38 protein-coding genes (2 of these 38 cut by a window edge) are annotated in these 57671 nt (G+C 62.7%); 15 read left to right on the forward strand and 23 right to left on the reverse strand.

Annotated features, from left to right (window positions below; all coding sequences use genetic code 11):
* The 4 genes in view from AD666_RS22035 to AD666_RS22050 are tightly spaced (each overlapping or abutting the next) and all read left to right on the forward strand, a layout consistent with a single transcriptional unit that may run on beyond the window.
* A protein-coding gene (locus tag AD666_RS22035; RefSeq protein ID WP_053156765.1) for a GAF domain-containing sensor histidine kinase crosses the window boundary here: on the forward strand, positions 1-370 show its 3' portion. It extends 815 nt beyond the left edge of the window; the window shows 370 of its 1185 coding nt (coding positions 816-1185); its start codon lies off the left edge, out of view; its stop codon occupies positions 368-370.
* On the forward strand, positions 367-1035 hold the full coding sequence (locus AD666_RS22040) for a response regulator transcription factor (protein ID WP_053156768.1): 669 nt from the start codon (positions 367-369) through the stop codon (positions 1033-1035). The genes AD666_RS22035 and AD666_RS22040 overlap by 4 nt, the downstream gene beginning before the upstream one ends.
* Positions 1032-3344: an ATP-binding protein gene (locus tag AD666_RS22045; RefSeq protein WP_053158801.1), complete on the forward strand. Its 2313-nt coding sequence runs from the start codon at positions 1032-1034 to the stop codon at positions 3342-3344. The genes AD666_RS22040 and AD666_RS22045 overlap by 4 nt, the downstream gene beginning before the upstream one ends.
* On the forward strand, positions 3341-3793 hold the full coding sequence (locus AD666_RS22050) for a response regulator (RefSeq protein ID WP_053156770.1): 453 nt from the start codon (positions 3341-3343) through the stop codon (positions 3791-3793). Before AD666_RS22045 ends, AD666_RS22050 begins: the two co-directional genes overlap by 4 nt.
* Positions 3794-3844: 51 nt before the next feature.
* Here the strand turns inward: AD666_RS22050 and AD666_RS22055 are convergent, their stop codons facing one another.
* The 3 genes from AD666_RS22055 to nirB are packed head-to-tail and all read right to left on the reverse strand — an operon-like array spanning position 3845 to position 7263.
* Positions 3845-4285 (reverse strand): CBS domain-containing protein, encoded by a 441-nt coding sequence (locus tag AD666_RS22055; protein ID WP_053156773.1) that lies wholly within the window; start codon positions 4283-4285, stop codon positions 3845-3847.
* 39 nt (positions 4286-4324) lie between these two features.
* Entirely contained in the window at positions 4325-4702 is a 378-nt protein-coding gene (nirD, locus tag AD666_RS22060) for a nitrite reductase small subunit NirD (RefSeq protein WP_053156776.1), read from the reverse strand.
* Complete coding sequence (nirB, locus tag AD666_RS22065; RefSeq protein ID WP_053156779.1) at positions 4702-7263, reverse strand: nitrite reductase large subunit NirB; 2562 nt, start codon at positions 7261-7263, stop codon at positions 4702-4704. Before nirB ends, nirD begins: the two co-directional genes overlap by 1 nt.
* 545 nt (positions 7264-7808) lie before the next feature.
* Between nirB and AD666_RS22070 the strand changes: the two genes are divergently transcribed.
* Positions 7809-8222 (forward strand): CBS domain-containing protein, encoded by a 414-nt coding sequence (locus tag AD666_RS22070; protein ID WP_053156782.1) that lies wholly within the window; start codon positions 7809-7811, stop codon positions 8220-8222.
* A 50-nt stretch (positions 8223-8272) separates the two neighbouring features.
* Entirely contained in the window at positions 8273-9256 is a 984-nt protein-coding gene (locus AD666_RS22075) for an SDR family oxidoreductase (RefSeq protein WP_053156785.1), read from the forward strand.
* On the opposite strand, the gene AD666_RS22080 is transcribed toward AD666_RS22075, so the two are convergent.
* The 3 genes from AD666_RS22080 to AD666_RS22090 all read right to left on the reverse strand — a co-directional run bounded on the left by AD666_RS22080 (position 9209) and on the right by AD666_RS22090 (position 13197).
* Complete coding sequence (locus AD666_RS22080; RefSeq protein WP_053156788.1) at positions 9209-10849, reverse strand: alpha-amylase family protein; 1641 nt, start codon at positions 10847-10849, stop codon at positions 9209-9211. The genes AD666_RS22075 and AD666_RS22080 overlap by 48 nt on opposite strands.
* 10 nt (positions 10850-10859) lie before the next feature.
* Positions 10860-12383, reverse strand: a complete 1524-nt coding sequence (locus AD666_RS22085) for an alpha-amylase family glycosyl hydrolase (protein ID WP_053156793.1) — start codon at positions 12381-12383, stop codon at positions 10860-10862.
* A 187-nt stretch (positions 12384-12570) separates the two neighbouring features.
* Positions 12571-13197, reverse strand: coding sequence for a TetR/AcrR family transcriptional regulator (locus AD666_RS22090; RefSeq protein WP_053156795.1), 627 nt, complete (start codon positions 13195-13197; stop codon positions 12571-12573).
* 99 nt (positions 13198-13296) lie between these two features.
* On the opposite strand from AD666_RS22090, the gene AD666_RS22095 reads away from it, so the two are divergent.
* A complete protein-coding gene (locus AD666_RS22095) occupies positions 13297-13938 on the forward strand; it encodes an NAD(P)H-dependent oxidoreductase (protein WP_053156797.1) in 642 nt (213 codons plus the stop codon).
* Here the strand turns inward: AD666_RS22095 and AD666_RS22100 are convergent.
* Complete coding sequence (locus AD666_RS22100) at positions 13935-15506, reverse strand: murein L,D-transpeptidase (RefSeq protein WP_053156799.1); 1572 nt, start codon at positions 15504-15506, stop codon at positions 13935-13937. The two genes, AD666_RS22095 and AD666_RS22100, sit on opposite strands and share 4 nt — an antisense overlap.
* Positions 15507-15671: 165 nt before the next feature.
* Between AD666_RS22100 and AD666_RS22105 the strand changes: the two genes are divergently transcribed.
* Together AD666_RS22105 and AD666_RS22110 are read left to right on the forward strand one after the other, a co-directional pair.
* Entirely contained in the window at positions 15672-16352 is a 681-nt protein-coding gene (locus tag AD666_RS22105; protein ID WP_053158805.1) for a murein L,D-transpeptidase catalytic domain family protein, read from the forward strand.
* 58 nt (positions 16353-16410) lie between these two features.
* Positions 16411-17349, forward strand: coding sequence for a class I SAM-dependent methyltransferase (locus AD666_RS22110; protein ID WP_053156802.1), 939 nt, complete (start codon positions 16411-16413; stop codon positions 17347-17349).
* Positions 17350-17379: 30 nt separating this feature from the next.
* Here AD666_RS22110 and AD666_RS22115 read toward each other — a convergent pair whose 3' ends face one another.
* From AD666_RS22115 to AD666_RS22130, 4 genes are all read right to left on the reverse strand, one after another.
* Complete coding sequence (locus AD666_RS22115) at positions 17380-22506, reverse strand: leucine-rich repeat domain-containing protein (RefSeq protein ID WP_053156805.1); 5127 nt, start codon at positions 22504-22506, stop codon at positions 17380-17382.
* 137 nt (positions 22507-22643) lie between these two features.
* Positions 22644-23246 carry a LysE family translocator gene (locus tag AD666_RS22120; RefSeq protein ID WP_053156808.1) on the reverse strand — a complete coding sequence of 201 codons (603 nt, stop codon included), beginning with the start codon at positions 23244-23246 and terminating at the stop codon, positions 22644-22646.
* A gap of 53 nt (positions 23247-23299) precedes the next feature.
* The gene (locus AD666_RS22125) at positions 23300-24136 is read right to left on the reverse strand and encodes an AraC family transcriptional regulator (protein WP_053156811.1); all 837 of its coding nucleotides are present in this window, start codon (positions 24134-24136) and stop codon (positions 23300-23302) included.
* A gap of 111 nt (positions 24137-24247) precedes the next feature.
* Entirely contained in the window at positions 24248-24673 is a 426-nt protein-coding gene (locus tag AD666_RS22130; RefSeq protein WP_053156813.1) for a heme-binding protein, read from the reverse strand.
* A gap of 212 nt (positions 24674-24885) precedes the next feature.
* Here AD666_RS22130 and AD666_RS22135 point away from each other — a divergent pair, with 212 nt between their 5' ends.
* Together AD666_RS22135 and AD666_RS22140 are read left to right on the forward strand one after the other, a co-directional pair.
* Positions 24886-25971, forward strand: a complete 1086-nt coding sequence (locus AD666_RS22135) for an aromatic ring-hydroxylating dioxygenase subunit alpha (RefSeq protein ID WP_053156816.1) — start codon at positions 24886-24888, stop codon at positions 25969-25971.
* Complete coding sequence (locus tag AD666_RS22140; RefSeq protein WP_053156818.1) at positions 25968-26918, forward strand: PDR/VanB family oxidoreductase; 951 nt, start codon at positions 25968-25970, stop codon at positions 26916-26918. The genes AD666_RS22135 and AD666_RS22140 overlap by 4 nt, the downstream gene beginning before the upstream one ends.
* Before the next feature lie 33 nt (positions 26919-26951).
* Here the strand turns inward: AD666_RS22140 and AD666_RS22145 are convergent, their stop codons facing one another.
* From AD666_RS22145 to AD666_RS22160, 4 genes are all read right to left on the reverse strand, one after another.
* Positions 26952-27665 carry a GntR family transcriptional regulator gene (locus AD666_RS22145; protein ID WP_053156821.1) on the reverse strand — a complete coding sequence of 238 codons (714 nt, stop codon included), beginning with the start codon at positions 27663-27665 and terminating at the stop codon, positions 26952-26954.
* A 263-nt stretch (positions 27666-27928) separates the two neighbouring features.
* Positions 27929-29806 (reverse strand): feruloyl-CoA synthase, encoded by a 1878-nt coding sequence (locus AD666_RS22150; protein ID WP_053158808.1) that lies wholly within the window; start codon positions 29804-29806, stop codon positions 27929-27931.
* Positions 29807-29917: 111 nt separating this feature from the next.
* On the reverse strand, positions 29918-31366 hold the full coding sequence (locus AD666_RS22155) for an aldehyde dehydrogenase (protein WP_053156824.1): 1449 nt from the start codon (positions 31364-31366) through the stop codon (positions 29918-29920).
* 84 nt (positions 31367-31450) lie between these two features.
* A complete protein-coding gene (locus tag AD666_RS22160; RefSeq protein WP_053156827.1) occupies positions 31451-32281 on the reverse strand; it encodes a p-hydroxycinnamoyl CoA hydratase/lyase in 831 nt (276 codons plus the stop codon).
* Positions 32282-32493: 212 nt separating this feature from the next.
* On the opposite strand from AD666_RS22160, the gene AD666_RS22165 reads away from it, so the two are divergent.
* A complete protein-coding gene (locus AD666_RS22165; RefSeq protein WP_053156829.1) occupies positions 32494-32982 on the forward strand; it encodes a MarR family winged helix-turn-helix transcriptional regulator in 489 nt (162 codons plus the stop codon).
* 59 nt (positions 32983-33041) lie between these two features.
* Here the strand turns inward: AD666_RS22165 and AD666_RS22170 are convergent, their stop codons facing one another.
* Positions 33042-34349, reverse strand: a complete 1308-nt coding sequence (locus AD666_RS22170; RefSeq protein ID WP_053156832.1) for an OprD family porin — start codon at positions 34347-34349, stop codon at positions 33042-33044.
* 308 nt (positions 34350-34657) lie between these two features.
* On the opposite strand from AD666_RS22170, the gene mhpT reads away from it, so the two are divergent.
* On the forward strand, positions 34658-35869 hold the full coding sequence (gene mhpT / locus AD666_RS22175) for a 3-(3-hydroxy-phenyl)propionate transporter MhpT (protein WP_053156834.1): 1212 nt from the start codon (positions 34658-34660) through the stop codon (positions 35867-35869).
* A 22-nt stretch (positions 35870-35891) separates the two neighbouring features.
* On the opposite strand, the gene AD666_RS22180 is transcribed toward mhpT, so the two are convergent.
* Together AD666_RS22180 and AD666_RS22185 are read right to left on the reverse strand one after the other, a co-directional pair.
* Positions 35892-36521: a hypothetical protein gene (locus AD666_RS22180; protein WP_053156837.1), complete on the reverse strand. Its 630-nt coding sequence runs from the start codon at positions 36519-36521 to the stop codon at positions 35892-35894.
* A gap of 11 nt (positions 36522-36532) precedes the next feature.
* On the reverse strand, positions 36533-37759 hold the full coding sequence (locus AD666_RS22185; RefSeq protein WP_053156840.1) for an RtcB family protein: 1227 nt from the start codon (positions 37757-37759) through the stop codon (positions 36533-36535).
* Positions 37760-38013: 254 nt separating this feature from the next.
* Here AD666_RS22185 and AD666_RS22190 point away from each other — a divergent pair, with 254 nt between their 5' ends.
* Both AD666_RS22190 and AD666_RS26505 read left to right on the forward strand, forming a co-directional pair.
* A complete protein-coding gene (locus tag AD666_RS22190) occupies positions 38014-38865 on the forward strand; it encodes a CAP domain-containing protein (RefSeq protein WP_053156844.1) in 852 nt (283 codons plus the stop codon).
* A gap of 276 nt (positions 38866-39141) precedes the next feature.
* Positions 39142-39360 (forward strand): hypothetical protein, encoded by a 219-nt coding sequence (locus tag AD666_RS26505; RefSeq protein WP_156315976.1) that lies wholly within the window; start codon positions 39142-39144, stop codon positions 39358-39360.
* A gap of 246 nt (positions 39361-39606) precedes the next feature.
* On the opposite strand, the gene mqo is transcribed toward AD666_RS26505, so the two are convergent.
* From mqo to AD666_RS22215, 5 genes are all read right to left on the reverse strand, one after another.
* Positions 39607-41250, reverse strand: a complete 1644-nt coding sequence (mqo, locus tag AD666_RS22195; protein WP_053156846.1) for a malate dehydrogenase (quinone) — start codon at positions 41248-41250, stop codon at positions 39607-39609.
* 387 nt (positions 41251-41637) lie between these two features.
* A complete protein-coding gene (locus AD666_RS22200) occupies positions 41638-42843 on the reverse strand; it encodes a DUF1624 domain-containing protein (protein WP_053156848.1) in 1206 nt (401 codons plus the stop codon).
* A gap of 140 nt (positions 42844-42983) precedes the next feature.
* Positions 42984-44945, reverse strand: a complete 1962-nt coding sequence (locus tag AD666_RS22205; protein ID WP_053156850.1) for a MacB family efflux pump subunit — start codon at positions 44943-44945, stop codon at positions 42984-42986.
* Between the two features lie 2 nt (positions 44946-44947).
* Positions 44948-46099 (reverse strand): macrolide transporter subunit MacA, encoded by a 1152-nt coding sequence (gene macA, locus AD666_RS22210; protein WP_053156853.1) that lies wholly within the window; start codon positions 46097-46099, stop codon positions 44948-44950.
* Between the two features lie 80 nt (positions 46100-46179).
* Positions 46180-57671, reverse strand: partial view of a non-ribosomal peptide synthase/polyketide synthase gene (locus tag AD666_RS22215; RefSeq protein ID WP_053156856.1) — the end only. It continues 32098 nt past the right edge of the window; 11492 of the gene's 43590 nt are visible here — the last part of the coding sequence; its start codon lies off the right edge, out of view; it ends in the stop codon at positions 46180-46182.

Raw genomic sequence — 57671 nt, forward strand, 5'->3', positions numbered from 1 at the left:
GCGGGAGGCAGGCCTGACGGTGAGTTGGATCGAACACAGCACGGCTCGCCTGCCCGGGCAGGTGGAGATCGCCCTGTTCCGCATTGCTCAGGAAGGGATCAACAACGTCCTCAAGCATGCTCGGGCCAGTCATGTCTGCCTGGGGCTTTGCGTAAGCGACGATCAGGCCTCCCTGCGGGTCGAGGACGACGGCCGTGGCTTTGCCCTCGAACAACCGATCGAAACCCAGGGCGGCTGCCATCTCGGGTTGGCCGCCATGCAGGAACGCGCCAGCCTTCTGGGCGGCCAGTTGACCTGTGTCAGCCAGCCGGAGGGTGGAACCCGCTTGTTGACCCAAGTACCTTTGCCGCCCCATGGAGTACACCCATGATTGCTCCATTACGCCTGCTGTTGGCCGACGATCACGAAGTCACCCGCACCGGCTTCATCACCATGCTGGCCGGCATACCGGGGTTCGAGGTCGTCGGCCAGGCCCGCGATGGCCAGGAAGCCCTGGATCTGTGCGAACGGCTGCAACCGGACATTGCTATCCTCGATATCCGCATGCCCGTGCTCAATGGGCTGGGTGCGGCACGCATCCTGAGGCAGCGCCAACCCGGGATCAAAGTGATGATCTTCACCATGGACGACAGCCCCGATCACCTGGAAGCCGCCATTGGTGCCGGCGCGGTCGGCTATCTGCTCAAGGATGCCAGCCGTGACGAAGTACTGGATGCCCTTGAACGGGTGGCCCATGGCGAAGAAGCACTGAACAGTTCGGTCAGTGCACGACTGTTGCGACGCATGGCCGAGCGCGGCGCCAGTGGCGCGTCACAGCTCCAGGCTCTGACCGCACGCGAGCGCCAGGTGCTGGGACTGGTGGCCGGTGGTTTCAGCAATCGGGAAATCGGTGAAAAACTCGGCATCGCTCCTGGCACCGCCAAAGCCCATGTCGAGCGGGTCATCGGCAAGCTGGGCGCCGCCGACCGGACTCAGGCTGCAGTGCGTGGTGTTGCCCTGGGCCTGGTGGCGCAACCCGCCGGGCAATGGCCATGAGGTTCGTCGCTGCCCGTCGATGGGCCAACCTGCCCTTGCGGGGCAAGGCGCTGGTGGTGATTTCCCTGCCGTTGGTGGTGCTGCTGCTATCGCTGGTGCTGATCTACATCACCGAACGCCAGACCGCCCGGGCCGAGGAAGACGTACGCCGGGTGTTGCGGGTCCAGGGCGATATCCAGGCGGTCCATACGCTGCTGGCCGAAGCCGCGGCGAGTGTACGCGGCTATCTGCTGACCCGCCGCGAAGACTTCCTGCCCGGCTATGAACAGGCCACGCCCCTGATCCAGGCCGCGTTGCAACGCCTGGACCACAACATCCGCGACGCCAAGGTGCGTGAACACCTGCAGAACATCACCCCGCTGATCGACGAAAAACTCCATGGCCTGATCGCATTGCGCAACGGCAAGGGCGACGACACCGAAGCCATCACTGCGATTCTGATCGAAAACAAGCAAGTGCTGGACGTACTGCGCGAGCAGATCAATGCCATGCGCATCCGCGAGGACGCCCTGCTCGACGAGCGCAGCGCCGCAGCCTCGGCCACGCGCATGCGCCTGTTGTTTGCCACGTTGCTGGCAGCCTTGTGCGGGCTGTTCGGCGCGATTGTCGCGGTGCTGTTCCTGTCCAAGGGCATCGTCGCCCGGGTGCAACAGGTGCAAGGCAATGCCCAGCGCCTGGCCCTGGGGCAGCCCCTGTTGCCGCAACCGCCGGAACAGGATGAAATCGGCCAGTTGGGCACGCGACTGGTGGAAGCCGGGCAATTGCTTGCCGAGCGCGAGCGAGCCTTGCGCGACAACGAGGAGCGCTTGCGGCTGATCATCGACGGTGTGAAGGACTACGGAATCTTCGCGCTGGATGCCCAGGGCCACGTGATTACCTGGAACGCCGGTGCCGAACGGATCAAGGGCTACACCGAGCAGGAAATCCTCGGCCGGCATTTTTCGCTGTTCTACCTGCCCGAAGAATGCCCGGCGCACCCGGACATGGCCCTGCGCGAAGCCACTCGCGACGGTCATTACATGGAAGAAGCGTGGCGCTGTCGCAAGGACGGCAGTCGGTTCTGGGCCAGTGTGGTCATCACCGCCCAATACGACAGCACCGGCGCCCTGCGTGGTTTCTCCAAGATCACTCGCGACATCACCGACCGGCGTGCCGCCGAGATCGCCCTGGGCACCGCCCGCGAGGAGGCTGAAAGTGCCAGTCGGGCCAAGAGCGAGTTTCTTTCACGCATGAGCCACGAATTGCGTACGCCACTCAACGCCATCCTCGGCTTCGCGCAATTGCTGGACATGGACTCCACGGCCGGCCAACGCCCCCAGGTCAGCCACATCCTGCGTGCCGGTCAGCATCTGCTCGCATTGATCAACGAAGTGCTGGATATCGCCCGGATCGAGGCCGGTCGCCTGCCACTGAACATCGAGCCCCTCGCCCTGTCGGCGGTGCTCCACGAAGCACTGACGCTGGTTTCCCCCATGGCCGCCGACGCCGGTATCCGCCTGGTCGAGCTGTCGCCGCTGCCCGACGGCAGCGGTGTGCTGGCCGACCGACAGCGCCTGGTCCAGGTGCTGCTCAACCTGCTGTCCAACGCCATCAAGTACAACCGGCCCGGCGGTGAAGTTCGCATCGAAGTGACGACACGGCTCCAACGGATCAGCATCGCCGTCAGCGACACGGGCCATGGCATCGCACCGGAACAACTGGCCCGGCTGTTCAAGCCGTTCGAGCGCCTGGACGCCGATCCCCAGGTCGAGGGTACGGGCCTTGGATTGTCCCTGAGCAAGAGCCTGCTGGAAATGATGCAGGGCAGCCTCCAGGTGCACAGCGTGCCGGGACAAGGCAGTTGTTTTACTTTGCAGTTGCCGGGTGCCACGGTAGCCAATACACCATCGGTTCCCGTCGCGACGCTGACGGTGACACGCCCACCCGTCGAATACCACGGGCGGGTCTTGTGCATCGAAGACAACCTGTCGAGCCTGGCCCTGATCGAAACGCTGATGCAGCGCCGCCCGGGCATCCAGTTGCTGTCGAGCATGCAAGGCCAGATGGGCCTGGATCTGGCGCGCCAGCACGCGCCGCAACTGATTTTGCTGGACGTGACCCTGCCGGACCTCGAAGGCCTGGAAGTACTGCGTCGCCTGCGGCAATCCCCCGCCACCGCGGCGACGCCGATCTTGATGATCACCGCCGATGCCAGCGACCTGACCCATCGAACCCTGCAGGACGCCGGTGCCACGGCCATTCTGACCAAACCCATTCATATCCAGGCTTTCCTGGGTCACCTTGAACGCTATTTGCCGGAGCCCGCATGAACCGCGACTTGCGCATTCTGATCATCGATGACCAGCGCCCCAACCTTGACTTGATGGAGCAACTGCTGGCCCGTGAAGGGTTGCATAACGTGCTGAGCAGCACCGAGCCCCTGCGCACCCTCGATCTGTTCAACAGCTTCGAGCCGGACCTGGTCATCCTCGATCTGCATATGCCGGCATTCGACGGCTTCGCCGTGCTGGAACAACTCAACCGACGCATTCCGGCCAACGACTACCTGCCGATCCTGGTCCTGACCGCCGACGCAACCCGCGACACCCGCCTGCGAGCCCTGGCCCTGGGCGCCCGGGATTTCATCAGCAAGCCTCTGGATGCGCTGGAAACCATGCTGCGCATCTGGAACCTGTTGGAAACCCGTGCGCTCTACAAAGCGTTGCGCGCACGAGTGCCCTCCCAGCAGATCGAACTGTTGCGACAGCACCGCAAATGACGAAAAGCATCGCGGGCAAGTCAGCTATCCCCTGGTGTAGGAAAATTGCAATCAATGCCCGCGAATGTAGTGTTCCAACTGCCGGATCAGATCCGCCTGCTCGACAATTGCTTCCTTGACCAGATCGCCAATCGACAGCAGGCCGATCAACTGCCCGTTATCCAGCACCGGCAGATGCCGCAGATGGCTGTGGGTCATGACTTCCATGCAGCGGTCGATGCTTTGCTGGCTGTCGGCAGTCACCACCGGCGCGCTCATGATGGTGCGTACCGATGTGCCCACCGAGGAGCGCCCTTGCAACACCATCTTGCGCGCATAGTCCCGCTCACTGAACACCCCGATCACCTGACCGTCTTCGATCACCGGCAGCGCGCCGACATTTTTCTCGGCCATGATCCGCAGTGCTTCGAGCACTGTCTGCTCCGGCGCAATGCTGTGGACCTGCTGGTTCTGCACACTTTTGAGTTTCACCAGTTGAGCGGCGGTTTTCATTGCTAATCCCCAACTTCAGTTACATGTTCCGGGCATAGATCAGTCTTCGCCGATCTCCACCACATCACCATTGAGCCGCACCGGCCACACCCGCAAACGTTGCTCGGGATACTCCAGGCAATGGCCGTCTTCCAGGCGGAAATGCTGCTTGTACATCGGCGACGCAATCACCAGCTCACCCTTGATGCTGCCCAACAGGCCGCGGCCGATAACGTTCGCGCCGGACTTGGGGTCGCGGTTATCGATCGCGTAGAGTGGCTTGTCGGCCTGTTCCGGCAGGTACAGCAGCGCGACCTGGCTGCCGTCGTGCCAGGCGACCACGCCGGAGTTGGGCACCAGGTCCTGGCGGGTGCACAGGGGACGCCACTGCACCTGGGCTTCGGCAACGGGAATACGAACGACGTTTGACTGGCTCATCAGAGCACCTCCTCGGTAACGGGAATCAGGTGAAGTTCGCCAGCATGAGCCGGCCGGCGCTGGCCGCGTTCCCTGACGAAATGAACATCCGGGTCGCCGCGACCGTCGTTGACGAAGGTGCGGAAACGCTTGAGTTTTTCCGGGTCCTTGAGGGCGTTGGCCCATTCGCATTCATAGCGGTCGACCACCAGTTGCATCTGGGCTTCGAGCTCGGTGCCCAGGCCCAGGCTGTCATGGATGATCACGTCCTTGAGGTAGTCCAGGCCGCCCTCCAGGCTTTCGCGCCAGACCGATGTGCGCTGCAGCTTGTCGGCGGTGCGGATGTAGAACATCAGGAAGCGGTCGATGTAGCGGATCAGGGTTTCGTCGTCCAGGTCGGTGGCGAACAGCTCCGCATGCCGTGGACGCATACCCCCATTACCGGCCACGTAGAGGTTCCAGCCCTTCTCGGTGGCGATCACGCCGACGTCCTTGCTCTGGGCCTCGGCGCACTCGCGGGTGCAACCGGATACGGCGAACTTGAGCTTGTGAGGCGAACGCAGGCCCTTGTAGCGATCTTCAATAGTCAGGGCCATCTGCACGCTGTCCTGCACACCGTAGCGGCACCAGGTGCTGCCGACGCAGGATTTCACCGTACGGGTGGATTTGCCGTAGGCATGCCCGGTTTCGAAGCCGGCCTCGATCAGCTCGGCCCAGATGTCCGGCAGCTGGTGCAACTGGGCGCCGAACAGGTCGATGCGCTGGCCACCGGTGATCTTGGTGTAGAGGTCGTATTTCTTGGCAACCACGCCGATAGCGATCAGCTTGTCGGCGGTAATTTCCCCTCCGGCAATGCGCGGCACCACCGAATAGGTGCCGTTTTTCTGCATGTTCGCCATGAAGGTGTCGTTGGTGTCCTGCAACGGCACCAACGAAGGATCCATGATGGGCTGGTTCCAGCACGACGCCAGGATCGAGCCCACTGCCGGCTTGCACAGGTCGCAACCGGTATGCCCGCGACCGTGCTTGGCCAGCAATTCTTCGAAACTGATGATGCCCTCCACCCGCACCAGCGCGTACAGCTCCTGGCGGGTGTAGGCGAAGTGTTCGCACAGGCTCTTGTCGACGCTGACGCCCCGGGCGGTCAGTTCGTGTTCGAAGACCTGTTTGACCAAGGCAGCGCAGCCCCCGCAACCGGTGCCGGCCTTGGTGTCGCACTTCAATTGACCAAGGTCCGTGCAGCCGCCGTCGATGGCCGAACAGATCGAACCCTTGGTGACGTTGTGGCACGAGCAGATAGTGGCGGATTCGGGCAACGCGGCCGGGCCCAGTGTCGGTGCGCCTGCGGACGACGGCAGGATCAGGCTCGCGGCGTCCTTGGGCAAGGCGATGCCGTTCTGCATGTATTGCAACAAGGTGTCGTAGTAGCTGTTGTCGCCCACCAGCACCGCGCCGATCACCCGCTTGCCATCGGCGTCCACCACCAGTCGCCGATAACTGGCACTGGTTTCGTCGATGAACTGGAAGCTGCGCGAGCCTGGGGTGTTGCCATGGGCATCACCGATGGAACCGACGTCCACGCCAAGCAGTTTCAGCTTGGTGGACATGTCGGCACCGGTGAACGGCTCGGCATTTTCACCGCACAGTCGTGCCGCGACACTGCGGGCCATCTGGTAACCCGGAGCGACCAGGCCGAAGATGCTGCCGTTCCAGGCGGCGCATTCGCCGATGGCGTAGATGTCCGGATCGCAGGTCATGCACTGGTCATCGATGATCACGCCACCGCGTGGGCCGATGGGCAATCCGCTCTGGCGCGCCAGGGCATCCTGGGCACGGATACCGGCGGAGAACACGATGAGATCGGTTTCCAGGAAATCATCGTCACCGAAATTCATCCGGTAGCGATACTGCTCACCGGCGGTAATGGACTGGGTTCCCTTGGACAGGTGCACACCGACACCCAGCATCTCGATACGGGCCTTGAGCGCCAGGCCGCCCCGCTCGTCCAGTTGCACCGGCATCAACCGTGGCGCGAACTCCACCACATGGGCTTCCAGGCCCAGGGTCTTGAGGGCGTTGGCCGCTTCCAGGCCCAGCAGACCACCCCCGACCACCACGCCACGGCGGGCATTGCTGGCGGCGGCACGGATGGCGTCGAGGTCTTCGAGGGTGCGGTAGACCAGGCAAGCATCGCCTTGGGCACCCTGGATCGGTGGCACGAACGGATAGGAACCGGTGGCGAGCACCAGTTTGTCGTAACCGATGCGCTCGCCGGCGGTGACCACCTGGCGTGCCTGGCGGTCGATTTCCAGCACCGGTACGCCCAGGTGCAGCGTAACGCCGGGGGTCTGATACAACGAAGCTTCGCCGAGGGCCAGGGACTCCGCATCACGGCCGGAGAAATACTCGGACAGGTGCACGCGGTCATAGGCGCGCATCGGCTCTTCGCTGAACACATGCAAGCGGTACTGGTTGAGGGCACCGCGTTCGATCAGTTGTTCGACGCAGTGATGGCCGACCATGCCATTGCCGATCACGATCAGCGTTTGCAGCTTGTTCAGGGAAGCGACGTTGGAATTCATATAAAGCACCCGACAAAAGCCCATCACGGTTTTTGGAAGCAAAAAAAAAGACGCCTGAAACCTTGCGGTTCCAGGCGTCTTTGCCTGTTCTGTGCGGTATCGGCCCGGCGACTGCGCCTCGACCTACCGTTATTTCCCCGACCTGCTGGCATTCGATCTTCGTTGACCGACGGGGCTGCCCACTCGATTGCGTTCGCGGTGGGCCTGGTCACCCTCTTGCAGCGAGCGTGCCAAACCTTGCGTGCAACGCCTCGGTCATGCCCAGAGTGCCCAGCCGCCCCTTGTGGAATCGGGTCCTGCAGCGAACCTGTCGCCTTGGTGAGCCATGGCCAGGACCTGCGCCGCCATCGCCGACGCCTGCCTTCCCATGGTGCGAATCCTCACCTGCGGCTTCATAAAAGTGCAGCTATCCCTGCCTGGGCAAAAAATGCTGAACCATCGCCAACACGGATTTTCACAATAGACAGGAGCCGGCCACGGCACTGCCCAGACCCAGCGCAGCCGCCAGGCCAGGTTACTGTCCAACCCGAAAGAGGAGATCAACGATGAAAGTCAATGAAATCATGAGTCGGGAAATTCGCACGGTTTCGCCTGATACACCGCTGCGCGAGATCGCGCTGATCATGCGCCAGGCCGACATCGGCGCGCTGATCATCAACCAGGACGACCGCATGGCCGGGATGATCACCGACCGCGACCTGGTGATTCGCGCCATGGCCGACGGCATGGACCTGAACACCCCGGTCAGCCGGATCATGAGCGACGAGGTGCGCTACTGCTTCGAAGACGAAGAAGTCGACCATGTCGCCAAGAACATGGCCCAGCTGGAAAAACGTCGCCTGCCGGTAGTAAACCGCGACAAGCGGCTGGTGGGCATGGTGTCGCTGGCCAACGTCGCCAGCTGCAACGCCGACAAGCTCAGTGCCAACCTGCTGCGGGGCGTGGCGCGGCCTCACTGATGCTACCGCACCGGCCATCGGGCAGAGATCATTGAATTGGAAGAAACGCAATGGATGAGCGAAACCCGCCGGTGGTGGTGATCTGCGGCGGCAGCGCCGGTGTCGGTCGCGCGACGGCCCACCGGTTCGCCGCCGCCGGTTATCGGGTCGGCCTGCTGGCCCGGGGCGCCCAAGCCCTGGCCGACACCGAAGATGAACTGCAGCAGCGCGGCACGCGGACCCTGGGCATCGGCGTCGACGTGGCCGACGCCGCGGCCGTGCTCGAAGCGGCGCGACGCATCGAGCACGAGCTGGGCCCGGTGCAGGTCTGGATCAACTGCGCCATGACCACGGTGTTTTCCCCTGTCCGTCAACTCAGCGCCGAGGAAATCCAGCGGGTGACGTCGGTGACCTACCTGGGCACCGTCCACGGTACGATGGCGGCACTGGCGCTCATGGAGCCGCGTGATCGCGGGGTGATCATCCAGGTCGGCTCGGCACTGGCCTACCGCGCCATTCCGTTGCAGGCGGCCTATTGCGGGGCCAAGTTCGCCGTCCGCGGGTTTACCGACTCACTGCGCTGCGAACTGCTTCATGCCCGCAGCGGTATCCGCGTCTGCATGGTCCAGCTACCCGCCATCAATACCCCGCAGTTCGATTGGGCACGCAATAAACTCGACAAGCGCCCGCAACCGGTTCCGCCCATCCACGATCCGGACGTCGCCGCCCGGGCGATCCTCAGCGTGGTACGACGCACGCCCAGGGAACTGTGGTTGGGCGCGGCGTCGGTGAAGGCCATTGTCGGCACTTGCCTGATGCCCGGCCTGCTCGACCGCCTGCTTGCCCGCAGCGCCTGGTCCGGCCAGATGACCCGGGAAGACGACGACGGGCAACGGCCGGACAATCTGTTCGAGTCGCAGCAATCGCTGCACCGGATCCAGGGCCGGTTCAGCGGGCAATCACGGGCAGACGCACTGGCCTTGAGCTCTACCCAGGTGTCCGCATTGCTACTGGCGGTCGTCGGTCTCCTGGCGGTCACCCTGCTGCTGTTCTGAACCTGCGTAGCGAAACCAGCGATAACCATAGCCATAAAGATTCATGCTGGCACCCTCGGGCGCGGGATATGGGCTGTCTGAAACGATTTCCTCGAAGCCCTCCAGGTCCGTCTGCAACCGTACCTCGACAGTCTCTGGGCCGAGATTGGCCAGCATCACCGAAGTGGCCTGGCCGACATGGGCAATGGCGAACACGGCGCGATGGTCTGCCGTCAACAACTGCGCCTCGCCGTTCCCCACTTCCGACAGCCCTGAGCGAGCCCATAGCAGGCGACGTGTGCGAGCCAGCAGCGACTCGGGGTCGTCCTGCTGCCGTGCGACGTTCAGGTGCGTATAGGCGAACGGCCCGTGTTCGATCAAAGCAGCAGCCAAATGATGGGCCGAGGAAAATCCCGCGTTGGCTTCGGCGTTCCATTGCATGGGAGTGCGCACCGAAAGCCGCTCTGGGCGCGACAAGTCATCGCCCATGCCGATCTCCTCGCCATAGCGCACGATTGGCGTACCGGGAAGCGACAGCAATAGCGACTGGGCCAGTGCCTGGCGGCGCACGTCACCTTCGAGCATGGGGGCCAGGCGCCGGCGAATCCCGCGCCCATACACGCGCATGTCCGGCTCCGGCGCGAAGGCCTGCATCACCTCCTCACGCTCCTCTTCGCTCAGACGCTCCAGGTCCAGCTCGTCGTGATTGCGCAACCACACCGCATAATGGGCGCCGTCCGGCGGGGCGGGGCGGCGGGCAATGGCGCGTTGCAACGGTTGCGCCTCGCCCCGGGCAAGCGCCAGGAAAATATGGTTGTTGACCCAGAAATCCAGCACCAGCCCCAGACGATCCCCCGCTCCGAAGTAGTGGCTGTAACGTTCTGGCTCGACATCCACCTCCCCCATCAAGATCCCTTCGGGGTTGATACGGGTCATGCATCTGTAAAGCCTTTCGAGCAGCCAGACCCCCTGCTCCTCATCACCGCCGCCGGCCTGTTCCACCAGGTGCGAAGCGGCATCCAGGCGAAAACCGGCGATCCCCAGCTCCAGCCAGTGGACCATGATCCGTTCGATGGCCTCGACAACTCGCGGGTTGGCAAGGTTGAGGTCCGGCTCATGCCGATAGAACAGGTGGCGATAATACTGTCCGGCCTCTTCGTCCCACTGCCAGATGCTGTCCTCCACCGAGGGAAAGATCGGCTGGTTGCCATCGTCCACGGGGGTATCGGACCACAGGTAATAATCGCGATAGACACTGTTTCTATCGCGCCGCGCGCGCTGGAACCAGGGATGCTGGTCGGAAGTGTGCTGCACCACCAACTCGAGGATCACCCGTATGCCGCGCTCCCCGGCCTTGACGATCAACTGGCGCAAGTCCTCTTCGCTGCCGAAACGAGGGTCCAGCGCCAGGAAGTCGCTGACATCGTAGCCTGCATCCTTGAATGGCGAGCGGTACAGCGGCATCAGCCAGAGCGCGCCTACCCCCAGTGCCTGCAGATAATCGAGCTGGCGGATGATGCCCTTGAGGTCGCCCCGGCCATCACCATTGCTGTCGTAGAACAAGGAAGGATCGATCTGGTAGATCAAGGTGTTGCGGTGCCAATTGGCTTTCATTGCAGACTCCTCAACGGCACAGGATCAGCGCCTGCTCAGGGTTCAATCGACCGCTGAACGGCTGGCCTTCGCCCTGCCCGTCGCTGGCGATTTCCACTCGCCAGGGGGTGGCCAGGGGAAAGGCGTGTTCACTGTCGGCGAAATTGATGCACACCAACCTTTCGTCAGCCTCGTGATGGCGCCGGTAGGCCAGGACCTGTGGATGCGACGGCAGCTCTTCCCAGTCCCCCAGGCACAAGGCCGTGCTGCGCCTGCGACAAGCCAGGAGCCGTCGGTACAGCGCCAGGGTGGAATCGACGGCGCTCTCCTGGGCCTGTACTGACAGCACGTCGGCATCCGCGGCAAAGGGCAGCCAAGGCGTCGGTCCCCAGCCATGGGGTGCCTGGACGGTCCATGGCAATGGCGCCCGGCTGCCGTCCCTCCCGCCAGGGTCGACGCGCGTCCGGGCGGTAACGACGGTATCCTCCAGGCCCAGTTCCTCGCCCTGGTAGATGAAGGGCGTGCCGCGCAAGGTCAACAACATCACGGCGGCCGCACGGGCACGGCGCAGGGAGCCGCCATAGCGGCTGCGATGACGGCTGTTGTCGTGATTGGACAGCACCCAGGTCGGCCAAGCCTGCAACGGTCCGAGGTCGGCTTCCACCTCGCGTATGCACATGCGCAACACCACCGGATCCCAGGGGGCGTCCAAAGGCGGAAAATTGAAGGACATGTGCAATTCGTCGCTGGCGCCGTAATAGGCAGCTACCTGGGCGGTGGAACGAATATTCACCTCACCGATCAGCACCCGGTCGCCAGGGTAGCTATCCACCAGCCGGCGCAGGCCGCGCAATACTTCATGGCTGTAGGGCTGGTCGTTGATCTTGACCATGGGTTCGCCGGCCAGGCAGCGCGGGTCGTCGGCGAAACTCTGGTCCTTGCCCACGCAATGCACCACATCGATGCGAAACCCGTCCACCCCGCGCGTCAACCAGAAATGCAGCACCTGGTGCATGGCGACCACAACCTCTGGGTTATGCCAGTTGAGATCGGGTTGCTGGGGCAGGAAAAAATGCAGGTAATACTGCTGGCTGGTTTCGTCCCAGGTCCAGGCACTGCCACCATCGATGGAGGCGCGCCAGTTGTTGGGCTGGTCACGCCAGATGTACCAGTCGCGCTTGGGGTTGTCGCGGCTGGACCGGGACTCGATGAACCATGGGTGCTGGTCGGAGGTGTGGTTGGGCACGAAATCGAGCAGCACCTTCAGGCCGCGCTCGTGAGCCTGGGCAATCAACTCGTCCAGATCCGCGAGAGTACCGAACAGCGGGTCGACGTCGGTGTAGTCGCAGATGTCATAGCCGGCATCGCACATGGGCGAACGAAAGACCGGCGACAGCCACAAGGCGTCCACACCCAGGTGTTGCAGATGCTCCAGCCGCGCTGTCAGGCCCGGTAGGTCTCCCATGCCATCGCCGTTGGCATCGGCAAACGAGCGGGGATATACCTGATAGATCACGGCGCTCTTCCACCAGGGCGAAGGGAAGGAGTTGGGCATGTCGCCTCCTCTGGTCGCGGTGTCGGATGGGCAAGACCGCAGCCCCGCCAGGTGTCCCCGTGTTGGACATAATTAAGAACCGGGAAACGCGCTCGGGGTTCGTTTTTTCTGGCTCGCGCCCAAGTCTTTGCGCGGTGGCTCCGGAAGCAAGCCTGTGGGAGCAAGGCTTGCCCGCGATAGCGGTGGGTCAGGCGACCGGAATGTCGATGGTCCGTTCAACCATCGCGACAATATTCAGCAACAGCTCTTCCTTGGCCTCGTCCGTGCTGATGTCCCCACTGGCTGCTGCGTCGGACAATGCTTCGGCGGCGCCGAGCATCGCCCGCAATCCCGCTTGGCCGATGCCCCTGGGGCCAGCGAACGGCTCCAGTACGGCACGGCATTTATCCAGGAAAATCGCCTCATATTCGCGCTTGATGCGCTCCAGCTCCGGTGAACTGTCCAGCGCAGCGATGACCCCCGGAATCTCCCGCCCCTGTTGCTGCACGCAATCGACATAGGACGAAGCAATGACCGCGGCCCGCCCCTGCAGGGTGGCTTCGCTCGCCTCCAGGGCGACGTCCATGAGCGCCGTCTGGCGCGCATCGTAATCCTGGTAAAGCGCCGCCAGCAGCCCCGGTCGGGTAAGGAAATGGTCATACACGATGGGCTTGGTCACCCCCGCCTGTTCAGCGAGCCGCGCCAGGGTCAAGGCTTCGCTGCCCTCTTCCCGTACCAATCGCCAGGCGACGTCCAGGAGTTGCCTTTGCCGGTCCTCCCTGGAGAGACGACGACGAGGGGGAACGGAAGATGGATTTTGCTCATGACTTGACATGCTTACTTTACCAACCGTAACTTACCAATAGTAGCTTACCAAACGTAACTTAACCCCAGCATACCGCTTTGCGGTTTGCGTGACAGCAGGAGTTTCGCCATGCATGCACTCATTGTGGTAGCCCATCACGACCCTCGCTCCCTGACTCATAGTATTGCTACCAGAATCGCCGAGGGCATTGCCCACGCCAACCCCGCCGATACCTTCGAAATCGCTGATCTGGCCGCCGAAGGCTTCGATCCACGGTTCGGGTTCGCCGACCACGCGGTACACCACCGCGAAGCCTCGCCGCCCGCGGATGTACTGGCCGAACAGGCCAGGATCGACCGTGCCGAAGCGCTGGTTCTGGTGTATCCGATTTATTGGTGGTCGATGCCGGCGTTGCTCAAGGGCTGGATCGACCGTGTCTTCTCCAACGGCTGGGCGTTCGATTTCAGTCTGGACAAGCCGTTCATCAAACAACTGCAACGCTTGCGGGTGCACTTGGTGGGCGTCGGTGGTGCCGATGCCGATTCGTTCCAACGCCATGGCTATGACGAGGCGATGACCACGCAGATCGACCATGGCATCTTCGATTATTGCGGTGCCCAAGTGATGAGCTCTCAGCGTTTGCTCGAATCGGAAACGCTGGATCCCTCGATTCACCTGGAAACAGCCTTTGCCCTCGGCCAACGGTTGTTTATTCGCTCGAGCGAAGCGGCATGGGCCCACGCCGATGCCGAATGCGTCCAGCCCGTTTAAAGCGCACGGCTCCCGGCAGCAGACAGGGCAGCGTCACGCTTGTAGATATCCGGGATATACACCGGCTGCCCCTGACTGTCGGCCTGCGCGGTCCAATAGCTCATCAGGATCGGCACGGGCCTGGCCAGCCTGAACTCATGGGTCTGTTCGCTGGCCAACAGCGTGTCGGTGCGGGCGCGTTCGGCGGGACTGAGCAGCAGGTCTCGCAGGTGCATCACTTGTTCGATTCGCACGCAGCCCGAACTGAACGCCCGTGGCCCTTTGTTGAACAACGCCTGGCTGGGGGTGTCATGCAGGTACACCGAAAACGGATTGGGAAAACGGATTGCCATTTTGCCCAGCGGATTCTTCGGCCCGGGATCCTGGCGCAGCATGAGGTCGCCGGGATGGTCCCAGTCGATATCGGCGGCCGTCAGCGGCAGACCGTCCCTGTCGATGATCCTCAGGTTCTGCCGCCCGAGGAATTCCGGATCGCGGCGGATCTCGGGCAGTTTGTCTTCACGCAGGATCGTCGGGGGAATGGTCCAGGTGGGGTTGAGCGTCAGGCGCGTGACCCGGGATTTGAGCAAGGGCGTTTCCCGCTCCGCTCGCCCGACCTGGGTACGGGTCTGCCAGACCGGCAACCCGCCCTGGTAGACCGTCAACTGGGCTGCAGCGACGTTGACCAGGACGCTGTCCGGCTCCAGGTCCTGGGCCATCCAACGCATACGCTCCAGGTTGATGCGCAGCTGTTCGCGTCGCATGGCCGGGCTGATGTTCAACTCGGTCACGGTCCATGGCCCGACCACCCCATCGGCTTGCAGCGAGTGCTGGAGCTGAAAGCTTTTCATTGCTTCGACCAGCGTCGGGCCGTAGTGCTCGTCAAGGTCCGGCGGCAGTTCACTCAGATAACCCTCGTTGAACAACCGCTGGGCCAGGACCGGGACGCGAGCATCGTGCTTGTCCGGCTGTAGCAGCGCGCCACTGGGTACTGGCTGCCAATCGCCAATAGGCTGCTGCCGTTGCCGGGCATAAACCTGACGCAAGTTGCGATACAACGCCAGGCTCGGCCGGGCCTGTTCGAAAGCGCCGGCCAGGTCGTGCAGCCCTGCCCCGGCGATTGCCAGCACCGTGGCCTGACGGTCCTGTGGCTGTGGATTGGCTTTCCACACCGGTTCCAGCCGGTCCTGGGGCAAGTAGCCGAAACGCAGGTCATGCAAGGCTTGCAGGTAACGTTGGCTGATGGCGATGTCCATACAGGCCGCATTCCCGGAGGCGTCTGTGGCCGGCCAGCTGTAGCGGGACGGTTCCAGCCCATCATCGGCCAGCTGCTCCAACTGGGTTCGCAGCGCCGCGAGTCGTTCGTCGCCCGACCAGACGGCCTGGCCTGCGTTTTGCTCATAGAACGCCTGCAAACTCAGCATCGTCGGAAAGTCGACACCCGCCGCCAGCGTCGGACAGTTAACCGACAATTGCGCCAGAGTAGTGCTCACCGGGACCGGTTCGCCAAACGAAACGTCACCGGCCGTCGCGACCAATGGCGAAGCGAGCCATATAAGGCTCAAGTAACATACGGACTTTTTGAACAACTGCTTTACTCCAATCCATGGCCGTCTCGTTGACGGTGAACTTTGCGACAGGTAAGACCCGCCATCATGATGCAAACCAACGAATACGGACGGGATGCCGCGACTCTCTCTCTGCCTGGAAACCTTTCATCCGCGCTGACCTTCATTCGCCGACTCTGTCTGGTCGTGACAGGCCTCGGTGTCTTGTGCAGTCCGGCACTGGCCGACAAGGCAAATTCTCAAACGCTTTACAACAGCCTCGCCCACGCCGCGCCGGAACTCAATCCCCAGGCGCTCAAAAGTGCCTTGAGCGCGATGCAGTGCGCGGTTGCAAACGGTGCGCGCCAGGCTCGCCACCTCGCGGTGATCGACTACTCCCAACCGTCCACGGCCCGGCGTCTGTGGATCTTTGACCTGCGCCAGAAGAAGCTGGTCCTGCGCGACCTGGTGGCCCATGGGCAGAAGTCCGGGGAAAACTTCGCCACGCAATTTTCCAATCGCCTGGGCAGTTACCAGTCCAGCCTTGGGTTGTTTCGCACCCAGGAAAGCTATCAAGGCACCCATGGCTATTCGCTGCGCATGGATGGCCTTGAACCGGGCTTCAATGACCAGGCCCGGGATCGGGCCATCGTGATCCATGCCGCCGATTACGTGAATCCCCTGTGGAGCCTGCGCCAGGGACGCATCGGACGCAGCCAGGGCTGCCCCGCCGTGCGGCCCCAGGTGGCGCGCCAGGTCATCGACAAGCTCAAGGGCGGGCAATTCATGTTTTCCTGGTACCCGGATCCGGGCTGGCTCAAGCGCTCGGCCTATCTCAACTGCCAACCACAGCAGGTCGCCAGTATCCTCGCCACCAGCGGGGGGTGATTGCACCCGAACGGCCGGTGGTTAAAATGCCGGCCTTTCGAATCGCTGGTGTTGCCTGATGAACCCTCAAGCCCTTCAAACCCTGCAATCGCATTTGCTGACCGCTCTGGCGTCCGTACCCGAAGAAACCCGGCGTCTGTTCCATGGTCGTGGTCGTTGCTGGTCTGGGCTGGAGCAGATTACCGTCGACTGGCTGCAAGGGATCGTGCTGGTTTCGCTGTTCAAGGAACCCGAACCAGCGCAGTTGGAAGACCTGCTCTCGATGCTGAGATGCCTCGCCGCCTCGCCCGCCTGGCAGCACAGCACCGCCCATACCCTGGCCGTGCAACACCGCTACCTCCCTCAAAGCCTCACCCAATGGCTTGTGGGCGAGCCGATCGACGAATGGACCCTCACCGAAGGTGGCCTGCGCTATCGGATTGACCTGGGCAAGAAGCAGAACAATGGACTGTTCCTGGACATGCGCTACGGTCGCGACTGGGTGAGGGCCAATGCTGACGGCAAGCGGGTGCTCAATCTGTTCGCTTACACCTGCGGCTTCTCGGTGGCGGCCATCGCAGGGGGCGCCCGGCATGTGGTGAACCTGGACATGTCCCGTGCGGCCCTGAGTCGTGGCCGCGACAACCATCGCCTGAACGGCCATGACCTGAACCAGGTCAGCTTCCTGGGGCATGACCTGTTCAAGTCCTGGGGTAAGGTGATCAACAACGGCCCCTACGACCTGGTCATTATCGACCCGCCTACGTTCCAGAAAGGCAGTTTCCTGCTGACCAAGGACTACCAACGCGTGCTGCGTCGGCTACCGGAACTGCTGACGCCCCAGGGTACGGTCCTGGCCTGCAGCAACGATCCTGCAACAGGTCCGGATTTCCTCATCGAAGGCGTTACCCGGGAAGCACCGGGGCTGGCCTTCGTGCGGCGCCTGGATAATCCGCCGGAGTTTCCCGACGCCGATATCGCTTGTGGCCTGAAAGCCCTGGTGTTCCAGGCTACCTGACGGCCGCTGGGCGGTAGTCAGGCAGCTTCATCAGGCGGTTGGAGCTGCCGGCGATGCCGGTCGCAATGGCCACCAGGGATCCACCAGTTCGGTCGTCAAGCGACGCACCAACGCTTCGATCTCCCGGCTCTTGACCGAACGATAGATCGCCATGGTTCGCCGCAACTGGTCTTCGGTGAGCATCACCGGCTCCCCGGCGGCCCAGTTCACATCCGCCACGCCTTCGAGGCCGACGCGGCGCCACACCGTTCCGTTGGCTTGCGGTACTTCCTCCAGGGCACTGGGCAGGCCTGCTTCCGGCCGGGCGAGATTATCCAGCAGTACCCGAGGCCAACGGGACGGGTCCACGGGCTCGCTGAAAGCATCCACCAGGTCCTCCTCAACACGGTCCCAGATCGCCAGTCCTTCGGGCCACTCATGGGACATCAATCCCAGGTACGGACGCCAGGTCATTTCCCCTACCCGCGGCGCATGGTCGTTGCTGTTGAACGTATCCTGGGCGTCGCTTAGCCAGTCGATGTACGCGTCACGGGTAATCGCGGCGTAACGCTGCGCGGCATTGGGATAACGGGTCGTCAGGACCTGGTTCCAATAGCTGTAGTGGTCCCCCAGGAATCTCGCGAAAGGCACGCTCTGGGGTTCAAGGCGCGAGCGCTGGATCGACTCGAACGATAGAAAGTGTAGCTCCAGTTCGGCGATATCCGGTGGTTGCCTGTCCAGGACGCGCGCTTGCAGGCGCGTACGCAGTTGGCCCAATTGCAGATCGAAATCCGCCAACCGTGTGGCCAGTTCCGGGTAAAGCGCCGGAGAGCCGATATAGAACTGCAGGATGGCCGCGGCCCTCTGGCGCTCGCCAAGTGACAGTCCGCCGGGCGCTTCGGCATCGGCATCGCGGATGGCGCCGCTGAACCAATCGATGAAACGGCGTCCCCCCGCGTCGTCGCGAGCGGCTTCCAGGGCTCGCTGAAGGTCGGGAAAGATGTTGAGCCAGTCATCGACGGTATAACGGAAAGCTTCGGCGTCCAGGGCACGAAGGAGCTGAATCTGAGCGCTGGGCAACGGGTTATCCTCCAACCACAACCCGAGGACATTCTCCCTTGGCATGGCCTCGAGGGCGGGGATCAGATCATCCTGGATGTGGGTGATGCGGTTCCCTTTCAGGTCAACGAAAATCGGATCGCTCGAGGGCCTCGAGAGCACTCTCAACGCCAGGGGCGGTACCCGATCGAGCCCGGCGTTGGCCAGCTCCAGCTCAGTGAGGGATGTGAGTTCCGGCAGATCAGGCAGTTCGCGGCAATTATTGCCACTCAAGCGCAAATCCTGCAGGTCCGTGGCGGCACGCAGGAACGCGCTGCCCTCTTCATCCAGGCGCAGACCACAGCGCACCAGATCCAAACCCTGTAGTCCGGGCAAGGCGGTGATGGCCTGCAGCTCCTCGATGGTGAAGTTCAGGTTGTCCGACCATACCAGCTCACGCAGCGCGGGCAGCTCGGCCAGACGGCCGATGGCCGCGACCATACGGGCACTGACAACTGCATCCCCTGCGCTGCTGATCTGCGACAAGTGCAGCTCCCGCAGGTTGATTGCCCGATCTTCGCCCAGGAGCGGAGCAAAGACATTGGCATCTATGTTGAGCGGATTCGCCCCCAGCGCAAGCTCTATCAACGACGGAAACTCTCCCACCGCCACGGGCACCGCGGTGAGTTTATTGCCATGCAGGCGCAACGTATCGAGATTGGGGAACAACCTCAGGAAATCAGAGGGGTCCTGGTCCAGGTTCATATGGGCCAGGGTCAATTCCTCGATATGGTCGAAACGTACGCTGACGGGAGGAAGCCGGCCGATATCCCATCCGGACAGGCGCAGTATCAGTTCACTGTCGTCCCTGCCCGGCTCGGGTTCTCGCCGCCATGCACGACGGATTTCCTTCGCCACGCTCTGGCGACTGAAGAGCACATCCGCACGTGCGTACTCATTCTCGACGGGATGATGGACGCCCTCGAAAAGCTCCCATTGTTGCAACGCGGTATCCAGCGTGGCCCACTCATTGCCCAACCGGGCGACCAGATCATCCAGACTGATACCTTCGCGCTCGGCCTGCTCGGTCAAGCTCCACTGGAGCCTTTCCAGGGCATCACCGGCGTAGTAGGGAAATAACTGTTCCAGACGCGCCGCGAGGCTCGCACGCCAACGCAGCAATGGCAGCCGCCCGCGGCCACTGAGCGGATAACCCAGGCTCCCGTTCAGCCATTGCGGGGAATATGCACCGCCGTCGAGGCGCTTGAGCGACAGGTACGGCCGCAGGCCCTGCCGATCATCGAGGGCCAGGTCGAGCAGTTTCTTGCGGAACCGGGCCGCGTCCCAGATATTCAAGCCCAGTGCATTGCGAGCCTCGTCCGACATCGCCCTGAGCAAGGCTTCCTCCAGGCTCCGAACCGCAGCCAGCTCAACGCCTTCCTGGTCGAAAGAAAGGTATTCTTCACCGTCCTGACGAATGACTTTCAACGGCCCGTCCGCGCCCATTTCCAGCGGCTGCTCCAGCTCCCGCGAGAACAGGCGAAGGTGCAGCTTGCCCCGCAACTCCGGTAGATCACCCAACAGCCCCATGACGATCCGGTCCCGATCGGCACTGCTTTCGCCACGCTCCAGGTTACGCAGGACCCGGGTCAGGCGCAGTTCATCCTGAGCCTGCGCGCACAGTTTGCCCAGGCTTCCCGTCACCCGGCCCTCCCGCAGGCGCAACCGCTCCTGGCCATGGGATTGCCGGGCAAGTTCGTTGGCCATGGAGCGCGACAGGCTCTTGAAAGCCAGAGCCACGGGGGCCGCCAGCGGATCGAGTTCATCGGGTCGGACCATGGCCGAACTCAACTGCCCGGCGTGGCGCTCCAGATGATCGGCCCAGTGCCCCGCCAACAGGTCGCTGAGCTCGGCCGGGCGCGGGCCAATGGTGCTTTGCCCCAATAACCTGTCCCGCTCATCCACGCTCAAGCCGGCGAGGATATGATCCGCCCAGGCGTCCTGCTCCAGATCCATACTGCTCAGGTCCAGGATTCGCGTAGCGGCTGCTTCCCCCCGGAGATGAACCCCCAGGCCATCCCGGTAGCGCAGCGCCAGTTTTCCTGGCCAGCCGGGCAAGTCCGCCAGTGTATGGGCTATCTGATAATGCAAGGCCCCAGGCGATTCGCCACGGCGCAAATGCCCGATGGCCTGCTGCACCCATTGCCAGTTACGAGCTTCATCCAGGGCATCGGCGAGCAGCGCCGGCATCGGCTGCCCGTTCATTTGCAAGTACCGCAGGTGATCTTCGCTGGCGCCGGCCTGCCGTTGCACGATCAGAATCCTGTCGTCGTTCAGTTCGTCGGGCGTCTCGGCAAAATTTCGCAGCAGTTCCAGACTGTTCCGCTGTAACGGGTTGCGGTGCGCCCACTGCCAGCCGCGGCCACGGCTCCATTCCAGAAGCGGCGTCACGCCCCGGTGCTCGGCGGGTAAGCGCAGGCTCATTGCATCGCGCCTGCCCTGCACTTCGTAATAATGCCCCTCGATTTGTACCCACGCTTCGTCCTCGGTACGCCAGACACCCCAGGCATCCTGCTCGGCTTCCACAGGCGGCAAGCGTCGCGCCCGGTACGGGGTGAGATCGCCATTCCAGAGTCGCGTGCTACCGTCACGCATCGGCATGGGCTCCACTGCGCCGCCGACGAACCCCAGGTAAGCGCCCTGGGCGATACCGAACAACACGTTGAAGATGTGATCGATCCCTTCCTGAGCATGCCGCTCGTTGAAAGCCTGGATCCCCTCGAATACTTCATAGATCAGGCGGACGCCGCCCACCGCTGCCGCCGCCATCCCCACCGGGGCACAAAACGGGATGAAGCTGGCGGCGAGCATCAGCGAGCGCTCGGCCAGGCTTTCCCAATACTCGAGCCGGGCCATCCAGGCTTGCCAATCCTGGTCACGGGTCGGCACCATCAGCGCCGAAGCGTTGGCCAGCGTGTGGGCGCGCCATTCACGGTAGCGGTCGTGCCAGTGATCCCCGCGCACATCGCCTACATCCCAGGCTACATGGGGAGTTGGAACGCGAACGCGACGACTGTCTCCCCCCTCCCCCGGCTCGCCCTCGCGCCACCCTTCGATACGGGCATGGATCTCCTGGAAGAGATTGGGGTTATCCTTGATCTCCCACTCCACCTGATCGTGCAGGGTCGCGCCGATGCGCGCCCGCAGGCGCTCCGGGAAATAACGCATCAAGCTCTCGCGGTAGCTGCGCTTGCGCAGCCGTTCGGTCAAATGCGCCGCCATGGCCTGGATGCTGTGGAACTGCTTGACGGGCGCCACCACATCATGGGGCAAGTGCAGGACCACCGGGCGATTGCCCTTGGCGTCCCCCTCCAGCCCCCAGTACACGCGCGCACCGAAGAGCGGCACCGTCAGCACCTGGAGCGACTTGATCTCACAGCCGAGGGCGACGACGTTATCGTGCAGCCTGACCCCGGCATGGGCCAGCAGGCGCTCTCCGGTTTCGTCCAGGCGACCGTCCAGTTTCGCCTCATAAGCGTCATAGGCCAGCAGGCTGCGCGCATAGGTGATGTAGGCCTTGGCAACGGCGGGAACCTCGGTGCCGATACGTGGCAAGTGGTTTTCCAGAAGGCGCTGGTACGCGCCGCCCACGTCCACGCGCCGGCAGAGCGCCGCAAAGCTGGCAGGGGTGATCGGCAGCGCCGGGATATCGGAGGAGGCCCCCCAGCGGGTGAACTCGCCACGTCGGCCCTGGATATAGAGTTTGCCGTTTTTATCGAAATCGCCGCCGGTGAGCGCATCGGCCGGCGGATAGTTGCGCATGGCGGCCTGGATCACCGACAACGAGGGATCGGTGACGTAGGGACCACGCTTGACCCGCGCCCGGCGGACCGCCTCCGCCGCGCTCCGGCTGCCATTGACCGGACGCCAGGCCTGCACCTCCGGCTGGGCCTGCAACAGGTTCGCGGCAAAAATCTCCGGAGGTGTCAGGCCGATCAACAAGGCGTTGAGCGCGTCGCTGTCGCGCTGTAATTGCCGGGTGAGCGTCCTGAAGCGTTCCTGCCGGGGTCGTGAGGCTTTTTTCAGCCAGGCGGGCAGCCTGGCCTGGATAAACTCGACATGGGTATCGAGGGTAGACATGGTGAACCTCCATCCTTGGGGGCGATTGGAAATCGGTCAGGTCACACACCTGAGCCGAGGCGCGGATGATGCTCTCGGAAACGCCTGTCCTTGGGAACCTTACAACCGTTGCAAGGGGTTGCAGACCACCCTGCCCCTCACACCACCAGCGTCAGCCACGCCGACAACAGCAACAGTACCGCCATGACCCGGTTGAACCGGCCCATCGCCTCGGCGGAACGGCAGAATCGCGCCGCGCCGAGCCCCAGGTAGGCCCAGACGGTCATGCAAGGAATCGAAATCGCAAAGAACGCCAGGGACAACCAGAGCACCCGCGCCGTGCGATCGATCTCGCTGCCGGCAAAAACGCTGACCACCGCCAGGGCCATCATCCAGGTTTTCGGGTTGACCAACTGCAACGCCGCCGCCCCAGCCAGCCCGAGTCGAGGGCCTTCGACGGGATGTTCAGGGTCGATGGCCTGGGCCGGTGCGCTGAAAATCTGCCAGGCCATCCAACTCAACCAGGCGATGCCGGCCCAGGACAGCCCTGTCTGGATCGTCCCATGGCGCGCCAGCACGTCCCCCAGCCCGGTGCCGACCAACAGCACCAGCAACGCCGCTGCCGCGCAGGCCCCCAGGATGATCGGCAAGGTAGTCGGCAGGCCGAAACGCGAGCTGTGGCTCAAGACCAGGATATTGGTGGGGCCCGGGGTGATGGAGGCGACAAACGCGAACAAGGCAAACGGCAGTAACTGATCCATGGAACAACGTCTCGGTGAATGATCGTGGCTCGATCATCCCGATGAGGCGTCGTTCAGTCTGGAACGTTTGAGCAGCGCTTGCGGTAGTGCGCAGGAGTCATGCGATAGGCACGCTGGAACCAGCGGCCCAAGTGACTCTGATCGGCAAACCCGAGCAAGGCGGCCACCGTCACGACGCTCTCGCCCCGTGCCAGCAAACGCCTGGCGCGGGCCAGTCGCAATTGGATCAGATAGGCATGGGGCGCCAGTCCGAACGCGGCCTTGAAGGCACGGGTCAGGCGAAAGCGATCCACGCCGGTGGCCTGTGCCAGGTCATCCAGGCCGATGTCATCGCCCAGGTGGCTGTGCAAATAATCACGCGCCTGCTGCGCTACCAGTGGTAGCCGTGGATCGGGATTGATCCGTGCCCGCCAGTGCAGATGCCGGGTCAGGTCAGCCAGCAAGGTGTCGAGGGCGGTCTGGCGTACGATGCGGATTTCCCGCTGGTGCAGGCTCTGGAACGCAACGGCCGTGGCGTGGGCCAGTTGCGCGTCCTGTGCGAGCGTGGCGGCGAAGCCGAGCTGCGCGTTATCCGGCGCCACGTCGAACAGCGAGCGCAGCTCCCGCTCCAACCAGTGGGGCTGCAGATACAACGTTCGGTAAGTAAAACCGCTCGCGTGAGGGGCATTGCCGTCGTGAATCTCGCCCGGCTCGAGCAGGAACACCTGGCCCGGCGTGCTGTTGTGCTGCTGGCGACGGCAATGGAACTGCTGCACGCCCTGCTCGGTCACGCCCACCAGGTAGGCATCGTGCCAATGGGGGTCATACGCATGCCCTTCGAAATGCGCACGCACGGTCTCGATACCGGACGTGGCGTCCTGCTTGAGATCGATCCAGTTACGCGAAGTCATGAGTCGCCCTGTCTTGAGTCATTGGCTCGCAGCAGATTAACCGCTGCGGGGGACGGCGTCTGGAACATTTGTGCAAACGCGCCGTGGGAGATTGATGTCAGTCGACGCTCATCACGCATCGGGCGAAAGCATCGGCAGCACGGTTCCCACCGCCAGCCGCGCCAGTTCGGCGTCCTGTTCGGCCTTGACCCCGGACACCCCAATGGCGCCGATGCACCGTCCGTCATGCCGGATGACCACGCCACCTTCGAGCATCCCATGCAGATGCGGTGCGCTGAGGAAAGCATGGCGACCACCATTGATCATGTCTTCGTAAAACTTGCTGTCACGCCGGCCCATGGCAGCGGTACGGGCTTTTTCCAGGGCAATGTAGGTCGATAACGGTGAAGCATCATCCAAGCGCAACAGCCCCAACGGATGGCCTCCTTCGTCCACGACACAGACCGACACCGCCCATTGACGCTGGTGCGCCAGCTCCTTGGCAGCCACCAGCAATTGCGCGACATCTTGTTCTGTCAGTACCGCTTGATTCTTCATCAATCACTCCGCAGTGCAACGCAAGGGTGCGTGAAAGTATGGCTTCGCAATCTTTCGAGCCAACCCCGCGCGGATTGGTTCAACCAGACCACCACGGAGCCAATGGATCCATTAAAACCCAATATCGACGAATTCATCAGGAAAACATTGACAGAAAAACTAGTTAAGAGACTTAATGGATCCACAAAAACAAATCGCCCTGGAGATCCCTCATGTATCCCAAGAACGCCTGGTACGTTGCGTGCACCCCCGATGAAATCGCCGGCAAACCACTGGGCCGGCAGATCTGCGGTGAAAAAATGGTGTTCTACCGTGGACACGGAGGCAAGGTCGCAGCCGTGGAGGACTTCTGCCCTCACCGTGGCGCCCCGCTGTCCCTGGGGTATGTCGAGAACGGCAATCTGGTGTGCGGTTATCACGGCCTGGTGATGGGGTGCGACGGCAAGACCGTCGAGATGCCGGGACAGCGCGTACGTGGTTTCCCTTGCAACAAGACCTTTGCGGTGCAGGAGTGTCATGGGTTTATCTGGGTCTGGCCCGGTGACCAGGCACAGGCCGATCCGGCGCTGATCCATCCGCTGGAATGGGCGGAGAGCGACGAATGGGCCTATGGCGGGGGGCTGTTTCATATCAATTGCGATTACCGTCTGATGATCGACAACCTGATGGACCTGACCCACGAAACCTACGTGCACGCGTCGAGCATCGGCCAGAAGGAAATCGATGAAGCGCCACCGATTACCACGGTGGAAGGCGACGAAGTGATTACTGCCCGGCACATGGAAAACATCATGGCCCCGCCCTTCTGGCGCATGGCCCTGCGTGGCAACAACCTGGCCGACGACGTGCCCGTGGATCGCTGGCAGATCTGCCGCTTCACCCCACCCAGCCATGTCATGATCGAAGTCGGCGTCGCCCACGCCGGTAACGGTGGCTACCACGCGGCGCCACAGTTCAAGGCGTCGAGCATCGTGGTGGATTTCATTACGCCGGAAACCGAGACGTCCATCTGGTACTTCTGGGGCATGGCCCGGAATTTCCAGCCCCAGGACGAAGCCCTCACCGCCACCATTCGTGAAGGTCAGGGCAAGATTTTCAGCGAAGACCTGGAAATGCTGGAGCGTCAACAGCGCAATCTGCTGGATCACCCGCAACGTAACCTGCTCAAGCTCAACATCGATGCCGGCGGCGTGCAATCGCGGCGGGTGCTGGAGCGCTGGATCGCTCGTGAACGGGAAACCCAGGCCGGATTGATCGCCAACACCCGCCAACCTCAACTCGGGGAGCTGCGGCCATGATCGAGGTCCAGGTCTCTGCCCGGCGCGACGAAGCCCTGGACATCTGCAGCTATGAGCTGGCACCTGTCGATGGGAGGCCGCTGCCGACGTTCACCGCCGGCGCGCATATCGATGTGCACCTGCCCGGCGGCCTGATTCGCCAGTACTCGCTGTGCAACCACCCGGAGGAACGGCATCGCTACCTCATCGGCGTACTCAAGGACCCGACGTCACGAGGCGGTTCCCGCAGCTTGCATGAACAGATCCTGCCGGGCGCACGATTGCACATCAGCGAACCGCGCAACCTGTTTCCCCTCGCAATCCAGGCCCGACACCACCTGCTGTTTGCCGGAGGCATCGGCATCACGCCGATCCTGTGCATGGCCGAGCATCTGGCCCAGAGTGGCGCATCGTTCGAGTTGCATTACTGCGCCCGATCCCGGGAGCGGGCAGCCTTCCTGGAGCGCCTGCGCCAGTCGCCGTATGCCGACCGGGTGTTTCTGCATTTCGACGAAGCGCCTGAAACGGCGCTGGATGCCGCCCGAGTACTGTCGGCACCCGATAACGAGGTACATCTCTATGTGTGCGGCCCCGGCGGCTTCATGCAACATGTACTGGACACCGCCAGAGCCCAGGGATGGAACGACACCTGCCTGCACCGCGAATACTTCGCCGCCACCCCCACCGACACACGCGACGATGGGCGCTTTTCGGTGAAGCTTGCCAGCAGTGGTCAGGTGTTCGAGATCCCGGCGGACCGCAGCGTGGTGCAGGTGCTGGAAAGCCACGGCATCGACATTCCGATTTCCTGCGAACAAGGTGTCTGCGGCACTTGCCTGACCCGGGTGCTGGAAGGCGTGCCGGACCATCGCGACCTGTTCCTCACCGAGGCCGAACAGGCGTGCAACGATCAGTTCACGCCTTGCTGTTCGCGGTCGAAGACAGCGGTGCTGGTGTTGGACCTATAACACTCCGAACACCTCCCACAAAGGCACTCATGTTCACTGCGGACGAAGAATCACCTTCATCCGCTCATCGGCCAGGGTCGAGCCGAACACCTGCGCGTAGCGCAAAGTCGCGTTGGCATGCTCGCGCATGATCGCCTCGGCCCGGGCGCCCTGGCGATGGATCAAGGCGTCGAACACCGAGTGATGCTGCATGTGGGCATAGTTGAAGCGACGATACTCGGCGGCCATGTTCTGCCGGTCTACCGCCAGTGCGGTCACCGAAGCGAATGGCAGATGGTCGTTGCGGGCAAGCGCGTCGGCAATCGCCGGGTTGTGGCTGCCTTCGACGATCACCTGGTGAAAGCGCATGTTGAGGTCGTGATAGACCTCCAGGTCTTCCTCGGTCACATAACCCTTGGCGAACAACTCATCACCCTGCACCAGGCATCGTTCGAGCGTGGCACGAGCCTCTTCGGACAGGCCACGCTCGGCCGTCTGCCGGGCCGCCAGGCCTTCGAGCACGCCGCGCACCTCGACGGCACCGGCAATGTCCTCGGCGCTGACCGAACGCACCTGAAATCCCCGACCGCCAAAGCGCACCAGCAGCCCTTCCTGCTCCAGGGTCCGGAACGCCATGCGCACGGGCATCCGCGAAACACCGAACAACTGCGCGGTAGGAATCTCCATCAGCCGCTCACCAGCCGCCAGCTCACCGGAGGCGATCATTTTGCGCAATGCAACCAGCACCGTTTGGCCGGGCTTACTCATCCACAGACTTCCAGGGAGAAAGACAGCCGCCATAGTAGAAGGCCTGGGACTGGGTGTCACGGCGGGGGTGCAATACAGGTGGAGGGAATAGTTGTTGTGGGAGCAAGGCTTGCCCGCGATGGCGGTGGGTCAGCTAGATCGATTTGTCCGGCAGGCCACTATCGCGAGCAGGCTCGCGATAGCAGAACATCAGCCAACATCAATATGGCTGACCCACCGCCATCGCGGGCAAGCCTTGCTCCTACTGCGTCAGCCCCTGATGTTCAGCCGCTGTGCCCTGCCCTGAGGATCGAGGCATCTTCTCCGCGATACAGCGCCTCGACTTTCGCCGCTCGCCACTGCAACACCGCACGCTGGTTGAGCGAGCCCTTGTCGGTGATTTCCCCCCGGTCGATGGACGGCGGTTCGTCGAGCAGTGCTATCCACTCCACACGACTGGCATTGCCGCTGGCTTCGCGGTTCAGGCGTTGCAGCCAATCGGCGAACCACTGGCGCACCGGCTCGCTGGCGAGCACCTGGGCGTCGCTGGCGTCCGGCGGCAGACCCGACAGACGTCTACATTCGGGCAATCTCGGGAACACCAACGCCCCCAGGCACTCGCGATCCGGCGCGGTCACCACCAGATCCAGCACGTACGGAGTGCCTTCCAGCACTGCCCGATTGCGCAACGGTCCCACGCTGACGAAGACCCCGGAAGACAGTTTGAAGTCCTCGGCGATTCGCCCGTCAAACATCAGCCCCAACTGTGGATTGCCGGGATCGGCCAGCTTGATTGCATCGCCCGAACAGTAGAAGCCGTCCGCGTCGAATACCTCGGCGGTCTGCTGTGGCGAGCGCCAATAGCCGGGCATGATGTGCGGCCCGCGAAAGCGCCCCTCGAACTTGCCGTCCACCGGCACCAGGCGCACCTCGCAACCCGGCGCCGGCAGGCCGATGTAGCCGGCCATGGACAGCGGCCCGGTGGTGAAGGTGCAGGACGGTGACGCCTCGGTCATGCCCAGCCCCGCCATCATGCGGATCCGTTCGCCACAGTGCTGCTCGGCCACTTTGTCGAGCCGGTCCCAGGTGCTCTGGGACAACCCTGCCGCCGCGAAGAAGAACAGACTGATGCGCGCGAAAAAGCGTTCGCGCAGTTCGCCGTCCTGCTCCAGGGCGCTGACCAACTCCTCCCAGCCTTTGGGCACGGTCAAGTAAGCCGTGGGGGAGATTTCCTTGAGATTGCGCAGGGTCTCGGCGAACCCCTGGGCGGTGGGTTTGCCGTCGTCCAGGTAAAAGGTGCCGCCGTTGTACAGCACGATACCGACGTTGTGACTGCCGCCGAACGTGTGATTCCACGGCAACCAGTCCACCAGCACAGGCGGGGCTTCGCCGAACACCGGAAAGGTCTGCAACAACATTTGCTGGTTGGCGCAGAGCATGCGCTGGGTGGTGATCACGGCCTTGGGCAACTTGGTGGAGCCCGAGGTAAAGAGAAACTTGGCGATGCTGTCGGGGCCGGTCGCGGCAAAGGCCTGTTCGGCTTCGGCACCGCCGGGTTGCGCCAGCAGGCTGGCGAAGCTTGTCCGGGCTCGTCCGGGTATCTCGCCGTTTACCGTGATCAACGGAATGTTCGCCGGCAACACCGCGTTGATCGCCCGCTCGAAAGGCGCAGCGTGGCTGACGAATACCAGCCCCGGTTGCAGCAGGTCGCAGACATGCCGCAGCTTGGCGAAATCCTGAGACAACAATGAATAGGCCGGCGACACCGGGCAATAAGGAATCCCGGCGTACATCGCGCCAAGGGCCATCTGCAGGTGTTCGATGTCATTGCCTGAAAGCAGGACCAGCGGCTTGTCGGCGGACAAGCCGTAGCCCAGCAGACGTTGAGCAATCGCCCGGACACTGTCGAGCATCTGGGCATAACTGACCCGGCGCCAATCACCGCCGGCCACGCGGGCAGCGATGAAGGTCTGTTGCGGGCGCCTCTGGGCCCAATGCACCAGCCGATCGAGCAAACGCGTCGGCAACGGGGCCAGGGTTTCCAGGGATCGCATGTGGAGGATGCCCTGTTCCTCGCTGACCTCAACGGCGGGGTGACCGATCGACACCTGGCGATAACGCCCCGGGCCGGGTCGGGAGGACGATCTGAACTCGGAACTCACGTACATTTCCTCCACCAAGGCGCGCTCGGGTCGTATTTCACACGAGCGGAGCGCGGCAGCGTCTGGCTGCGATCTTGTCGTTATTATGGATGGCCGGCGATGCGGCGGATTTCAGATCGGGTAATGCCGGGGTCCGTTCTGCAGCGTCACCCAACGCAACTGGGTGAAATGCTCGATGGACGCCGTGCCGCCAAAACTGCCGTAACCGCTGGACTTGACGCCGCCGAAGGGCATTTGCGCCTCGTCGTGCACCGTCGGACCGTTGATGTGGCAAATGCCCGACTCGACCCGTTGGGCCAGGGCCAGTGCTCGAGCGGTGTCGCGGCTGAAGATGGCTGCCGACAAACCGAACTCGGAGTCATTCGCCAGGCGCAGCAGTTCCTCATCCCCCTCACCGCGCAACACCACCGCCACGGGGCCGAAGGACTCTTCGTGATAAAGCCGCATCTGCGGAGTTACGCCATCGAGCAAGGTCGGCTGCAGGATGCTGCCGTCCAACTGACCGCCTACCAGCAGCGTCGCACCTTTGTCCAGGGCATCGTCGATCAGGCCTTTGATGCGAAGGCCGGCGCTCACGTCCACCAGCGACCCCAGCACCGAATCGCTGGCTGCCGGATCGCCGGCGCGTAACGTGGCGATCTTGGCCGTCAACCGGGCGACAAACGCATCGGCTACGCTCGCGTCAACGATCAGCCGCTCGGTGGACATGCAGATCTGCCCCTGGTTGAAATACGCCCCGAAGGCCGCCGCGTCCACCGCAGCGTCCAGGTCGGCGTCGGCCAATACCAGAAACGGCGCCTTGCCACCCAGCTCCAACAGGGCCGGTTTGAGATGACGGGCCGACAGCTCACCGACAATGCGCCCGACATGGGTCGAGCCGGTGAAATTGACGCGGCGCACCGCGGGATTGGCAATCAGGCGTTCGACAATCGCTGGAGCGTCCTTTGGCGCGTTGCAGATCACATTGACCACGCCATCGCCCAGGCCGGCGTCCTGCAACACCTGACCGATGAGCCTGTGCACCGCCGGGCTGATTTCCGAAGCCTTGAGCACCACGGTATTACCGCAGGCCAGCGGCATGGCAATGGCACGGGTGGCGAGGATCACCGGAGCGTTCCATGGCGCAATGCCCAGCACCACGCCACAGGGCTGCCGCAGGGCCATGGCGAAACTCCCAGGGACGTCCGAGGGAATGATTTCGCCATTGATCCGGGTCGTCATGGACGCGGCTTCACGCAGCATATTCGCCGCCAGATGCACATTGAAACCGTACCAGTTGGCCATCGCACCGGTCTCGCCAGCCGCGGCGACGAATTCATCGCTGCGGGCCTGCAACTGCTCGGCCGCTCGCAACAGCCGGGTACGGCGTTCATTGGGGGCCAGCGCGGACCAGGCGGGAAACGCGGCTTGCGCGGCAGCGACTGCCGCGTCGGCGTCTTCCAGGGTGGCCGCAGCCACGCGTGAGACGACTTCGCCGGTCACCGGGTTGCAACGTTCGAAAGTCCGACCGTCACGGGCGGGGCACGACTGGCCGCCGATCAACAGGGGCACGTCCAGCATGATGATTCCTCTTTATTGTCTTTATCGGAATACGTTCACAGTAGCGTCGAGGGCCCTCGACGAACAGTCGCCAGCCCTCGCAGCTCAGCGCTTATAGGCTTGCAGCCCCGGCTTGATGCTCTTGTCGTCCAGGAACTGCTTCATGCCCTGCTCACGGCCTCCCTCCTTGTCCAGCAGGCGCGACTGGTCGAGCTTGGCGTACAGGTAGTCTTCGTTCTGCTCCCAGGTCAGCTCGCGGCAGCGCTTGAACCCGTGCTTGGCCGCCCGCAGCACCACCGGATTTTTCTCCAGCAGGTTGCGCGCCAGCGCCACGGTGACTTCGCGCAGTTGCGCCAAGGGCACGCTCTCATTGACCAGACCCATCTCGGCCGCCTTGCGCCCGTCGAACGTCTTGCCGGTCATGATGTAGTACAGCGATTGGCGATGGCCGACGGTATCGGCCATGGCCTTGCTGACGAGGTTGCCGGGCGGGATGCCCCAGTTGATTTCCGAAAGGCCGAACGTGGCCTCGTCGGCGCAGATCGCCAGATCGCACGCCACCAGTGGACTGAAGCCGCCGCCGAAGCACCAGCCATTGACCATGGCAATGGTGGGCTTGGCGTACATGCGCAGCAGTCGCCATTGCCATTGCGAAGCGTCGCGGCGGATCTTTTCCTGAAGGATTTCCGGCCCGGCATCCACCTCGCGGAAGTACTCCTTGAGGTCCATGCCAGCGGTCCAGGAGTCCCCCGCGCCGGTGAGCACGAGCACGCCGGCGGCTGGATCCTGTTCGAGGGTTTCGAGCACGTCGACCATTTCACGGTTGAGGGTCGGGCTCATGGCGTTGCGTTTTTCCGGACGATTGAGGGTAACCCAGGCAATGCCCTCCTCGATGTCCACCTTGACGGTTGTCCAGCGACCTACGTAATTGCTCATGACGCATGCTCTCTTGTTCTGGGCTGAAGATGAGCAGAAGCTAAACCGCAAAACTAGTTATGTCAATTAACTATTAATCAATTTATCTGAATCAGGACGTCCGAATCGTTGCACGTCGGAGAGACAAATATTCAATCGACCGTAGCCAGCGCCCCACAACCCCGGCAAACTGGATAGCCTTGTTAACCACTCACCTGAGGATGCTTTTTTCAATGGCCAAGTCTGCAAAACTTGCCGAAGCCGCCGAGGCCATGGCTGATGTCGCCAGCGCGCAGGCGCCGCTGGACTCCGCACTGGACGACCTGATCGGTTACGCCTTGCGCCGCGCTCAGTTGAAACTGTTCCAGAACCTGATCGGCCGGCTCGCCGTCCACGACCTGCGACCCGCCCAGTTCTCGGCCCTGGCGATCATCGACCAGAATCCCGGCCTGATGCAGGCCGACCTGGCCAAGGCCCTGGCAATCGAACCGCCACAGGTGGTACCGCTGTTGAACAAACTGGAAAGCCGGGCACTGGCCGTACGGGTGCGCTGCAAGCCGGACAAGCGCTCCTATGGGATATTCCTGAGCAAAACCGGCGAGACCCTGCTCAAGGAACTCAAGCAGATCGCCTCCCAGAGTGATCTGGAGTCCACGGCCGCCCTTTCGGGCGCGGAGCGGGAGGAACTGCTGCGTTTGCTGAAGAAGGTCTATCAGTCATAAACGCCCCGATACACACGGTGGCGAGGGTATAAACCTCCTCGCCACCGTCGCCTCGAGCCCTACCAGATCGGCATGCTGTAGGTCACCAGGAACCGGGTCTGGTTCTCATCACGAAACGCCGCAGCCGCTGGAAAGTCGTTGCGGTAGATCGACTTACGCGCCAGCAGCCCGACGTTTTTCAGCGGGCCACTCTGGATCACATACCCCAGCTCCATCTGGAACTCCCGCTCTTTGCGATCCTCGGCCTCGAAGGCCGCCAGTTCGATGTGATCGCCACGCACATAACGCAATCGAGTTCTCAGGCCCGGTACGCCCACCGCGGCGAAGTCGTAGTCATGAATCGCCTGCCAGGTACGTTCCCGTGCATTGAGAAAATCCGAGCTCATGGTCATTTCGCTCAAGCCCATCAGCTCGGTGCCGGACACATAAGGCGTGGCGGTGTCGCCACTGGCATGCATGTAGCCAAGGCTGACGCGATGTCCGCCCCAGCGGTAGCCGAACAAGGCCGAGACGTTGCGGTTGTCCACCTTTCCAGCCTTGGCAGCACCGTCTTCAGCACTGAAAAAGCTGCGCAGATCAGTGGTCAGCACCCCGCTTCCAAGCGGCAGGTCATGCAACAACGCCAGGGTGTCCTGCCGGTACAAGTCCTTCACTTCGGCATGATAGGCCCGCAGGCTGAGTGCCTTGTCGACCTGGTAATCGCCGCCGGCATAAACCAGGTGGGACGAAGTGGCCGCACCGTTGAAACGCCGGTTGGGGGACGCAATGCTCATCGGTTGATAGTCGGTGGAATCGCGCCGGTTGATGCGATCGATGTACCCGGTATTGAACGTCAATCCGTCGAAATCCTTTGAGCTGAGCGTGGTGCCGCGGAAGGTCTGTGGCAGCAGTCGTGAGGGACTGGCGAACGCAAACGGCAGGAAGATAGACACGTCGCCTGTTTTCACGGTGGTCTGGCCGACGCGCAGCTTGCCCGTCAGGGCCAGGCGCGAATACTCATCCGGAGCACGCCTTTCGCGGCTGGACACCGGCAGCAGTTCGGTGCCGCTGCGATCCGGCGAAGAATCAAGCTTGATCCCCATCAACCCGCGGGCATCCAGGCCGAAACCGACAGTGCCGGTCGTATAACCCGACTCCACGTTCATGATCACACCCTGAGCCCACTCCCGGGCGGCTGTCTTGGCGCCATTGTCCTTGTAGTCGCGGTCCATGTAGTAATTACGCAGCGTCAGAGTGCCGTGGCTGTCGTCGAGAAATCCTTGAGCCGAGGCCGTGACCGAATACAGGCTCAGCCCGAGGCTGGCCAGCAATGGAGCGAGGCGAGTGACTGGGGCCGATGCACAAGCGCCCCGGGAAAGATTGGCCATGTTCGAAGTCCGTTATTGTTGTTTTTTTGATCGAAACCCTACCGGCGGGCAGGGATACCGACGCAAGAATGGAAATCCGTCGCGGTTCCCGTCAACCAGAAATGACCGATAATCGAACATTAATATAATTAACTTATTTTACCGACTTATTGGTTTCCAAAATTAAGCGATTGATTTTCAACAATTAATTCTCAGCGACAAGACGTCGATAAAAATTCATCGATCTTTAGTTATCTTTGTTAATCTAAATTCCGCTGCAAGCCGGATCGATAACCGGCGGCCCGACAAAAACAATAAGAGGACTTGTCATGAACCATTCGGCGCGTCGCGCAACGCTGACCATTGCCTTGTGTTTTATCGTCGCATTGATCGAGGGTTTCGACCTGCAATCGGCCGGCACCGCTGCCGCCGGTCTGCGACAGACCTTTGCCCTGGACCCGAAGATGATGGGCTGGGTATTCAGTGCCGGCATTATCGGTCTGCTACCGGGCGCTTTCTTCGGCGGCTGGATCGCTGATCGCATCGGTCGCAAGAAAATCCTGATCAGTGCTGTATTGCTGTTCGGAATCTTTTCCCTCGGCACCGCTCACGTAGAAGACGTTTCCAGCCTGCTACTGGTGCGCTTCATGACCGGCCTGGGCCTTGGCGCCGCCCTGCCCAACCTCATTGCTCTGTGCGCCGAGGCCGTGGGCGAACAACGACGTGGCACGGCGATCAGCGTGATGTACGCGGGGGTTCCGCTAGGGGGAGCGTTGGCGGCGTTGGTCGCCATGCTGTCGGGCGAACACTGGCAGATGACGTTTTTCATTGGCGGCCTGGCGCCGTTGCTGGCGGTGCCGTTGATGCTGTTGTGGCTGCCGGAGTCCAGCGCTTTTCGCCAGGCGCGAGCGACTGACTCAGAAGCCCGTGGTTCTACTGGCAAGGCGCTGTTCGGCGAGGGCCGCAGCCGGACCACCCTTGCCCTCTGGATGAGTTACTTCTTCACCCTGACGGTGATGTACATGCTACTCAACTGGCTGCCGACGTTGCTGGTGGAACAAGGCTTCAGCAAGCCCCAGGCTGGCCTGGTACAAATGCTGTTCAATATGGGTGGAGCCCTCGGTTCGCTGATCGGAGGCCTGTTGCTGGACCGTTGCAATGGCATCAAGGTGGTACTGTTCGTCTACGCCGGTTTGTTGAGCGCCCTGGCGGGAGTGGGTTTTTCGGTCGGTATCGTGCCGATGAGCATGGCCGGTTTCGCTGCCGGACTGTTCGTCATGGCCGCGCAGCTAGTGCTCTATGCCTTGGCGCCCCCCTCCTATCCCACTGCCGTGCGGGCGACTGGCGTCGGTGCGGCGGTTGCCATTGGACGCCTGGGTTCGGTGGCAGGTCCCTTGGCCGCCGGGCAGATCCTGGCGGCCGGGGCAGGCACGACGGGTGTGCTGTTGGCGACGTCGCCAGGATTGGTGATCGCCGCCCTGGCGGCCATCAGCGTGATGACTCGCGCCGTGCCGGCGGGTGAGGTGCATGCGGTGCGCTGACGGATGCCAGGCCTTTCCTGATTCAATCCGTGGTGCTGGCCGCCAGCACGCTCAACACGCGGCGACGGGCATTCCAGATGCTGAGGCACCACACGCCCCACCACTCCAGCCCGTCCTCGAAGTAATTGCTCCATGGATCACGCGCCGGATCGGGTTCGTCGCTGGCCAGCCAGTCGACGTTGAAGTTATCGACCCAGGTCTGCACCTCGACGCCGGCTTCGAGCCCGAGCAGATCGAGCCAGTCCTTGAACAGCGCTTGTGGGCTGTCATCGACGAAACGGGTGCCGTAAGGCGGCTCGCAAAAGGCCTGGTACAGGGCGAAAGGTGGCCGATTGTGATCGTCCTTGTCGGCGTGCAGAAGTTGGGCGACTTCTTGCGAATCCAGAGGCCTGGGCATGGCCTTGTCCAGATCCCAGCTCATATTGGGGGGCGCGGCGCCGGCAAAACGGGGATCGCGCACCAACTCGCGATGCCGCTCCAGCCACAGGCTCCTGATGGACTGGAACAACTGATCCACCGCCCGGCGATGAAGCACCGGGGTGATCGCCTCGCCGGCCTCGGGGGCGAGCACGAGAAAATCGAAGGCGCAGCCGGCCTTCTCCATCCGCTGGCGCAAGACTGCGCTGGCATGTCTTTCAACCACGTTCAACATGTCGGGCTCCGCTAACCTTTGACACAGACCACCTGGCGCAACGTGTGCAGCACCTCGACCAGCTCACGCTGGGCATGCATGACCTGGTCGATATCCTTGTAGGCCATGGGTATCTCGTCGATCACGGCCTCGTCCTTGCGGCACTCTACATGAGCGGTGGCGCGAACCTGATCTTCAACGGTGAAGCGTTTTTTCGCCTGGGTACGACTCATGACCCGCCCTGCACCATGGCTGCAGGAGCAGAACGACTCCTCGTTGCCCAGGCCCCGAACGATAAAACTCTTGGCGCCCATCGAGCCGGGAATGATCCCCAGCTCGCCTTTGTGCGCCGACACCGCGCCCTTGCGGGTCACCAGGACGTCGCGCCCGAAATGCCGTTCCTTCTGCACATAATTGTGATGGCAATTGACGGCTTCCAGCGCCACGTCGAACGGCTTGCGGATGACCTGGCGGGTGGCGTGTATCACCGCGTCCATCATCAGTGCGCGATTCTGACGGGCGAAATCCTGGGCCCACCCCACCGCCTGGACATAATCGTCGAAATGTCGGCTTCCCTCTTCGAAATACGCCAGGTCGCGGTCCGGCAGATTGGCAAGGTGCTGGCGCATATCGGCTTGGGCCAATTGAATGAACAAGTTGCCAATGGCATTACCCACGCCGCGCGAGCCGCTGTGCAACATGAACCAGACCCGGTTGGCCTCATCCAGGCAGACCTCGATGAAATGGTTACCGGAACCCAGGGTGCCAAGGTGCTGACGATGATTGGTCTTGGTCAGCTTCGGGTACTTGTCGGTGATCGCCTTGAACCGCTCGGCCAGCGCGGCCCACGCTCTGTCGGTCTGTTGTGGAACGCTGTTCCATGCACCTTTGTCCCGCCCACCCTGACTGACGGTACGCCCATGGGGCACGGCTTTTTCAATGGCGCTGCGCAAACCGTGGAGGTTATCCGGGAGATCGGCAGCCGTAAGCGAGGTTCTGGCGGCGATCATGCCGCAGCCGATATCCACCCCGACGGCAGCGGGGATGATTGCGCCCACGGTGGGGATCACACTGCCAATGGTCGAGCCTTTACCCAGATGCACATCGGGCATTACCGCCAAGTGTTTGAAGATGAATGGCATCTTCGCTGTGTTCATGAGTTGCTGGCGGGCTTCGGCTTCCACTGGCACCCCCTGGGTCCAGAGCTTGACGGGCTTGCCGTTGGCGACTTCCAGCAGTTCGTAGGTGCTCTTTTGCATGATTCGGATTCTGTCGTTGGCCTTCCACGAGTTTGACACGGGTCATGAAGGCAGATTCAGGGCAATTGTTGTCCAGATGAAATTGCAGCCACGGTAACGGACTTATTCGGCGCAAAATTGATCCCATGATTTGAGGAGTGTCCCGAGCGGTGCCAGACGGCGTCACTCCAGGGATTTCAATAGAGCGTGAAACCGTTGCCCCAAGAGGGCAGAAATTGCGCATCATAGGCGCCGTCCGCTCAAGGGAGATTTACATGCGTGCCATTCCATCCGCCATGCGTCTGGTCGTGCTGTCGCTCGGCCTGGCATTCGCCGTCGGGGCCACCGCCACCGAAGAGACGCAACTGGTCGAGTCCATCAATCTCTACCGCAGCCAGTCCCAGAGCTGCGCCGGCCAGGCCTCGCTGGAGCTGCCACCCTTGGCCATGGATTCGCGGTTGATCCTGTCGGCCAACGGCATCGGCGACCTGCAGCAAGCACTGGCGCGGGCAGCCTATCCGATGGTCAATGTGCAGGCCATCAGCCTGTCGGGGCCGCGGGATGCCCAAGCGGCGATGAAAGCCGTGCAGGAGAGTTTCTGTCAGGTAGTGCTCGACCCGCAGTTCGTCGACATCGGGGTCAGTCGCATGGACCGCGAATGGCGCATCGTGCTGGCGCGCCCGCTGTTGTCGGCGCGTTTAGGTGATTGGCAGGCCGAGGGCCAGAAACTGCTGAAGTTGATCAACAGCGCCCGCGCACAACCGCGCCGCTGCGGCACCGAAGCCTTCGCGGCCACGACACCGCTGTCGTGGAACGCCACCCTGGCCCTCGCTGGCGTGACCCATGCCCGCGCCATGGCCAACAACAACTTCTTCGACCACAAGGACCGCGACGGTCGCACGCCCGGGGACCGAGCCGAACTGGCTGGCTACCTTGGCCAACTGATCGGCGAAAACATCGCCGCCGGCCAGGACACCGCCCTCAAGGTGGTGGACGGCTGGCTGGCAAGCCCAGGGCACTGCGCCAACCTGATGAACCCGCAGTACCGCGAGCTGGGCGCCGGTTATGCCATGGACCCGAAAAGTGATGCGGGGATTTACTGGACGGCGATGTTTGGTACCCAGTAGGCGAAAAATTTGTAGCGAGAGGAATCGATTTGTCGGGCCGCGTTGCGGCCCGGACGTCACAGGCGGAGATGCGAATAATCACCGGGGACAGAAGGCTACACCCATCGGAGAGCACGACCGACCCAAGCGCCACAGTTCTGCTGGCTCCTATATATATTTATACTTCAAAAATAATATTCCGATTAGATATCAAGAACTGTAAATCTTGACAGTAGGAACAGCGCTTTAGCTCAATCATTATTTTCCTGCGTCAACTCGCAAACCGAGGAAAATAAAATGAGCACGGAATATGGCTATACAGCCCATGCAGTGGGCGGCACACATAACTCTGGCCATGGACACATTACCGCAAACTCTATAGAAGAGGCGGTACAGGCCGTAAAAGATAAATATATGGAAAGCCACGGAGTGGAAGTAAAGGTTACGTTAACCCTACTTAAATTTGTAGCAGAGGGTGAGATGCCACAAATTGTAAAGGTAGTTGAAAGAGCGTGACAAAAAGCATCCTCAATGAGGATCGGGCATGGGTCGTTTTGATTTCACATATATCGCATCGATGGAACATTACGGAGAAAAGCATAAAACCAACTTCTGAAATAGCTCAGAACATTGACTCAATACTGAGCAGTAAAAATCCGGAATCCTTATGGACTCCGGATTTTTGGAACTTCAGGATTGATGAATCCTGAAATGAACAGCATTGCACATAGAGCGCTGTTACTTTACCTCACAGAGCGAGGTTTACAGCGCCATATCGGCCGCTGGGTTGCTTTCGCGGGCAGCAGCGGGCTTGGCCGGAACCACGGCAGCGCCTGGCTTGCCGATGGCCGGCGGCGGGTCCAGTTGCAGGACTTCGCTGGTGTAAGCCCATTCCTGCGCCACACGCTCGGGGCTGTCGTTGAGCTTGGTGCCGTAGCTCGGCACGATCTGACGCAGTTTTTCCTGCCAGGCCGGGGTGGCGACCTTGTCCTTGAAGACCTTTTCGAGCACGGTCAGCATGATCGGCGCGGCAGTCGAGGCGCCTGGCGAGGCACCCAGCAGGCCGGCGATACTGCCATCCTGGGAAGCGACCACTTCGGTGCCGAGTTTCAGGACACCGCCCTTCTCTTCGTCACGCTTGATGATCTGCACACGCTGGCCGGCTTGCCACAGGCGCCAGTCTTCCTGCTTGGCCTCGGGGAAGTATTCCTTCAGGGCGTTGAAACGGTCTTCGTCCGACAGCATCAGTTGACCGGCCAGGTACTCGACCAGCGGGTACTGTTCGATACCGACCTTGGTCATCGGCCACACGTTGTGGGTGGTGGTGCTGGTCAGCAGGTCGAAGTACGAGCCGTTCTTGAGAAACTTGGTGGAGAACGTCGCGAACGGGCCAAACAGGATGACACGCTTGCCATCGAGCACGCGGGTATCGAGGTGCGGAACCGACATCGGCGGCGCGCCAACCGAAGCCTTACCATAGGCCTTGGCCAGGTGCAGCTGGGCGACAGTGGGGTTTTCGGTCACCAGGAACGAACCGCCCACTGGGAAACCTGCGTATTCACGGGCTTCCGGAATGTCGGACTTCTGCAGCAGGTGCAGGGCACCGCCGCCAGCGCCGATGAAGACGAACTTGGCGTCGGTCTCGGTTTCGGTGCCGTCTTTCAGGTTCTTGTACGAAACGCGCCAGGTACCGTCTTCGTTGCGGGTGATCTCTTCCACTTCGCTGGACAGTTTCAGCGAGAAGTTCGGCTTGGTTTGCAGGTAAGCGGCGAACTGACGGGTGATTTCGCCGAAGTTCACGTCGGTACCCAGGGGACTCCAGGTGGCTGCCACCTTCTGGCTCGGATCGCGCCCTTGCATCATCAGTGGAACCCACTTGCTGATCTGCGCAGGGTCTTCGGAGTATTGCATGCCGGCGAACAAAGGGCTGGCCTGGAGCGCTTCATAGCGTTTCTTCAGGAAGGCGATATTCTCGTCGCCCCACAGGAAGCTCATGTGCGGTGTGGAATTGATGAACGAGCGCGGGTTCTTCAGCACACCCTGCTTGACCTGCCAGGACCAGAACTGACGGGAGATCTGGAAGGCTTCGTTGATTTCGATGGCCTTGGAGATGTCGACCTTGCCGTTCTTGTCTTCCGGCGTGTAGTTCAGCTCGGCAAGCGCGGAGTGACCCGTACCGGCGTTGTTCCAGCCGTTGGAGCTTTCTTCCGCAACACCGTCCAGGCGCTCGACCATTTCCATGGTCCAGCCCGGCTCCAGCTCATTGAGCCAAACGCCGAGTGTCGAGCTCATGATGCCCCCACCAATGAGCAGGACATCTACTTTTTTTGGCTCGGCGGCGTGCGTGGTCGCAAGACCCATCGCCATCGCCAGGCCCAGCAGCGCCGTGTGTGTTTTCTTCAACATGTGTGTATCCCTAGGATGGAACGCCATTCCGCCCCCCGGTCCTGTTCAATGATAGACCACGCCCATGGCCGGCAACGCCAGCGTGTCTGGTTCGAATGGACTGGAGGATGGACCTACAGGGCCGCGCTACAGCGGCCTCGGTTTATGTCTCTCCGGCACTGACTTCTTGTAGGTCTTGGCTTCAGCTGGGTGAGGGACACTGCAAAACGGTCTTGATCGGGTCTGGCCTGGCCGTGCCCGATTGTCGCAGCGGGGGGAGTTTACATAATGAAACAAGCAGACCGAAGCCTCTTTTTCATATTCCTGACAAAAGCACTGGGTAAATTGAGGCAATTTGATGGCCCCGATGGGCTCCCCTCGACGCGGGAGCCACGGGAATCTTGCCATTCAGAAGTATTTCAGAACCGTGATATCACGACGTCGTTGTTTGAGCTCTGCGAACCAGCGCGTCGGGAAAAACAGCACGACACCCAGCAGCACGCTCCACAGCCATACCATCGGCAGATGGTCGAAGCCGTAGTAGGCGCCCTGGTTGGTACCCCAGATCGCGACCGCCATCAGGTACAGCGCCTTGAGCACGTAAAGGTGCAGCAGATAGAAAAACATCGGCGCGCCGCCATAAATCGCCAACAGCGCAATGACGCCCCGTTGCTGGGCTTTCTCGAAAAGCGCCAGCAGAATCAGGCCCACGCCCAGGGTCGGCAGCAGGAACATCAGCGAGGGCGGATATTTCGTCGCGCTCATGAAGCTCATGACGGTGCGCAGCGCATCGCCGGTCTGGACCCAGGGCTTGTCGCCATAGACGTTCAGGTAGCGGATGCAGACGAAGGCCAGCAACAGTCCGAGGCCAACCTGTAGCAAGCGACGCAAACGCACGGCCGGCGCCGCCTCTTTGCCGAACCATGGCCCGATGGCCCAGCCCAGCAGGATTACGCCGATCCACGGCAATACCGGATACGTGGTACGCGCCCGGGTGAACTCGGTGATGTCGATGAATGCGCGCTGGTGAAGAATCGACCAGGGGACGAAGAACGGTGAATCCGGGCTCAGCACCACGCCATCGAGGAGGTTGTGGCCGGCGACGATGGCCACGCCGAGGACGATCAACCAGCTGCGCTTGAGATGCAGCAAGGCGGCCAGGACGATCATGCAGATGCCAATGCACCAGATCACCTGCAACCACAGTGTCTTGGGCGGGAATTCGGCGTTCCAGGCGAAACACACGAAGGTGACTTCCAGGAACACCAGGAACAGGCCACGTTTGAGCAGAAACAGCGAGGTCTCGCCGGCGGTGTGCTTCTGGCTGTAGAGCCAGGCCGACAAACCGGTCAGAAAAATGAACACGGGGGCGCAAAGCGTGCTGAGCAGACGCGTGAAATACAGGTCCGGCGAAACGCTCAGCGCATCGATGGGGTCCGTGACCTGACGGTGCAGCAAGAAGGTCTCGCGGACGTGATCCACCAGCATCAGCAGCATGACGAAACCGCGCAGGGCGTCGATGGCGAGCATGCGGGCATTGGTCGTTACAGCGGGGGTTGCAAGCGCAGGCGCACGGACGCCGGACGGGCTCGTCACGCTTGAAGGTAGGCTCATGGCAGTACTCGGGGTGAAAGTCGTTGGTCCGCGCAAGGCAGGAATGAGAATGCCTGCCAAACGAAAGCGGATAACATAACACGAAATACCTGTCGCGAGCAGACTCCCCCTGCACTTGAACTGTGTCCCGCCGATCGTTGTCAATCCCGCGCCAGGGCATTGATCGGGTCAAGGCGCGCCGCATTGCGCGCAGGCACGAAGCCGAACACGATGCCGATGACCGTCGAACAGACGACCGCAGTGATGATCGACCCCATCGAAAACACCATTTGCCATTCCTTGACGAAAATCGAAAACACATAGCCGATGCCGAACGACAAGGCGATGCCGATCGTCCCTCCCAGCAGGCACACCATCACCGCCTCCACCAGGAACTGCTGGCGTATATCGGACTGACGGGCCCCGACGGCCATGCGGATGCCGATCTCACGGGTGCGTTCGGTCACCGAGACCAGCATGATGTTCATCACCCCGATACCGCCCACCACCAGCGAAATGACGGCGATCAGCGAGAGCAGCAATGCCAGGGACTGGCTGGTCTTCTGCACCGTCTGCAACACACTGTCGAGGTTGTAGGTGAAGAAATCCTTGATGCCATGGCGCTGTTCAAGGAGCTTGACGACGTTATCTTCCACGGCCTTGCTCGGCTGCCCGTCCTTGATTCGTACGGTAATGCTGTCCAGGAAACGCTGGCCCAACAATCGACCGGCCGCGGTTTCATAGGGCATCCAGACATTCAGATTCTTGTTCGTGTTGAAGACACTCTTGCGATCTTCGGTCACACCGATGACCGTGCAAGGCAGATTGTCGATGAGGATCACTTTGCCCAGCGGATCCGTGTTCGGGCCAAACAGCCGCTGCCGGGTGTTATGGTCGATCACTACCACTTGCGACTGGCGCCGGGCATCGTCTTCGCTGAACTTTACCCCCGAGCCGATCTTGATTCCACGCACCTGGAAATAGCTCGAACTCACACCATTGACCGTGGCATTGACGTCGATGTTTTCATAGCGCAACAACAGGTTGCGCCCCAGGTTGGGGGTCGCGCTGTCGATGTAGTACTGGTCGCTCAGGGCCGTGACATCGGACAGCACCAGGGTTTCGATAGCGGTCGAACGACTGTCTCCCCAGTCGGCGCCGGGCATGATCTCGATCGTATTGCTGCCGATCGCCTCGATGTCCTTCAGGACGTACTGCTTGACTCCTTCACCAATGGCCACGATCGAAACCACCGAAGTGATGCCGATGATGATCCCCAGCATGGTCAACAAGGTGCGCATCCGATGAGACACCAGCGCCACCCAAGCCATGTTGAACGCCTCGCTGAACAGCCCGAAGCTGGCAAGCAGGCGGTTCGTCGGCTTGACCCTGGCCGGACGTGCCTGCGGTTGCGCCAGTTCTTCCAGCGGACGCTGGGGGTTGGGTCGGTCGCTGACGATCTCGCCGTCGCGGATCTCGATGATGCGCTGGGCATGGGCGGCCACCTTTTCGTCGTGGGTTACGATGATGACCGTGTGCCCCGCCGCGTTGAGCTCCAACAGGATTTTCATCACTTCCCGGCCGCTGGCGGTATCCAGTGCACCGGTGGGCTCGTCGGCCAGGATGATCTCGCCGCCATTCATCAGCGCCCGGGCAATACTCACCCGCTGCTGCTGCCCGCCGGAAAGCTGGCTCGGTCGATTGGCCAAGTGTCCCTCCAGTCCCAGGCGGCCCAGCAGTTCCCCGGCCCGACTGTGGCGTTGCGACTCGGCGGCGCCCGCGTAGATGGCCGGCATCTCGACATTGTGCAAGGCACTGAGGTGAGGCAGCAGGTGATAACGCTGGAAGATGAACCCGAAGTGATCGCGGCGCAGGACCGCCAGCTCATGGTCATCCATCGAACCGGTCTCGCGTCCATCCACCTTGTAACTGCCGGAACTCGGATGATCGAGGCAGCCGAGCACATTCATCAGGGTGGATTTACCGGAACCGGAGGCCCCGGTGATCGCCACGATTTCTCCGGCGTTGATCGTCAGGTTGATGTCCTTGAGCGCTATGAACGCCTTTTCTCCTGCGAGAAAGCTGCGGGTGATCCCCTTGAGTTCCAACAGTGGTCGCGTCATGGTCAGGCCCCCGCCACGGCCGGGGCCGGCTCGCCAATGACGACTTTGTCGCCCTCGGCCAGGCCGTCCTTGATTTCGGCCCGGACATTGTTGTTGATACCGGTTCGCACGTTACGTGGCTGCGCCTTGCCTTCGGCGTCCAGCACCCGAACTACGTAGCTGCCGTCCTGGTTCTTCGCGCCCAGGGCCGCAACCGGAACCGTCAGCACCGATTTGGCCTTGTCCAGGACGATACGGACCTGGGCGGTCATCGAGATGCGCAAGCGATGGTCAGGGTTCGGTACGTCGAACAGGCTGTTGTAGAACACCGCGGTGTTCTGCTTGGGCGTGCCGGCGGTCTGGGTTTCGAGGAAATTCTGCGGCGCCGGCTCGGTGCCTCGCAGGGTGGCGTAGTAGCGTTTCTCCGCTTCACCGAGGATGGTGAAGTACACCTCCTGCCCGGGCACGATATGGATCACATCGGCTTCGGAGACCTGGGCCTTGACGGTCATGGTGTCCAGGTCGGCCAGCTTGAGCAGCACCGGCGCCAGTTGCTCGGCAATCACGGTCTGGCCTTCCTGGGTCACGATGCCTACGACATAACCGTCGATGGGTGCCACGATATGGGTATAGGCCAGGTTGACCCGTGCCGTTTCCACCTGGATCCGGGCCTCCTTTATCTGGGCATCGAGGGACAGCAGGTTGGCGGCTTCCACCCGGTAGTTGGACTCGGCGGTCTCGTACTCCTGCTTGGAAATCGCGTCGTCCGGTTGCAGCACCTTATAGCGCTCGTAAGTGGCTTTGGCGTCCTTGAGCTGGGCCGCGGTGGCTTGCCGGCGCGCCATCAGGTTCTCTTCATTGACCTGGGCCTGGCGAAGCGCATTCTGCGCAATCAGCGGGTCGATTTCCGCCAGCCACTGGCCTTTCTTGACCTTGTCACCCAGTTTGACCTTGAGTGACTTCAACTGGCCCGACACCTGGGCACCGACATCCACCTGCTTGACGCCCTGCAGCGTCCCGGTGGCCAGCACCGCATTCTCGATGTCCGTGCGCTCGACCGTGGCGGTCAGGTACTCCGGCGGTTTCCCCGGCGACTGAGCGCTGTAGAAAACCAGGCCGGTCACCACGACCAGGACAAGCACGATAGCGATTTTTCGAAACTTCGACTTTTCCATAAATGACTCTATGTGCGTGTTGAGTTCAGACCCGGCCAGTACGGCACCGGGTTCCAGGTAAGTGCCCCTGGGGAGCACGGCTAGACAAGATCACTGGTCTCCTCCTCATCGGGCACAGGCAAGCTGTCGTGCCACCAGGCAGCGAGGTTGTGGACATGGGGCGCCTTGAGAATCGTGAAATGGTTGCCCGGCCCGTACCAGACATCCAGGTCGGGCACATGCTTGCGCCATCCTTCGATCATTTGTTGTTGTTCACGTTGGTTGCCGGCCGTATCCAGGGTCGGATCGTTCGCCAGCACCAGCCGCACCGGCCCGGTGTACTGGTGTTGCGGTTGATAGACCGTGCGCAGGGCCGTACCGAAGGCCCGCGCCGGACCGCGCATCGCATCCACCGCCGAACGCTGGTGCAACATTCCGGCGCGGACCATGCCGGCGTGCAGCAGGCGCATCTGTGCCGCATCGTCCTGAGCACCGAACACCGTGGCGTCGATACCGAGCGACTTGCCCGAGGCCAGTTGCATCGCCTCGATCAGTCGGTTCAGCACCCCCGTCCCGGTATAAGGCCTGCCCACCACGCCATTGCCGCCCGGCGACTCGCTGTCGATCAGCGTCAACGAGGCCACCTTGCGACCACGAGCATGCAGACGGGCCGCCATCTCGAAGACAATCCAACCACCGAAGGAATGCCCCAGCAGATGCACTGGCCCCTCCGGTTGCACCTTGTCGATGGCTTCGAGGTACGCCTGGGCGGCGGTCTCCACCAGGCTGAAAGGCTCTGTGCTGCCGTCCAGCCCACGGTGCTGGAGCCCATGGATCGGCCAGTCCGGGCCAAAGGCGTCGGTCAGACCAATGAAACCGGTCACGCTGTCTCCCGCGCCCGGTACACAGAAGATCGGAGCCCGGTCGGCGCGCCCGCCCTGGATCGTCAGCAAGGGTTGGAACGCACGCTTCGTCGACGAAATGGGACGTGACGTCACGGCGTGAAGGGCATCGCTGATGGCCTGGCCCAGCGCCTGCACGTGTGGCGCCTGCATCATCGTCTGGTGATTGCCGGGCACCTTGGCGCAATGCATCTGCGTTTTCGGCAGGACAGCGTCCCAACCCAGGTAGCCGGTGTGTTCAGGCGCATCGTCCTTGCGCTCCTCGGCCACGAACAGGTGCACCGGTATCGAAATCGGGTACACCATGTAATGGGCCAGCGCGTGACCGTGGGCGACCTCGCGATCCAGGTACTGCCAGAGCTGGGCGGCGCTATAAACGGCCAGCTCGGACGGCAGTACACCCTGCTCGCGGCAATGCTGCACCAGGGCTTCGAACTCGAAATCGTCCAGTTGTCCTTGCAGGTCGGCCAGTTTGCCCAGGATCGACTCAAGCACTTCCTCGCCCGGAGACGAGGCCTTCCAGAATACGTCGCAGCGGTCCAGCAGATGGAGCTTGTGGGCTTCATCCAGGGCCCAGCGTTCGCGCCCCTGGTCCACCAGTCGCGGCAGGTAGCTATCGATCAGGCCGACGAACTCGACCTCTTCGTCCAGGCCAATGAGCTGGATGGCAGTCTCGTAGGCCAGGGCCCCGCCGAAGGACCAACCGGCCAGGCGGTAAGGCCCCTGCGGTTGTACCGAACGGATGATGCTCACCAGCCGCGAAGCCATGCACTCCATCGTCTGCAGCTGCGGCTCGCCCCACTCCACGGCGGGCAAGCCATAGACCGGGATGTCCTCGTCGATGTATTTGCCCAACGCTGGGAAATAGAGATCCAGACCGCTGAACTCATGCACCAGGAACAACGGGTTCTGGAGGCCACTGGTGCGCACCGGCACGACCGTTTCCTGCACCCGGACGTCCGCTGTGCGGGACTGAAGCAGCGTCGCCAATGCTGCGACACTGTCGTGCTGGAACAACTCGGCCAGCGTGACCGTCAGTCCGGACTGGGCCAACAGCCCCACCAGCCGGATCGCCAGCAGTGAATGGCCGCCCAGCTCAAAGAAATTGTCCCGACGCCCTACCTGCTCCAGCTTCAGCACCTCGGCCCACAGACCGGCCAACGTCATTTCCAACTCGCCCTGTGGCGGCTCGTAGCCCCGGTCGCCGTAAGCATGGGCCTCCGGCACGGGCAACGCGCCGACATTGATCTTGCCGTTCAGCGTCAGCGGTAGCGCCGTCAGGCGCACATAGGCCGCCGGAACCATGAACTCCGGCAGGCAGGCGCGCAGGTGCTCGCGCAACGCTTGCGCATCGAGCACGGCTTCGTCCGTCTGTTCGGTGTAGTAGGCGATCAGGCGCTTGTCGCCGGGGTTGTCCTCACGGGCCACCACCAGCGCCTCGCGCACTCCCTGATACTCATGCAAACGGGCCTCGATCTCACCGAGTTCGATGCGGAAACCACGGATCTTCACCTGTCCGTCGTTGCGATCCAGGTACTCGATCGTCCCGTCGGGCAGCCAGCAGCCCAGGTCACCGCTGCGGTACAGCCGCGCGTCGGCCCGGTCGCTGAACGGATCGGCGATGAAGCGCTCGTCCGTCAGGTCCTTGCGATTCAGATAGCCGAGCGCTACACCGGCGCCACCAATATGGATCTCCCCCGCTACGCCGATGGGCACTGGCTGGCCCGCGGCATCCAGGATATAGACCCGGGTGTTGGCGATAGGCCGGCCGATTGGAATGCTCGTCGCACCCTGGGGCACGTCGGTGACCGTGTGGGTCGTCGCGAACGTGGTGGTCTCGGTGGGACCGTAACAATGCAACAGCTGCAGCGACGGCGCCAGGGCCAGCAGGCGCCGGAAGGACGCCGGATCGGCCCGCTCGCCACCGCACATCAGGATCCGCAGGCGCGCCAGCGCATCCGGGATCAGCATCACGTACTGGTTGAACATGGCGGTGGTCAGGAACAGCGCCGAGACCTTCGCGTTCGCCAGCACCTGGGCAAGCCGGGGCGGATCGAGCAACGTATCGTGATCGACGATCACCACACGACCGCCGTTGAGCAAGGCCCCCCAGAGTTCCATGGTGCTGGCGTCGAACGCCGGGTTCGAGGCGAAGGCCAGCCGATCACCGGGGCCGAAATCCGCATAACCGTTGTTGATCGCCAGGCGACCGATGGCCAAGTGCGGAACGATCACCCCTTTGGGATGGCCGGTAGAGCCCGAGGTGTACATGATATAGGCCGGCGTATCGCTCGCCTGGACAGGGCATGGGCAAGCTCGCTCGTCCCGGGCCAGGTGCAACGTATCCAGGTCCACCCGTGGCAACGCCTGGGGCACGGTCCTGTCGCTGGTGGTCAGCATCAGCACCGCCGCACTGTCCTGCAGGATGAAGCGCTGACGCTCCTCGGGTGCATGATGGTCCAGCGGCACATAGACCGCCGCGCACTTGAGGATGGCCAGTTCGCTGATAACCAGGTCGAACGAGCGGTCCAACAAGATCGCAACCCGTGCCTGAGGTTTCACCCCGCGCTCCAAGAGGTAGCGCGCCAGGCGACTGGCGCGTTCGTCCAGCTCTCGGTAGGTCAACTGTTGCTCGCCATGCTGGAGGGCAATCGCCTCGGGCCGGACATTGGCCTGGGCTTCGAACAAGGCCTGTACCGTCTGCTCGCGAGGATAGACCGTGTCAGTGGCATTGAACGCCACCAGCAATTGTCGACGCTCGTCCTGCGGCACGATCCCCAGCTCGCGCAGCGGTGTATCAGGGGCGTGCTCCAGCGCATCGACCAGGCTTTCGAGTGCCGTGTGCATGTAGCCGCACACGCGCTCTGCCCCGATTCGGGCCGACACCGTGGCGCCCAGCAGGAAGGCTTCGCCCAGGTCGTCGACGTTGAGTGACAGCGGGTAGTTGCTCCATTCCTCGCCGCCGAGCCCTTCGATCCCGTTCCAGGCCGACTGAGCCTCCTGGCTGACCTGGGTCGCACTGTGCCGGTAGTTCAGCAAGGCGCTGAACAACGGTGCCGGCGTGGCGACACCGCTGCAACGCTGGGCCAGTGCCAGCGACGCATGCTCGTGTCCCAACAGGGCGGTAAGACGCCCGTGGGTCGCCTGCACCCCGGCGCGAGCACCGAGGGTGCCGACATCAACCCGCAGCGGCAAGGTGTTGATGAACAACCCCAGTGCGCGGTCAGCCCCTTCACCCCCCTGCATCCGGCCCATCAACACCGTACCGAATACCACGTCGTCACGGCCGCAAACACCCGCCAGCACCCGCGCCCAGGCCAGGTGATGCAGGCTCGCCGCGCTCACCCCCAGCTGCCGGGCCTGGGTCCGCAGACGTCGGCTCAAGGCCTCGTCCACGGGCCACTGTGCCTGCTCGACGTCATGGCTGTCGCCGCGCACGTCCTGCAGGCCGAACGGCAGGGTCGGTTCCTGCACATCCTTGAGCATGTCGCTGAAGAACGCTTCATGCTCGCTTTGGCTGACACCCAGCCGTGCCTGGGCCACATAGTTGCGGTACGGCATGGCCTCGCCCAGTTGGGCGTGTTGTCCCAGCAGGAACGCTTGCATGTCGTGCTGGATCACCTCCAGCGCGGTGTGGTCGAGGGCAATGTGATGGAACAGCAGCAGCGCCACCCAACGCTGCTGTTGGTCGTCATAGGCACAGGCCAGTCGCATCAGCGGCGCCTGGCGCACGTCCAGTCGGTAGTGCCGCGGGTCGAAACGCTCGCGCAACTGTGCGGCGACGTCATGCCCAGTCTCGACCACACACTCCTCGACCACCAGACAAGCGTTGCGCAGGACCACTTGCACGGGCTCACCCAGGCCCTCCCAGAGCACGGCCGTGCGCAGGATATCGTGGCGATCGATCACACCTTGCAAGGCGTCGACGAAGGCGTCCAGCCGATTGCGGTCGGCCAGATTGAACAAGGCCTGTTGCAGATAGAGGTCGCCCTGTTGCGAGGCCATGTGGTGATAAAGGATGCCTTCCTGCAACGGTGCCAGGGCGTAGATATCCTGGACGTTGGCAGCGCCTCCTGGCACCCCGGCGACGATCTGCTCGATATGCGCCTGGGTCAGGTCGGCCAGCGGCAACATGTCCGGCGTGATCCGGGTACAGCCCGGCAGGATGCCATTGGCCGGTACCGCCAATTCCGTCGTCCGGCCCACGGCAGCCGCCAACGCCGCCAGCGTCGGTTGGCCGAACAACACCCGCACATCCGCTGCCAGGCCGGCCTGGCGCATACGCTCCACCAGCGTGACGGCCAGCAGAGAGTGGCCGCCCAGTTCGAAGAAGTGGTCGTGGCGCCCTACTCGCTCGACCTTGAGCAGATCGGCCCAAAGCTGCGCCAGTAATGTTTCCACCGCCCCCCGGGGCGCTTCGTATTCACGGCTGATCACCGCGGCCAGGTCCGGTGCCGGTAGCGCCTTGCGATCAAGCTTGCCGTTGGGCGTCAGCGGCAGGACATCGAGTCGGACATAGGCCGCCGGGACCATGTATTCGGGCAACTGTGCCTGCAACCCGGTGCGCAGTGCTTCGATCCCTGGCGCTTGAGCGCCATCATGGGTGGTGAAATAGGCAACCAGTTGCCTGGCTCCCGCCCCATCTTCACGGGCCAGCACCACGGTCTCCTTCACGCCGCGATGCAGCGCCAACCGGGCTTCGATCTCACCCAATTCAATGCGGAAGCCACGAATCTTCACCTGATCGTCGTTGCGCCCCAGGTAGTCGATATTGCCGTCCGCCAGGTAACGCCCCAAGTCACCGGTCCTGTACATCCGCGCACCCGGCACGGCGCTGAACGGGTCGTCGAGGAAGCGCTCGGCGGTCAGTTCCGGGCGGTGCAGATAACCGCGCGCCACCTGCACCCCGCCGATATGGATTTCGCCAGCCACACCCATGGGCACCGGTTGCCCATGAGTATCGAGCAGATAGATGCGGGTATTGGCAATCGGCTTGCCGATCGGCGTGCTGTCCGGTGTGTCGGCGCCTGAGCAGTCCCAGGCCGTCACGTCCACGGCCGCTTCGGTCGGGCCGTACAGGTTGTGCAACGCCACGTGCGGCAGTTGCGCCTTGAAGCGTCGCACCAGGTGCCCCGGCAAGGCCTCGCCGCTGCACATGACATGGCGCAATCCAGCGCAGCCCTGGGCGTCGCCATGGGCCAGGAACACATCGAGCATCGACGGCACGAAGTGCATCGTGGTGATGCCCTGGGCCTGGATCACCTCGCGCAGGTAACCGGGATCACGATGCCCGCCCGGCCGTGCCATCACCAGTCGAGCACCGGTGAACAGCGGCCAGAAGAATTCCCACACCGAAACGTCGAAGCTGAACGGGGTCTTTTGCAGTACCGCGTCGTCAGCCGTCAGGCGATAGGCCTCCTGCATCCACAACAGCCGGTTGACGACCGCGCCGTGCTCGTTCATCACGCCCTTGGGCAGGCCCGTGGACCCGGAGGTGTAGATGACGTAGGCCAGATGGTCGGCCCGCAGGTCCGGCAACGGCGGATTGTCGGTCGGCCAGGTGGAGAATGCCTCGTCGTCCAGCAGCAATACCGTGGCGGGCGTCGCAGGCAGGCTGGCCTGCAACGCACGTTGGGTCAGCACCACCGTCGGCGCGCTGTTTTCCAGCATGTAGGCCAGTCGGTCGAGCGGATAGTCCGGGTCCAGCGGCACATACGCGGCACCGGACTTGAGGATGCCCAGCAGGCCGGCCACCATGTCCAGGCTGCGGTCCGCGCAGATCGCCACGCGATCGTCGGGGCGCAGGCCCAGGGCGAGCAGGCGGTGCGCGATGCGGTTGCCGCGCTGGTTCAACTGCCCATAACTCAGAGTCTGTTCGTCGAAGACCACGGCGACGGCATCCGGGGACGCCTTCACCTGTGTCTCGAACAAACCGTGCAGGGTCAGCCCTGTCGGGTAGTCGACTTGCGTGGCGTTGAAGGTATCCAGCAGGTGCTGACGCTCCTGCTCACCCAGCAACGGGATCTGCGCTACGACAGCTCGTTCGTCGGCAACCATGGCGCGCAACATGCGCTCGAGATAGCCGAGGTAACGCTCCATCGTGGCCTGGTCGAACAACGCCGTGGCGTACTCCAGCGAGCCGAACAGGCGACCGTCGATCAGTGCCATGTCCAGCAGCACATCGAACTTGGCGGTGCGGCTGGTCACGCCCAGCCCTTGCAGCGACATGTCGTGCAGCTCCAAGCCGCTGGTTTCGCTGTTCTGCCACGACAGCATGGCCTGGAACACCGGGCTATGGGACAGGCTGCGCAGTGGCCGGACCACCTCTACTACTTGCTCGAACGGCAGGTCCTGATGGGCCTGGGCGTCCAGGGTCCGGGCCTTCACCTGTTGCAACAAGCTGTCGACCGTCAGCTCGGCCGACACCTCGATACGCACGGCCAGCGTATTGACGAACAGGCCGATCACGTCCTGGACCTCCGCCTGCATGCGGTTGGCCGTCGGCGTACCGATGACGACATCGTCCTGTCCGGACAGACGCCCCAGCACCGCCGACCAGGCGGCCAATACCGTCATGAACAGCGTGGTGCCATGTCGCTGGCTCAGCGCCTTGAGGCCGGCGGTCAGCTCCTCGTCGAAGGCGATGCCCACCGCATGGCCGGCGTGGTCCTGCTGTGCCGGCCGTGGCCGGTCGGTGGGCAACGTCAGCAACGCAGGTGCGCCAGCCAGGGTTTGCCGCCAGTAGTGTTCCTGCGCCTCCAGGACCTCGCCCGTGAGCCAACGCCGTTGCCAGACGGCGTAGTCGGCGTATTGCACCGGCAAGGCCGGCAGCGGGTCGTCGTGGCCCTGACTGAACGCCGCATACAGCAAGCCCAGCTCACGGGTCAGCAGGTCAGCGGACCAGCCGTCGGAGACGATATGGTGCAGGGTGACCAGCAGCACGTGGTCCTCCTCGGCCATGCGCAACAATCGACCGCGCGCCAGAGGGCCTTGCGCCAGGTCGAAGGCCTCCCGTGCCTCTTCCTCGGCCATGCTCGACAACGCGGCCTCGGCGTCCGGAGACTCCGTCAGATCGTGTAGCGACAGCGCAAAACCAATGTCGACCGCAGCGATGCGTTGTTCAACCTCCTGGCCCTGCGCCTGCACGAAGGTCGTGCGCAAGGCTTCGTGGCGGGCCACGATGCGATTCAGGGCACGTACCAGCGCGTGAACATCCAGTGCGCCCCGCAGGCGCAGGCCGGTGGGGATGTGATACGCCGCGCTGCCAGCATCCAGCTGGGCCAGGAACCACAGGCGCTGCTGGGCAAAGGACAGCGGCAGAACCTGCTCGCGGGGCACCGGCACGATGCCCGGTCGTGTGCTGCGCGCAGTCTCGGACAACACCTGGGCCAGCGCGCTCAATTGCGGTTGGGCAAAGACGTCACTCAGGTTCAGCTCGACACCCAGTTGTTCACGCACCTTGGCGATCAGACGCATCACCAGCAACGAATGACCGCCCAGTTCGAAGAAATGATCGTGACGCCCCACCGCCTCGACGTTGAGCAAGTCCTGCCAGATCTGCGCCAACGCGACTTCCGTGGCGCCTTGAGGCGTTTCATGGGTCCGGTTGGCATAGGCCTCGGCATGCGGGGCCGGCAACGCCTGGCGGTCGAGCTTACGGTTCGGTGTGAGCGGCAGCGCGGGCAGGCTGACGAACGCCCCCGGCATCATGTAGTCGGCCAGCCGCGCCGACAGTTCGGCACGCAGGACAGCGGCACTCAAGGTCACGCCGGCCTGGGGCACGACGTAGGCCACCAGGCGCTTGTCGCCCGGCAGGTCTTCGCGCACGATCACCGCGGCTTCCTTGACCCCGGCACATTCGCCCAGCCGGGTTTCGATCTCGCCCAGCTCGATCCGGAACCCCCGCACCTTGACCTGGAAATCGTTGCGGCCCAGGTACTCGATACGTCCGTCAGGACGGTAACGAGCCAGGTCGCCGGTCTTGTACATCCGGGCGTCGGGCTGGTCGCTGAATGGATCGACCAGGAAACGCTCGGCATTGATGGTGTCGAGGTTCAAATAGCCCCGTGCCACACCCTCGCCGCCAATGAAGATCTCCCCCGCCACCCCGAACGGCACCGGTTGGCGGTGCCCGTCGAGCAGGTAGATGCGGGTATTGGCCATCGGCGTACCGATGGTGGCGTTTGCGGTCATGGCGCTGGCGTCATACTGCATGTAGGCCGCGGTGCAGGATACCGTGGCCTCGGTCGGTCCATAAGTGTTGATCAATTGCGTATGAGCCGGACGTACCGCGTCCCACATCTGCAGTTTCTGCACGGACAGGGCATCGCCGGTGACGTTGACCAGCCGCACATCGCGCAAATGATCCCGGGCCTGGGCCGGCGTGTTGTGCCATTCGGCCGCCAGGGTATGCCAGTGCGCCGCGGTCAGGTGCAGGAAGGTCGGCCGGACGTCACTGTCCTGCTGCAGTTCGGCGCTGCCGAACAGCGTGCGGGTCGGCGCCAGGGTGGCCCCGGCGACCAGCGCCGGGAAAATCTCCTCCACCGACAGGTCGAAGTTCAACGTGTTCTGTTGCAGCACGGTATCGGCCGGTGTCAGGCCGAACAGCCTGACCGCGTCGACGCAATAGTTGACCAGGCCTCGGTGCTCGATCATCACCCCTTTCGGGGCGCCGGTCGAACCCGAGGTATAGATCACGTAGGCCAGGTGACGCACGCCCAGTGATGCAACGACCGGGTTGTCATCACGGCCGGCGGTAATGCCCTGTTGCCTGCGTTCGGCATGATCGAGCAACACCACCGGCGCCGACAGCGGCGGTAGGCGGTCCTGCAGCCCGCGTTGGGTCAGCACGGCCACCGGGGCGCTGTCGGCCAGCATGTAGGCCAGCCGTTCGGCCGGATACGCCGGGTCAAGCGGCACGTAGCCGCCACCGGCCTTGAGGATCGCCAGCAGGCCCACCAGCATTTCGGCGCTACGCTCGACGCAGATCGCCACCCGATCGTCCGGACGGATGCCCAGGCCGATCAGGTGATGAGCCAACTGGTTGGCCTGGCGATTCAGTTCGGCGTAGCTCAGGCGCTCGCCCTCGAAGACCACCGCGATAGCCTCCGGCCGGGCCGCGACCTGGGCTTCGAACAACTGATGGATCGTCTGTGTGTGAGGATATGGCGCCTGGTTGGCGTTCAGTCCCACCAGCAGATGCTCGCGCTCGGCATCGTCCAGCAGCTCGATCCGGTCGACCGGCATCTGTTCGTTCGCCACCATGGCCCGCAGCAGACGCTCGAAGTAGCCGAGGTATCGCTGCACCGTGCTCGCGTCGAACAACGCCGTGGCGTATTCAAGGGTGCCGAAGACTTGTCCCTGTAGCTCGCCCAGCTCCAACGACAAGTCGAACTTGGCGACCGTATTCGCCACGCCCAGCCCTTCGAGCTTCAAGTCCCCCAATACCAGCTCGGTGCTGTCCAGGGTCTGCCACGACAGCATGACCTGGAACAGCGGACTGTGGGACAGGCTACGCACCGGCTTGAGCAGCTCCACCACCTGTTCGAACGGCAGGTCCTGGTGCGCCTGAGCCCCAAGCGCCTGGGCCTTGACCCTAGCCAGCAGGGTTTCGACGGTCGGCGCGCCGGACACGTCGACGCGCACGGCCAGTGTGTTGACGAAGAAGCCGATCAGTCCTTCGATTTCCGAACGCGTGCGGTTGGCCGCCGGCGAACCGATCACCACGTCGTCCTGCCCTGAAAGGCGGCTCAACAGCGCCGCCCAGGCGGCCATCAACGTCATGTACAGAGTAACGCCGTGGCGTTGGCTCAAGGCTTTGAGCTCTGCGGTCAGGTTCGCGTCGAATGCCACTGGCAGCGCCGCGCCAGCGTAGTCCTGCTGCGCCGGGCGTGGTCGATCCGTCGGCAGCATCAGCAGCGCCGGCGCATCGGCCAGGGTTTGCTGCCAGTAATTGCACTGGGCCTGCAACACCTCGCCGCTCAGCCAGCGGCGTTGCCACGCCGCGTAGTCGGCGTACTGCACCGTCAGGGCCGGCAGCGGATCGTCCAGGCCATGGCGGTACGCTTCGTAGAGCCCCGCCAGCTCCTTGATGAGGACACCGATGGACCAGGCGTCCGAAACGATGTGATGCATGGTCACCAGCAATACATGGTCTTCGTCACCCAGGCGGATCAATCGTCCCCGGATCAGCGGGCCGTTCTCGAGATCGAAAGCGTCGCTGGCCTCCCGCGCCGCCACGGCGTGCAGCTCGGCTTCAGCATCGGTATGAGCACAAAGATCCTGCCGTAACAGAGCAAATCCTGTGTCGGCCGCTGCAATACGTTGCAAGGCTTCTTCGCCCTGGTCGCGCACGAAAGTGGTACGCAACGCCTCGTGACGGGCGACGATGCAATCCAGCGCCCGTTGCAAGGCGACACCGTCCAGGACGCCACGCAAACGCAACCCGGCGGGCATGTGATAGGCCGAACTGGCGCCTTCCATCTGCGCGAGGAACCACAAACGCTGCTGGGCGAACGACAGGGGCAGCGCTTCATGACGGGCTACCCGGACGATCTCCGGCAAGGTGCTGCGCCCGGCCTGGGCCACCGCCTGCGCCAGTTCCTTGAGTGGTGGATGAGCGAACAGCTGCGCCAGCCCCAGCTCCACGCCCAGGCGCAGGCGCACCTGGGAAATCAACTGCATCGCCAGCA

Source organism: Pseudomonas sp. Pf153, from assembly GCF_001269775.1.
Classification (GTDB): domain Bacteria; phylum Pseudomonadota; class Gammaproteobacteria; order Pseudomonadales; family Pseudomonadaceae; genus Aquipseudomonas; species Aquipseudomonas uvaldensis.

Bases quoted from the DNA above. Each gene is read 5' to 3' on its own strand.
- AD666_RS22120 (WP_053156808.1), bottom strand. From the start codon at position 23,246: ATGGATCAGTTACTGCCGTTTGCCTTGTTCGCGTTTGTCGCCTCCATC.
- AD666_RS22200 (WP_053156848.1), bottom strand. From the start codon at position 42,843: ATGAGCCTACCTTCAAGCGTGACGAGCCCGTCCGGCGTCCGTGCGCCT.
- AD666_RS22125 (WP_053156811.1), bottom strand. From the start codon at position 24,136: ATGACTTCGCGTAACTGGATCGATCTCAAGCAGGACGCCACGTCCGGT.
- AD666_RS22130 (WP_053156813.1), bottom strand. From the start codon at position 24,673: ATGAAGAATCAAGCGGTACTGACAGAACAAGATGTCGCGCAATTGCTG.
- macA (WP_053156853.1), bottom strand. From the start codon at position 46,099: ATGGAAAAGTCGAAGTTTCGAAAAATCGCTATCGTGCTTGTCCTGGTC.
- AD666_RS26505 (WP_156315976.1), top strand. From the start codon at position 39,142: ATGAGCACGGAATATGGCTATACAGCCCATGCAGTGGGCGGCACACAT.
- AD666_RS22155 (WP_053156824.1), bottom strand. From the start codon at position 31,366: ATGCTGGACGTGCCCCTGTTGATCGGCGGCCAGTCGTGCCCCGCCCGT.
- AD666_RS22160 (WP_053156827.1), bottom strand. From the start codon at position 32,281: ATGAGCAATTACGTAGGTCGCTGGACAACCGTCAAGGTGGACATCGAG.
- AD666_RS22170 (WP_053156832.1), bottom strand. From the start codon at position 34,349: ATGGCCAATCTTTCCCGGGGCGCTTGTGCATCGGCCCCAGTCACTCGC.
- nirB (WP_053156779.1), bottom strand. From the start codon at position 7,263: ATGAATTCCAACGTCGCTTCCCTGAACAAGCTGCAAACGCTGATCGTG.
- AD666_RS22135 (WP_053156816.1), top strand. From the start codon at position 24,886: ATGTATCCCAAGAACGCCTGGTACGTTGCGTGCACCCCCGATGAAATC.
- AD666_RS22085 (WP_053156793.1), bottom strand. From the start codon at position 12,383: ATGCCCAACTCCTTCCCTTCGCCCTGGTGGAAGAGCGCCGTGATCTAT.
- AD666_RS22080 (WP_053156788.1), bottom strand. From the start codon at position 10,849: ATGAAAGCCAATTGGCACCGCAACACCTTGATCTACCAGATCGATCCT.
- mhpT (WP_053156834.1), top strand. From the start codon at position 34,658: ATGAACCATTCGGCGCGTCGCGCAACGCTGACCATTGCCTTGTGTTTT.
- nirD (WP_053156776.1), bottom strand. From the start codon at position 4,702: ATGAGCCAGTCAAACGTCGTTCGTATTCCCGTTGCCGAAGCCCAGGTG.
- AD666_RS22180 (WP_053156837.1), bottom strand. From the start codon at position 36,521: ATGTTGAACGTGGTTGAAAGACATGCCAGCGCAGTCTTGCGCCAGCGG.
- AD666_RS22205 (WP_053156850.1), bottom strand. From the start codon at position 44,945: ATGACGCGACCACTGTTGGAACTCAAGGGGATCACCCGCAGCTTTCTC.
- AD666_RS22055 (WP_053156773.1), bottom strand. From the start codon at position 4,285: ATGAAAACCGCCGCTCAACTGGTGAAACTCAAAAGTGTGCAGAACCAG.
- AD666_RS22165 (WP_053156829.1), top strand. From the start codon at position 32,494: ATGGCCAAGTCTGCAAAACTTGCCGAAGCCGCCGAGGCCATGGCTGAT.
- AD666_RS22075 (WP_053156785.1), top strand. From the start codon at position 8,273: ATGGATGAGCGAAACCCGCCGGTGGTGGTGATCTGCGGCGGCAGCGCC.
- AD666_RS22190 (WP_053156844.1), top strand. From the start codon at position 38,014: ATGCGTGCCATTCCATCCGCCATGCGTCTGGTCGTGCTGTCGCTCGGC.
- AD666_RS22095 (WP_053156797.1), top strand. From the start codon at position 13,297: ATGCATGCACTCATTGTGGTAGCCCATCACGACCCTCGCTCCCTGACT.
- AD666_RS22110 (WP_053156802.1), top strand. From the start codon at position 16,411: ATGAACCCTCAAGCCCTTCAAACCCTGCAATCGCATTTGCTGACCGCT.
- mqo (WP_053156846.1), bottom strand. From the start codon at position 41,250: ATGTTGAAGAAAACACACACGGCGCTGCTGGGCCTGGCGATGGCGATG.
- AD666_RS22045 (WP_053158801.1), top strand. From the start codon at position 1,032: ATGAGGTTCGTCGCTGCCCGTCGATGGGCCAACCTGCCCTTGCGGGGC.
- AD666_RS22140 (WP_053156818.1), top strand. From the start codon at position 25,968: ATGATCGAGGTCCAGGTCTCTGCCCGGCGCGACGAAGCCCTGGACATC.
- AD666_RS22090 (WP_053156795.1), bottom strand. From the start codon at position 13,197: ATGTCAAGTCATGAGCAAAATCCATCTTCCGTTCCCCCTCGTCGTCGT.
- AD666_RS22040 (WP_053156768.1), top strand. From the start codon at position 367: ATGATTGCTCCATTACGCCTGCTGTTGGCCGACGATCACGAAGTCACC.
- AD666_RS22070 (WP_053156782.1), top strand. From the start codon at position 7,809: ATGAAAGTCAATGAAATCATGAGTCGGGAAATTCGCACGGTTTCGCCT.
- AD666_RS22145 (WP_053156821.1), bottom strand. From the start codon at position 27,665: ATGAGTAAGCCCGGCCAAACGGTGCTGGTTGCATTGCGCAAAATGATC.
- AD666_RS22115 (WP_053156805.1), bottom strand. From the start codon at position 22,506: ATGTCTACCCTCGATACCCATGTCGAGTTTATCCAGGCCAGGCTGCCC.
- AD666_RS22185 (WP_053156840.1), bottom strand. From the start codon at position 37,759: ATGCAAAAGAGCACCTACGAACTGCTGGAAGTCGCCAACGGCAAGCCC.
- AD666_RS22050 (WP_053156770.1), top strand. From the start codon at position 3,341: ATGAACCGCGACTTGCGCATTCTGATCATCGATGACCAGCGCCCCAAC.